Source organism: Halorubellus sp. JP-L1 (assembly GCF_011440375.1).
Taxonomy (GTDB): Archaea; Halobacteriota; Halobacteria; order Halobacteriales; family Natrialbaceae; genus Halorubellus.
In genome coordinates this window covers 678,925-732,326 of record NZ_JAAOIR010000002.1, presented here as the reverse complement: position 1 = coordinate 732,326, position 53,402 = coordinate 678,925, and the positions used below count along the sequence as shown (strand labels likewise).

At 68.6% G+C, this 53,402-nt stretch carries 62 protein-coding genes and 1 tRNA gene (2 of these 63 only partly in view); 31 read left to right on the top strand and 32 right to left on the bottom strand.

Annotated elements, in window-relative coordinates:
* The 3 genes from G9C85_RS12210 to G9C85_RS12200 form a co-directional block, all read left to right on the top strand.
* Positions 1–951, top strand: partial view of an alpha/beta fold hydrolase gene (locus tag G9C85_RS12210; protein WP_166040311.1) — the 3' portion only. It extends 12 nt beyond the left edge of the window; the window shows 951 of its 963 coding nt (coding positions 13–963); its start codon lies beyond the left edge, outside the window; its stop codon occupies positions 949–951.
* A gap of 188 nt (positions 952–1,139) precedes the next feature.
* Positions 1,140–1,610 carry an MGMT family protein gene (locus tag G9C85_RS12205; RefSeq protein WP_166040309.1) on the top strand — a complete coding sequence of 157 codons (471 nt, stop codon included), beginning with the start codon at positions 1,140–1,142 and terminating at the stop codon, positions 1,608–1,610.
* A gap of 230 nt (positions 1,611–1,840) precedes the next feature.
* Positions 1,841–3,061, top strand: coding sequence for an MFS transporter (locus G9C85_RS12200; RefSeq protein WP_166040308.1), 1,221 nt, complete (start codon positions 1,841–1,843; stop codon positions 3,059–3,061).
* A 58-nt stretch (positions 3,062–3,119) separates the two neighbouring features.
* On the opposite strand, the gene G9C85_RS12195 is transcribed toward G9C85_RS12200, so the two are convergent.
* The 6 genes from G9C85_RS12195 to G9C85_RS12170 all read right to left on the bottom strand — a co-directional run bounded on the left by G9C85_RS12195 (position 3,120) and on the right by G9C85_RS12170 (position 7,866).
* Positions 3,120–3,539, bottom strand: a complete 420-nt coding sequence (locus G9C85_RS12195) for a hypothetical protein (protein ID WP_166040306.1) — start codon at positions 3,537–3,539, stop codon at positions 3,120–3,122.
* A 55-nt stretch (positions 3,540–3,594) separates the two neighbouring features.
* Entirely contained in the window at positions 3,595–4,416 is an 822-nt protein-coding gene (locus G9C85_RS12190; RefSeq protein WP_369680809.1) for a lysostaphin resistance A-like protein, read from the bottom strand.
* Between the two features lie 6 nt (positions 4,417–4,422).
* On the bottom strand, positions 4,423–6,561 hold the full coding sequence (gene lonB / locus G9C85_RS12185) for an ATP-dependent protease LonB (RefSeq protein ID WP_166040304.1): 2,139 nt from the start codon (positions 6,559–6,561) through the stop codon (positions 4,423–4,425).
* Between the two features lie 261 nt (positions 6,562–6,822).
* Positions 6,823–7,110, bottom strand: coding sequence for a transcriptional regulator (locus G9C85_RS12180; protein WP_166040302.1), 288 nt, complete (start codon positions 7,108–7,110; stop codon positions 6,823–6,825).
* Between the two features lies 1 nt (position 7,111).
* A complete protein-coding gene (locus tag G9C85_RS12175; protein ID WP_166040300.1) occupies positions 7,112–7,729 on the bottom strand; it encodes a hypothetical protein in 618 nt (205 codons plus the stop codon).
* Complete coding sequence (locus G9C85_RS12170; protein ID WP_166040298.1) at positions 7,726–7,866, bottom strand: hypothetical protein; 141 nt, start codon at positions 7,864–7,866, stop codon at positions 7,726–7,728. Before G9C85_RS12170 ends, G9C85_RS12175 begins: the two co-directional genes overlap by 4 nt.
* A gap of 106 nt (positions 7,867–7,972) precedes the next feature.
* Here G9C85_RS12170 and G9C85_RS12165 point away from each other — a divergent pair, with 106 nt between their 5' ends.
* From G9C85_RS12165 to G9C85_RS12145, 5 genes are all read left to right on the top strand, one after another.
* Positions 7,973–8,866 carry a CPBP family intramembrane glutamic endopeptidase gene (locus tag G9C85_RS12165; protein ID WP_166040296.1) on the top strand — a complete coding sequence of 298 codons (894 nt, stop codon included), beginning with the start codon at positions 7,973–7,975 and terminating at the stop codon, positions 8,864–8,866.
* A 76-nt stretch (positions 8,867–8,942) separates the two neighbouring features.
* On the top strand, positions 8,943–9,461 hold the full coding sequence (locus tag G9C85_RS12160; protein ID WP_166040293.1) for a nicotinamide-nucleotide adenylyltransferase: 519 nt from the start codon (positions 8,943–8,945) through the stop codon (positions 9,459–9,461).
* Between the two features lie 376 nt (positions 9,462–9,837).
* A complete protein-coding gene (locus G9C85_RS12155) occupies positions 9,838–10,605 on the top strand; it encodes an S-adenosyl-l-methionine hydroxide adenosyltransferase family protein (protein WP_166040291.1) in 768 nt (255 codons plus the stop codon).
* Entirely contained in the window at positions 10,602–11,234 is a 633-nt protein-coding gene (locus tag G9C85_RS12150) for a trimeric intracellular cation channel family protein (RefSeq protein ID WP_166040289.1), read from the top strand. The genes G9C85_RS12155 and G9C85_RS12150 overlap by 4 nt, the downstream gene beginning before the upstream one ends.
* A 182-nt stretch (positions 11,235–11,416) precedes the next feature.
* A complete protein-coding gene (locus G9C85_RS12145) occupies positions 11,417–12,238 on the top strand; it encodes an amidohydrolase family protein (RefSeq protein WP_166040287.1) in 822 nt (273 codons plus the stop codon).
* Positions 12,239–12,287: 49 nt separating this feature from the next.
* On the opposite strand, the gene G9C85_RS12140 is transcribed toward G9C85_RS12145, so the two are convergent.
* Positions 12,288–13,190: a glycosyltransferase family 2 protein gene (locus G9C85_RS12140; RefSeq protein ID WP_166040285.1), complete on the bottom strand. Its 903-nt coding sequence runs from the start codon at positions 13,188–13,190 to the stop codon at positions 12,288–12,290.
* Between the two features lie 235 nt (positions 13,191–13,425).
* Positions 13,426–14,130, bottom strand: a complete 705-nt coding sequence (locus G9C85_RS12135; protein WP_166040283.1) for a methyltransferase domain-containing protein — start codon at positions 14,128–14,130, stop codon at positions 13,426–13,428.
* Positions 14,131–14,218: 88 nt separating this feature from the next.
* Here G9C85_RS12135 and G9C85_RS12130 point away from each other — a divergent pair, with 88 nt between their 5' ends.
* Positions 14,219–14,356, top strand: a complete 138-nt coding sequence (locus tag G9C85_RS12130) for a hypothetical protein (protein WP_166040282.1) — start codon at positions 14,219–14,221, stop codon at positions 14,354–14,356.
* A 32-nt stretch (positions 14,357–14,388) separates the two neighbouring features.
* Here the strand turns inward: G9C85_RS12130 and G9C85_RS12125 are convergent, their stop codons facing one another.
* The gene (locus G9C85_RS12125; RefSeq protein WP_166040280.1) at positions 14,389–14,793 is read right to left on the bottom strand and encodes a pyridoxamine 5'-phosphate oxidase family protein; all 405 of its coding nucleotides are present in this window, start codon (positions 14,791–14,793) and stop codon (positions 14,389–14,391) included.
* A gap of 216 nt (positions 14,794–15,009) precedes the next feature.
* Here G9C85_RS12125 and G9C85_RS12120 point away from each other — a divergent pair, with 216 nt between their 5' ends.
* From G9C85_RS12120 to G9C85_RS12105, 4 genes are all read left to right on the top strand, one after another.
* Positions 15,010–15,288, top strand: coding sequence for a helix-turn-helix domain-containing protein (locus G9C85_RS12120; RefSeq protein WP_166040278.1), 279 nt, complete (start codon positions 15,010–15,012; stop codon positions 15,286–15,288).
* Positions 15,289–15,431: 143 nt separating this feature from the next.
* Positions 15,432–16,199 (top strand): MBL fold metallo-hydrolase, encoded by a 768-nt coding sequence (locus G9C85_RS12115; protein WP_166040276.1) that lies wholly within the window; start codon positions 15,432–15,434, stop codon positions 16,197–16,199.
* Between the two features lie 217 nt (positions 16,200–16,416).
* Positions 16,417–17,118: a YkgJ family cysteine cluster protein gene (locus G9C85_RS12110; protein ID WP_166040274.1), complete on the top strand. Its 702-nt coding sequence runs from the start codon at positions 16,417–16,419 to the stop codon at positions 17,116–17,118.
* 92 nt (positions 17,119–17,210) lie between these two features.
* Complete coding sequence (locus tag G9C85_RS12105; protein WP_166040272.1) at positions 17,211–17,357, top strand: hypothetical protein; 147 nt, start codon at positions 17,211–17,213, stop codon at positions 17,355–17,357.
* Positions 17,358–17,390: 33 nt separating this feature from the next.
* Here the strand turns inward: G9C85_RS12105 and G9C85_RS12100 are convergent, their stop codons facing one another.
* Positions 17,391–17,867 carry a pyridoxamine 5'-phosphate oxidase family protein gene (locus G9C85_RS12100; protein WP_166040270.1) on the bottom strand — a complete coding sequence of 159 codons (477 nt, stop codon included), beginning with the start codon at positions 17,865–17,867 and terminating at the stop codon, positions 17,391–17,393.
* 90 nt (positions 17,868–17,957) lie between these two features.
* Positions 17,958–18,665 (bottom strand): helix-turn-helix domain-containing protein, encoded by a 708-nt coding sequence (locus G9C85_RS12095; protein WP_166040268.1) that lies wholly within the window; start codon positions 18,663–18,665, stop codon positions 17,958–17,960.
* Between the two features lie 118 nt (positions 18,666–18,783).
* On the opposite strand from G9C85_RS12095, the gene G9C85_RS12090 reads away from it, so the two are divergent.
* A complete protein-coding gene (locus G9C85_RS12090; RefSeq protein WP_166040265.1) occupies positions 18,784–19,161 on the top strand; it encodes a helix-turn-helix domain-containing protein in 378 nt (125 codons plus the stop codon).
* A 39-nt stretch (positions 19,162–19,200) separates the two neighbouring features.
* Here G9C85_RS12090 and G9C85_RS12085 read toward each other — a convergent pair whose 3' ends face one another.
* A complete protein-coding gene (locus G9C85_RS12085; protein ID WP_166040262.1) occupies positions 19,201–20,394 on the bottom strand; it encodes a threonine synthase in 1,194 nt (397 codons plus the stop codon).
* Between the two features lie 147 nt (positions 20,395–20,541).
* Between G9C85_RS12085 and G9C85_RS12080 the strand changes: the two genes are divergently transcribed.
* A complete protein-coding gene (locus G9C85_RS12080) occupies positions 20,542–21,813 on the top strand; it encodes an NAD(P)/FAD-dependent oxidoreductase (RefSeq protein WP_166040260.1) in 1,272 nt (423 codons plus the stop codon).
* 35 nt (positions 21,814–21,848) lie between these two features.
* Here G9C85_RS12080 and G9C85_RS12075 read toward each other — a convergent pair whose 3' ends face one another.
* The 3 genes from G9C85_RS12075 to G9C85_RS12065 all read right to left on the bottom strand — a co-directional run bounded on the left by G9C85_RS12075 (position 21,849) and on the right by G9C85_RS12065 (position 24,315).
* On the bottom strand, positions 21,849–22,547 hold the full coding sequence (locus G9C85_RS12075) for a metallophosphoesterase (RefSeq protein WP_166040258.1): 699 nt from the start codon (positions 22,545–22,547) through the stop codon (positions 21,849–21,851).
* A gap of 22 nt (positions 22,548–22,569) precedes the next feature.
* On the bottom strand, positions 22,570–23,517 hold the full coding sequence (gene artA / locus G9C85_RS12070; RefSeq protein ID WP_166040255.1) for an archaeosortase A: 948 nt from the start codon (positions 23,515–23,517) through the stop codon (positions 22,570–22,572).
* A 126-nt stretch (positions 23,518–23,643) separates the two neighbouring features.
* Positions 23,644–24,315: a J domain-containing protein gene (locus G9C85_RS12065; protein WP_369680808.1), complete on the bottom strand. Its 672-nt coding sequence runs from the start codon at positions 24,313–24,315 to the stop codon at positions 23,644–23,646.
* Between the two features lie 103 nt (positions 24,316–24,418).
* Here G9C85_RS12065 and G9C85_RS12060 point away from each other — a divergent pair, with 103 nt between their 5' ends.
* Entirely contained in the window at positions 24,419–24,850 is a 432-nt protein-coding gene (locus G9C85_RS12060; RefSeq protein ID WP_166040253.1) for a hypothetical protein, read from the top strand.
* 70 nt (positions 24,851–24,920) lie between these two features.
* Here the strand turns inward: G9C85_RS12060 and G9C85_RS12055 are convergent, their stop codons facing one another.
* From G9C85_RS12055 to G9C85_RS12035, 5 genes are read right to left on the bottom strand one after another with little or no spacing between them, the layout of a single operon-like run.
* The gene (locus G9C85_RS12055) at positions 24,921–25,679 is read right to left on the bottom strand and encodes a proteasome assembly chaperone family protein (protein WP_166040251.1); all 759 of its coding nucleotides are present in this window, start codon (positions 25,677–25,679) and stop codon (positions 24,921–24,923) included.
* Between the two features lie 5 nt (positions 25,680–25,684).
* Positions 25,685–25,867, bottom strand: a complete 183-nt coding sequence (locus tag G9C85_RS12050; RefSeq protein ID WP_166040249.1) for an RNA-protein complex protein Nop10 — start codon at positions 25,865–25,867, stop codon at positions 25,685–25,687.
* A complete protein-coding gene (locus G9C85_RS12045; RefSeq protein ID WP_166040247.1) occupies positions 25,868–26,671 on the bottom strand; it encodes a translation initiation factor IF-2 subunit alpha in 804 nt (267 codons plus the stop codon).
* The gene (locus G9C85_RS12040; RefSeq protein ID WP_166040245.1) at positions 26,668–26,841 is read right to left on the bottom strand and encodes a 30S ribosomal protein S27e; all 174 of its coding nucleotides are present in this window, start codon (positions 26,839–26,841) and stop codon (positions 26,668–26,670) included. The genes G9C85_RS12045 and G9C85_RS12040 overlap by 4 nt, the downstream gene beginning before the upstream one ends.
* Before the next feature lie 2 nt (positions 26,842–26,843).
* A complete protein-coding gene (locus G9C85_RS12035) occupies positions 26,844–27,128 on the bottom strand; it encodes a 50S ribosomal protein L44e (RefSeq protein WP_166040242.1) in 285 nt (94 codons plus the stop codon).
* A 200-nt stretch (positions 27,129–27,328) separates the two neighbouring features.
* Between G9C85_RS12035 and G9C85_RS12030 the strand changes: the two genes are divergently transcribed.
* Positions 27,329–27,598: an HAH_0734 family protein gene (locus tag G9C85_RS12030; RefSeq protein WP_166040240.1), complete on the top strand. Its 270-nt coding sequence runs from the start codon at positions 27,329–27,331 to the stop codon at positions 27,596–27,598.
* Between the two features lie 45 nt (positions 27,599–27,643).
* Here the strand turns inward: G9C85_RS12030 and G9C85_RS12025 are convergent, their stop codons facing one another.
* Positions 27,644–30,610: a DUF2298 domain-containing protein gene (locus tag G9C85_RS12025; protein WP_166040238.1), complete on the bottom strand. Its 2,967-nt coding sequence runs from the start codon at positions 30,608–30,610 to the stop codon at positions 27,644–27,646.
* Positions 30,611–30,787: 177 nt separating this feature from the next.
* Between G9C85_RS12025 and G9C85_RS12020 the strand changes: the two genes are divergently transcribed.
* The 3 genes from G9C85_RS12020 to G9C85_RS12010 all read left to right on the top strand — a co-directional run bounded on the left by G9C85_RS12020 (position 30,788) and on the right by G9C85_RS12010 (position 32,237).
* Positions 30,788–31,579: a glycosyltransferase gene (locus tag G9C85_RS12020; RefSeq protein ID WP_166040236.1), complete on the top strand. Its 792-nt coding sequence runs from the start codon at positions 30,788–30,790 to the stop codon at positions 31,577–31,579.
* Positions 31,579–32,103, top strand: coding sequence for a GtrA family protein (locus tag G9C85_RS12015; RefSeq protein WP_166040234.1), 525 nt, complete (start codon positions 31,579–31,581; stop codon positions 32,101–32,103). The genes G9C85_RS12020 and G9C85_RS12015 overlap by 1 nt, the downstream gene beginning before the upstream one ends.
* 59 nt (positions 32,104–32,162) lie before the next feature.
* Positions 32,163–32,237: transfer RNA gene (locus tag G9C85_RS12010), tRNA-Met, on the top strand.
* 213 nt (positions 32,238–32,450) lie between these two features.
* Here the strand turns inward: G9C85_RS12010 and G9C85_RS12005 are convergent.
* The 4 genes from G9C85_RS12005 to G9C85_RS11990 all read right to left on the bottom strand — a co-directional run bounded on the left by G9C85_RS12005 (position 32,451) and on the right by G9C85_RS11990 (position 37,219).
* The gene (locus tag G9C85_RS12005) at positions 32,451–32,888 is read right to left on the bottom strand and encodes a TIGR03668 family PPOX class F420-dependent oxidoreductase (RefSeq protein WP_166040232.1); all 438 of its coding nucleotides are present in this window, start codon (positions 32,886–32,888) and stop codon (positions 32,451–32,453) included.
* Between the two features lie 64 nt (positions 32,889–32,952).
* A complete protein-coding gene (locus G9C85_RS12000; protein ID WP_166040230.1) occupies positions 32,953–34,515 on the bottom strand; it encodes an ABC transporter ATP-binding protein in 1,563 nt (520 codons plus the stop codon).
* Positions 34,512–35,585 (bottom strand): ABC transporter ATP-binding protein, encoded by a 1,074-nt coding sequence (locus G9C85_RS11995; protein WP_166040228.1) that lies wholly within the window; start codon positions 35,583–35,585, stop codon positions 34,512–34,514. Before G9C85_RS11995 ends, G9C85_RS12000 begins: the two co-directional genes overlap by 4 nt.
* Complete coding sequence (locus G9C85_RS11990) at positions 35,582–37,219, bottom strand: ABC transporter permease (RefSeq protein ID WP_166040227.1); 1,638 nt, start codon at positions 37,217–37,219, stop codon at positions 35,582–35,584. The genes G9C85_RS11995 and G9C85_RS11990 overlap by 4 nt, the downstream gene beginning before the upstream one ends.
* A 227-nt stretch (positions 37,220–37,446) precedes the next feature.
* On the opposite strand from G9C85_RS11990, the gene G9C85_RS11985 reads away from it, so the two are divergent.
* A complete protein-coding gene (locus tag G9C85_RS11985; RefSeq protein ID WP_166040225.1) occupies positions 37,447–38,466 on the top strand; it encodes an ABC transporter permease in 1,020 nt (339 codons plus the stop codon).
* 334 nt (positions 38,467–38,800) lie between these two features.
* Entirely contained in the window at positions 38,801–39,358 is a 558-nt protein-coding gene (locus tag G9C85_RS11980) for a rhodanese-like domain-containing protein (RefSeq protein ID WP_166040223.1), read from the top strand.
* 232 nt (positions 39,359–39,590) lie between these two features.
* On the opposite strand, the gene hpt is transcribed toward G9C85_RS11980, so the two are convergent.
* From hpt to G9C85_RS11960, 4 genes are all read right to left on the bottom strand, one after another.
* Entirely contained in the window at positions 39,591–40,160 is a 570-nt protein-coding gene (hpt, locus tag G9C85_RS11975) for a hypoxanthine/guanine phosphoribosyltransferase (protein ID WP_166040221.1), read from the bottom strand.
* 7 nt (positions 40,161–40,167) lie between these two features.
* The gene (locus tag G9C85_RS11970; protein ID WP_166040219.1) at positions 40,168–40,671 is read right to left on the bottom strand and encodes a type IV pilin; all 504 of its coding nucleotides are present in this window, start codon (positions 40,669–40,671) and stop codon (positions 40,168–40,170) included.
* Positions 40,672–40,738: 67 nt separating this feature from the next.
* A complete protein-coding gene (locus G9C85_RS11965) occupies positions 40,739–41,194 on the bottom strand; it encodes a type IV pilin (protein ID WP_166040218.1) in 456 nt (151 codons plus the stop codon).
* A 176-nt stretch (positions 41,195–41,370) separates the two neighbouring features.
* On the bottom strand, positions 41,371–41,940 hold the full coding sequence (locus G9C85_RS11960) for a hypothetical protein (protein ID WP_166040968.1): 570 nt from the start codon (positions 41,938–41,940) through the stop codon (positions 41,371–41,373).
* 287 nt (positions 41,941–42,227) lie between these two features.
* On the opposite strand from G9C85_RS11960, the gene G9C85_RS11955 reads away from it, so the two are divergent.
* The 9 genes from G9C85_RS11955 to G9C85_RS11915 are packed head-to-tail and all read left to right on the top strand — an operon-like array spanning position 42,228 to position 50,364.
* Positions 42,228–43,367, top strand: coding sequence for a monovalent cation/H+ antiporter subunit E (locus G9C85_RS11955; RefSeq protein WP_166040216.1), 1,140 nt, complete (start codon positions 42,228–42,230; stop codon positions 43,365–43,367).
* Positions 43,364–43,639: a cation:proton antiporter gene (locus G9C85_RS11950; protein ID WP_166040213.1), complete on the top strand. Its 276-nt coding sequence runs from the start codon at positions 43,364–43,366 to the stop codon at positions 43,637–43,639. The genes G9C85_RS11955 and G9C85_RS11950 overlap by 4 nt, the downstream gene beginning before the upstream one ends.
* Positions 43,639–43,953 (top strand): monovalent cation/H(+) antiporter subunit G, encoded by a 315-nt coding sequence (gene mnhG / locus G9C85_RS11945; protein WP_166040211.1) that lies wholly within the window; start codon positions 43,639–43,641, stop codon positions 43,951–43,953. The genes G9C85_RS11950 and mnhG overlap by 1 nt, the downstream gene beginning before the upstream one ends.
* Positions 43,950–44,486, top strand: a complete 537-nt coding sequence (locus G9C85_RS11940; RefSeq protein ID WP_166040209.1) for a DUF4040 domain-containing protein — start codon at positions 43,950–43,952, stop codon at positions 44,484–44,486. The genes mnhG and G9C85_RS11940 overlap by 4 nt, the downstream gene beginning before the upstream one ends.
* On the top strand, positions 44,483–44,974 hold the full coding sequence (locus tag G9C85_RS11935; protein WP_166040207.1) for an MnhB domain-containing protein: 492 nt from the start codon (positions 44,483–44,485) through the stop codon (positions 44,972–44,974). Before G9C85_RS11940 ends, G9C85_RS11935 begins: the two co-directional genes overlap by 4 nt.
* Positions 44,971–45,327 (top strand): cation:proton antiporter subunit C, encoded by a 357-nt coding sequence (locus G9C85_RS11930; RefSeq protein WP_166040205.1) that lies wholly within the window; start codon positions 44,971–44,973, stop codon positions 45,325–45,327. Before G9C85_RS11935 ends, G9C85_RS11930 begins: the two co-directional genes overlap by 4 nt.
* Positions 45,320–46,849: a monovalent cation/H+ antiporter subunit D family protein gene (locus G9C85_RS11925; RefSeq protein ID WP_166040203.1), complete on the top strand. Its 1,530-nt coding sequence runs from the start codon at positions 45,320–45,322 to the stop codon at positions 46,847–46,849. Before G9C85_RS11930 ends, G9C85_RS11925 begins: the two co-directional genes overlap by 8 nt.
* Positions 46,846–48,603, top strand: coding sequence for a cation:proton antiporter (locus G9C85_RS11920; RefSeq protein ID WP_166040202.1), 1,758 nt, complete (start codon positions 46,846–46,848; stop codon positions 48,601–48,603). The genes G9C85_RS11925 and G9C85_RS11920 overlap by 4 nt, the downstream gene beginning before the upstream one ends.
* Positions 48,604–50,364, top strand: coding sequence for a Na(+)/H(+) antiporter subunit D (locus G9C85_RS11915; protein WP_166040200.1), 1,761 nt, complete (start codon positions 48,604–48,606; stop codon positions 50,362–50,364).
* A gap of 74 nt (positions 50,365–50,438) precedes the next feature.
* Here the strand turns inward: G9C85_RS11915 and coaBC are convergent, their stop codons facing one another.
* From coaBC to G9C85_RS11900, 3 genes are all read right to left on the bottom strand, one after another.
* The gene (coaBC, locus tag G9C85_RS11910; RefSeq protein ID WP_240148868.1) at positions 50,439–51,638 is read right to left on the bottom strand and encodes a bifunctional phosphopantothenoylcysteine decarboxylase/phosphopantothenate--cysteine ligase CoaBC; all 1,200 of its coding nucleotides are present in this window, start codon (positions 51,636–51,638) and stop codon (positions 50,439–50,441) included.
* A 163-nt stretch (positions 51,639–51,801) separates the two neighbouring features.
* Positions 51,802–52,554: an FAD-dependent oxidoreductase gene (locus tag G9C85_RS11905; RefSeq protein ID WP_166040198.1), complete on the bottom strand. Its 753-nt coding sequence runs from the start codon at positions 52,552–52,554 to the stop codon at positions 51,802–51,804.
* Positions 52,555–52,602: 48 nt separating this feature from the next.
* Positions 52,603–53,402 carry the 3' portion of an NEW3 domain-containing protein gene (locus G9C85_RS11900; protein ID WP_166040196.1) on the bottom strand. It continues 574 nt past the right edge of the window, so the window shows 800 of its 1,374 coding nt (coding positions 575–1,374); its start codon lies off the right edge, out of view; its stop codon occupies positions 52,603–52,605.

Genomic DNA, 53,402 nt, shown 5'->3' with positions numbered 1-53,402 from the left:
ACGAACGGCGGAGGCGAGGGCGGCGGAACCGACGGCGAATCCGCCGCCGTCGATCAAGACGGGAGAGTCGACACCGACCGCGGCGTCGCGCGCAACGAGGACCGACCGACGCCAGACGGCTGGACGCAAGGGAGCGTCCGCGCCAACGGCATCGAGGTCTCGTACTACCGCGTCGGCGACCGCGACGGGCAGCCGGTCGTCGCAGCGCACGGCTTCTACGATGACGCCCGCTGCATGCGTCCGGTCGTGGACGCGCTCGCCGCGGACGGGTTCGACGTCGTCGCGTACGACGCCCGCGGCCACGGTCACACCGACGCGCCCGAAGCGGGCTACGCGATCGCGGACCGGGTCGCCGACCTCGTCGGCGTCCTCGACGCACTCGACCTCGCGGACCCAGTCCTCTACGGGCACTCGATGGGCGGGCACACCGTCGCGACGACAGCTGCGAGGCAGTCCGAGCGCGTCCGCGCCGTCGTCATGGAGGACCCGGCGGCGATGTACGGCCTCCCCGACGAGGACCCGGACGCGATGGCGGAGTACGTCCGCGAGCAGGTTCGAGCGGAGCACGAGAAGTCCCTCGACGAACTCCGCGAGCAGTACGTCGAGGAGCACCCCGAGACGGCGGACTGGCTCGCGCGCGCCGACCAGTGCATGAGCGTGCACATCGAGAACGTTCCCCGCCAGGGGTACCCGCCACTCGCCGGCGTCTTCCCGGACGTCGACGCGCCCGCGCTGGTCCTGAAGCGCGACCCCGACGCAGTCGAGGCGGAAGCGACCGAGCGCGCACCCGTTCGGGACCGAGCGCGCGACCTCGACGTCGCGGCCGACCTCCCGGACGGTCGGCTCGTGCACGTCCCCGACGCCGGACACGCCGTCGTCCGCGACGAACCCGAGGTCGCGCTCGCCGAGGTCCGTGCGTTCCTCCGTCGCCTCGACGACGGCGACTGGTGACGTCGCCGACCGACGCGAGCGCCGGCCGTTGGCGTAGCCGGCGACGACCGCGGAGCGTCGGCCGTTGTAGCCGGCGACGACCGCGGAGCGTCGGCCGTTGGCGCACCCGGCGACGACCGCGGAGCGTCGGGCGTCGATGCGACCGGCGACGAGGAACCTTCAAGGTCGTGGTGGGCGACGGGTCGTGCATGGACGACGCGGACACCGCAGGCATCTACGCCCGAGAGATCGACTACCTCGAACGGTACGTCCAGTTCGGCGTGGCGAGCGGTCGCGTCATCTCCGTCTCGTTCCCCGAGACGGCGCCCGAGGACGCGAGCGATACCTACGACCTCCTCGACCGCTTCGAGCGATACTGCGAGGGCATCAGCGAGGAGGACTTCGCCGACGTCGAGGTCGGGTTGACGGTCCCGACGGGCGAACGGAAGGTCCTCGAGACGCTCCGACAGGTCGGGTACGGCGAACAGGTGAGCGTCGCCCAGTTGGCGAACATGACGCCGACGCTCGACCCCGACGACGAGCAGGACGTGATAACGGTACGCGAGGCGCTCGCGGAGAACCCACTGCCGGTGCTCGTCCCCGACCACCGCGTCCGGGACGGCCCGAGCGCGCTCCCGCCACAGGTCGAACAGCAGCTCCGGTCGCTCGAGGACCTCTGAGTCGCCGACCGAACGAGCCAGCACGCACCCGCCCTACCTGTGTCGCTTCTAGTAGATAGCCGTGGCGACGAGCGTCGGTTCTAGTTTCAGCTGACCCGCTCGGCGAGAGATTCAGGTGAGGAAGACGACGTAGAATAGTCAGAACCACTACCAAAACGAGTTAACGGAAGGGAGCTTACAAAAGTCAGTTTCCGGGAACGTTCACGGTCCCGTCGGTCCACAGTCTAGATATGAAGCGACCGAACGGACTCGTACTTCGGTTCTACGCGTTCAAGGTCACGAACGCGTCGGGGTTCTACCTCCCCATCTACTTCGTGTTCCTGCAGGACAAGGGGTTCGACCTCGCGTTCCTCGGCCTGCTCTCCGCAACGTTCTCGCTCTCGCTCGTCGCCGTCGAGATCCCGACGGGCTACCTCGGAGACCTCGTCGGGCGCCGCGGGAGCCTCGCGGTCGGCGCCGTCGTCCGCGCGGCGGTCATGGCGTCGTTCCCGTTCCTCCCCTCGAAACCCGCGTACCTCGCGCTGTTCGGAGTCTGGGCGATCGGGTGGGCGTTCCGCTCGGGCACCCAGGACGCCTGGCTGTACGAGGTCCTCCAGTCGACGTGCGACGAGGACGAGTACGCTCGCGTCGACGGCCGCGCGAACACGCTCGTCCTCGGCACGAGCGCGGTCGCCGCCGTCCTCGGCGGTCTCATGTACACCGTCGAACCCGCCGCGCCGTTCCTCGCGAATGCCGCGCTCGCACTCGTCGGCCTCCCGATCCTCTACACGTTCCCCCCGATCGAGACCGACGCCGACGAACAGGCCTTCGGCGTCCGGGACGCCGTCGTGCTCCTGCGCGCTCAAGCCCGACGCCCGGAGGTCCGCTGGTTCGTCGCGTACGCCGCCGTTTTCGCCACCGCGTTCGCCGCCACCCGCCCGTTCGAGCAGCCGATGCTCCGGGCCGTCGGCGTCCCCATCGCGGGCCTCGGCGTCCTCTACGCCGCGTTCAAGCTCGTGTCCGCCGGCGCCGCGTCAACCTCCGGATACCTCGAGGAGCGCCTCGGCGTCCGCGGCACGTTCGCCGTCCTCCCCGCGGTGTACGCGCTCGCGTTCGCGGTCGTCTACGTCGTCCCCGTCGCCATCGTCCCGGTCGTGTTCCTGAACCGCGCGATCAACACCGCCGTCCGCCCCATCCGGAACAAGTACCTCAACGACCGCCTCGACGACGTCGGGCGCGCCACCGTCCTCTCGGGCGCATCGATGGCGCTCTCCGTCGTCTCCGGTCTCGGGAAGATCGTCAACGGTCGCGTTACGGACGCCATCGGCCCGATCGACGGCGTCGCCACCGCGAGCGTCGTCCTCGCCGGCGTCGGCGCACTTCTCTGGTTCGCCGTCGACCCCGTCCGCTCGACCGGCGACGAGAGCGCGACCGACGACGCCACGGCCGAGGACGCCGTCACCGCCGACTGAAGCCGGCGACGCGATTGCCGGCCGGCTGAAACCCGCCACCGTCCGCGTCCGCCGACGCTCACGTCCGCGCGACCGACAGCAGGACGGCGGCGCCGACGAGGAGGAACGCGATGCTCGCGACGTCGAGCACGCCGGACGGGAACAGGAGTCCGACGAAGCGCGCGACCGCCGCGGCGACGAACGCCATCGCACCGAGCAGCCGGCGCCCCGGTCGATCCTCCAGCCGGAACCCGACGTACGCCGCCGCGAGCAGCCAGACGAACCCGATCGCGAACTCCGTCGTCTGTTCGGCGATCGGCGCGTCCAGGAGCGCGCCGACGAGCAGCATCGAGACGACGCCGACCACGAGCACGGCGAGTACCAGCCACCCACCGGACTCGGTCGCCGCCGTCGGTTCCGCAGCCGCCGGATCGCCCCCAGTATCGGCGGTCGCGTCGCCGTCGCCCCCGTCGCCGCTCTCGGTCCGGTCCTCGGCCATGGTCCGTGCTGCGAACGCCGGCGGCGTCAACCCGTCGGTTCGAGGTCGACCGCTCTCAACCGCTCGCGTGGCCGAGCTCGTGCTCGTGGACGACGAACTCCAGGGCGTTCACGAGGTAGTGCGCGACGACGACGACCAGCAGGCTCCCCGTGACGACGAAGGCGGCCGCGAGCACCGCCCCGAGCGCAGTCGTGACGACGACGCCCATCCGGCCCTGAGTGCCGTGTCCGAGCCCGAACAGGATCGAGGCCGGAACGACGAGCAGCCACGGCGACACGCCCGCGCCGGCCGCGAACGCCCCGACGAGCACACCGCGAAAGAGCAGTTCCTCGAACGTCGCGACGACCGGGAGCACGCCACCGAGGAGGATCACCCACCCCGTTCGGGACGCCGGCGCCAGCAACTCGCGGAGCTCGTCGCCGCGACCGAACCCGTACGCGTCCGCGACCGACCCCCCAACCTCGTTCGCCGCGTACAGTACCGTTCCGAACGCGACGCCGAGGACGACCGCGAGCACCGAGAAGTGCTGGTCCGCGACCCCCAGCGCCGTACGCGGCACGGACGCCAGCACCGCCGCCACGACCAGCACGACCCCGAACGCCCCCTGCGAGAGCGCGACGTTCAAAAGGAGCAGCGGCTGCGAGAGCCGCGGCACCTCGCCCATCTCGCCGCCTTCGGCGACGCTGTCGTCTGCGACGTCCTCGCACTCCCCGACCGCGTCGACGTGCTCGCCGACTGCGTCCACGCGCTCGCCGACCGCGTCGACCGAGTCGTCCGCCGACGGTCCGTCGAAGCGCTGGCTCGTCGCGTGCGAGAGCGCGAGCAAGAGAACCGTGACGACGCCCGCGACCGACGCGAACGCCGTCCACGCCGTCACGGCGCGTTACTGCGGACTCGGCTTCCCGCTACCGGTCCGGCCGACCTTCTGCTCCAGGGCCTTCCCGGTGATGTTCTTCAGGCGGTCGACGAGCGAGTCCTTCTCCGTCTCGCCCGTCAACGCGATCTCCAGCACCTCGCTGATGTGGTTCACGGGGATGACTTCGATCATCTCCTCGTACTCGTCCTCGATCATCACGTCCTGCTCGTTCGCGGCCGGGATGACGACCGTGTCGAGGCCGGCCTTCGCCGCCGCCTCGATCTTGTGCGTGACCCCGCCGACGGGGAGCACGTCGCCGCGGACCGACAGCGAGCCCGTCATCGCGAGACTCTGATCGACGGGTACCTCCTCGAGCGCGGAGATGACGGCGGTCGCGACCGTGATACTCGCGGAGTCGCCGTCCACGCCCTGCTGGCCGGCCTGCACGAACTGGATGTGGATGTCCTTCTCGCTGATGTCCTCGTCGCTGAACTTCTTGATGATCGCGGAGACGTTCTGCACCGCCTCCTCCGCCATCTCCTGGAGCTTCCCGGTCGCGATAACTTGACCGGGGCCCTGCGAGGGCGCGACCTCCGCCATCACGGGCAGGACGATACCGGAGTCCTCGCCCATGACCGCCAGACCGTTCACGCGACCGACGACGTCGCCGGTGGACACCGTGAGCTCGTAGTCTTTCCGGCGCTCGATGTAGTCGTCCGCGAGCTGCTGTTCGATGGAGCGACTGCGGCGCTTCGCGCGCAGCACGTCCTCCCGGGTCGTGTGCTCGCGGTCTTCGGCGCGAGCGATGTCGCCGGAGACGCGAACGAGCCCGCCGAGGTCGCGGAGCTTGAGCGTGAGGTGCTCCTTGCGGCCCGCACGACGGCGGGCTTCGAGGAGGATCTCCTCGACCGCCGAGCGCGTGAAGTGCGGGAGTCGCCCGTCCTTCTCGACCTCTTGCGCGATGAAGCGCGCGTACTTCCGGCGCATCTCCGGGGTGTCCTCGATGGTGTCGTCCATGTACACCTCGTACCCGTACCCCTTGATGCGCGAGCGGAGCGCGGGATGCATGTTCTCCATCGCGTCCAGGTTCCCGGCCGCGACCATGATGAAGTCACACGGCACCGGCTCCGTCTGCACCATCGCACCCGAGGAACGCTCGCTCTGGCCCGTGATGGAGAACTTCCCCTCCTGGATCGCCGTCATGAGCTTCTGCTGGCTCCGGATGTCGAGCGTGTTGATCTCGTCGAGGAACAGCACGCCCTTGTTCGCCTTGTGGATCGCGCCGGGTTCGACGCGGTCGTGACTCGGCGTCTCCATCCCACCGCTCTGGAACGGGTCGTGCCGGACGTCACCGAGGAGCGCACCGGCGTGCGCGCCCGTCGCGTCCTCGAACGGCGCGGTCTGCTGGTCGGCGTTGTTCACGACGAGGTTCGGGATCATCGAGTCCGTCGACCGACTCGAGTACCGGAACGCGAGGAACACGATCCCGGCCGCGAGGATGCCGAGCAGGAGGTTGCCCTGGATGAGCGCGTACCCGAGGACGACCGCGACGATGATGTACATGAGGAACTGCCGCATCTGGTTGCGCTTGCGGGCGTCCTCCTTGTGCGCCTCGATGATCTGGTCGCCCTTCCCCGCCGGCACCGTCCGCACCTTCGGTGCGTTCCCGTCGTCGGGGTTGTGGTAGACGAGGATGTCCTGGAGGTCCTCCTTCGGGAGGAGTTGACTCATCGCCTTCGCCAGCATCGACTTCCCCGTCCCCGGGGAGCCGATCATCATCACGTGCCGTCGCTGCTTCGCCGCCTTCTTCACGATGTCGCGGGCCTCGTCCTGCCCGATGACCTGATCGACGAGCCGGTCCGGAACCTCGATCGCGTCCGTACTCTCGATCTGGAGGCCGCCAAGCAGGTCGTCTTCCGCGACCGACTCGTCGATCTCCGCCTCGACTTCGACGTCGCTCCCGAGCCGATCGATCTCCTGTGCGGGGGCGTCGTCGGAGCCATCGTCGGACTTCCCGGAGTCGTCCGCTCCGGATTCTGGGCCGCCCGGAACGCCGAGGTCCGGGTGCTCGTCCCGTGGGACCTCGGGGTCCGGCTGGCCGCTCCCGTCCTCGGCCTCGTCGGCCGTTTCGGGGCGTCCGTCGGTGGTGTCGCTGTCTTTGCTCATAGAAGTGATTCGGTATCCGAACCGAAGGGATTGCGACTGATATACTTTCCTCCTACAGAACTCGCCACCCGCTCGGACTTTTCGCAGGACAGGCGGCCTCTACGGTCGGTATTCGAACTGGCCGGAATCAAGCATCGTTATAAATCCGGGTCGAGGAGTTCGTGGACGACGTCGACGAACTCGTCCTCGGCATCGAGACCGCCGGTAATCCCCGCACGATCCACGGCCCGATCTCCCCCTGCAGAGCGATCGTCCGTATTCTTACTCGTCGAGTTTGTCGATGAGCGATTCGAGCGTCTGAACGTGGGCTTCGATCAGTTCCTCGCCCCGGTCGGTCAATCGGTAGCTCGTCCGAGGAGACCCGTCGACGAACTGCTTTCTGACGCTCACGCAATCGGCGTCCTCCATCCTCTGGATGTGACTGGCGAGGTTCCCCTCGGTGATATCGAGTTCGGACTTGAGGTCCGTGAAGCTGACCTCGCCGTTCGCGTAGAGATGGGCGAAGATCCGCAACCGCGTAGGCTGATGCACCAGCTTGTCGAACTCCATGCTATACCCGTGAGAGGACGACGTATGCTCCGACGTTGTGTGCAGCGAGACCGATACCGAGGACGGCGAACTCCCATCCCAACAGCGGGGGAATGTGCGGGACGACAGCGGCCAGGACGAGCAGCCAGACACCGCCGGTGTAGAACGCATAGCAATCCGGTGCTCTGATGTTGTAGGACGCGAGCAGCTGGCCCATGTAGAGGTATGCGACGCCGCTGATTGCCGTGGCGACGACGAATGCCGTCACGAACATGTCGTCGGTCGCGAGCCGTTCCAGAACCGGCAGCAGTCCGATAGCCGCCGCCACTGCTCCTGCACCGTACGTGACGTTCCAGGCTCTCCAGCTGGGGACGCCGCCCGTCGGTCGGTCGTATCGTTCGAGGGCTCGCCACGTCAGGAACTGGTGGGCCAGAAACAGCCCGATCGCGAGAGCGAGGAGTGGTGGAGAGAACCCATCCCGGAGTCCGACCTGGACGACCGGGAGTGTGACCCCCAATCCGACGCCTTCGAGGAGCCAGAAGCGCCACCAGTAGGGGTGCTCCTCCGCCAGCCCCAACGCCTCCTTGATCTGGCCGAGTTCCTCCTGCAGGGACTCTGGGTCGACCTCTGTCTCGCTCATGTCGTGGGGTAGACCTCCCGTGCTGGAGAACGTTTCGTATGGCTGGTGAAGCGGTCGACGGACGCCGATTCGGATTCGATCGGACTGCCGCCACCAACGCGCTCGTCGAAGGCCGTCGAATCGACGATCGTCTCCATTGACATACCCCATATCTGACCTCCTTCACAAAATACTTTCTGTTACAAAGTCACTTTGTAGTGCAAAGTGCTATGGTGCTCCGTCGCAGTGGTCCACTCGCAACCGATGACCAGAGACACCGCTGCCCATCCGTCCCGCCTCGGACCGGTCGGCTCGTTCGTCGCCACCCGTGAAGTGCTCGCGTTCTTCGGTCTGACCATCGCCTTCTCGTGGGCCGCGTGGGTTCCGGGGGCGATCGGCATCGTCGACTACGGGCCGTTCGTGTTCCCCGCTGTCGTCGTCGGCGGCTTCGGCCCTCTGCTCGCGGCCGCGTTCGTCACGTGGCTCGTCGGCGATTCCGTGCGAGCGTGGGCCAGCCAGGTGCTGCGATGGCGCGTTCGCCCGCGATGGTACGTCGTCGCCGTCGGGCTCCCGATCGCCGTGGTCGCACTCGTGAGCGTCGTCACCGTCGCCATCGGCTACTCGTTCGAGGGGCCGGAGATCCTCGCGCAGGTCCCGCTGTTCGTGTTGCCGCTGATCTTCGTTCTCAACATGGTGACCGTCTTCCTCGTGGGCGGTGGCCAGGAGGAACTCGGCTGGCGCGGGTTCGCCCTGCCACGACTGCTCGAACGGTTCGACGCCGTTACCGCGAGCGTCCTGATCGGCCTCGTGTGGGCGAGCTGGCACCTCCCGCTGTTCGCATTAGAGGGATCGGGCCAGTACGGTTCGTCCTTCGCCCCGTACGTGGTCTCGCTCCTCGGGCTGTCGGTCCTGTTCACGTGGCTGTACCGCAGCACCGGCCGGAGCGTGCTGCTGGCGATGATCTTGCACGCCAGCTACAACAGTTCGACGTTGCTGCTCCCCGGCGTTCAGACCGTCACCGGCGAACTCCACTGGGTGTTCGCCGGGGTCGTGTGTCTCTTCGCTCTCGGCGTGTTCGTCGTGTACGGCCGCTCGCTCCGGTCCGGCGACGCCGACGGACCCGAGACGGACGTCGAATCGCCGCCGCAGGCGACCTAGCTCCGACCGGGTTCCGATACAGCGGTCACTGGACCGATTAGCCACTCTTATGCACGATTGGCGCGACGACTCGGCCATGACGCGGGGTTTCTACATCGGTCGCTTCCAACCCTACCACGACGGCCACCACAGCATGGTCGCGAAGATCGCGGAGGACGTCGACGAGCTCGTCCTCGGCATCGGGAGCGCCGGTGATTCCCACTCGACGCACGACCCGTTCACCGCCGGGGAACGCATCATGATGCTCACGAAGTCCCTGCGCGAGTTCGACGTGACGACGTACGTCGTCCCGATCGAGGACCTCGACCGGAACTCCGTCTGGGTGAGTCACGTCCAGTCGATGAGTCCGACGTTCGACGTCGCGTACTCGAACAACCCGCTCGTCATCCGACTGTTCCAGGAGGCCGGCATCGAGGTCCGTCAGTCGCCGATGTTCAACCGCGAAGTACTGGAGGGCTCGGAGGTCCGCGAGCGCATGATCGAGGGCGACGACTGGAAGGGACTCGTCCCCGCACCGACGGCGGAGGTTATCGACGAGATCGACGGCGTCCAGCGCATCCAGCAGGTCGCCGAAACCGATTCGAACGGGGGGTGAACTGCCCGCACGAGCATACGGCGGCCTCCAGGCCGCCGTTTCTGCCGGGCGATGCCGTCGCAGTCGCCGAGAGTCGCCCGGCCGCCGTTTCTGCCGGGCGATGCCGTCGCAGTCGCCGAGAGTCGCCCGGCCGCCGTTTCTGCCGGGCGATGCCGTCGCAGCCGCCGAGAGTCGCCCGGCCGCCGTTTCCCGCTGAGCGGTGCGATCGCGGCCGTTGAGAGTCGCCCGGCCGCCGTTTCCCGCTGAGCGGTGCGATCGCGGCCGTTGAGAGTCGCCCGGCCGCCGTTTCTGCCGGGCGGTGCGGTGTGGTTCTGCTGGGTGCGCGTGTGGCGTTCTGAGAGGGAATTGATAAGCGAGGGGTGCGTCAAGGGTGCGTATGATCACGCTGTCGTCCGACTTCGGGTCGCCGTATCCGGCGGCGATGCGGGGAGTGTTGTTGCGGCGGGACCCGGACGCGCGACTGGTGGACGTGAGTCACGAGTTCCCGCGCCAGGACGTGCGTGCGGCGGCGTTCTGGTTGCGCGAGCTGTTGCCGCACTTCCCGCCGGCGGTGCATCTGGTCGTGGTCGACCCGGGCGTCGGGACGGATCGGGCGGCGCTGGCGGTGCGGGCCGGCGAGCACGCGTTCGTGGCGCCGGACAACGGCGTCGTGGTGCCGGCGGCGCGAGCGCTCGCGGGGGACGACGAGTCGATTCGGGCGTGGCGGATCGACGACGCGGATGCGGCGTCGTCGACGTTCCACGGGCGGGACGTGTTCGCGCCGGCGGCGGGCGACCTGCATCGGGTCGGGTTCGGCGAGTTCACGGATCGCTCGGACGTGACGCGACTCGACTCCTTCGAGTCCCTCGAGTTGCCGGAGGCCGACGTGACGGCGTCGCGTGCGGTGGGGGAAGTGATGACGGTCGACGACTTCGGGAACGTCATCACGAACGTCCCGGGACGCGCGCTCGAGGGCGTCGAGTCGGTGCGCGTGAACGACCGCGAGGTGCCGGCGGTGGCGACGTTCGCCGAAGTCCCGGTCGGGCAGTGGCTGGCGACGGTCGGGAGTCACGGCTACGTCGAGTGCGACGTGAACCAGGGACGGGGCGACCGCGCGTTCGACCTGTCGTCGGGCGACGAGGTCGTCCTCGAGGTCGACGAATGACGGCCGGTCCGGTACTCTCGGTGAGCGCGTTCGACGCCCTGAACTGGCTGGGGTTGCTCGCGTTCGCGCTCGCGGGATCGCTCGACGGCGCGGACGAGGGCCTGGACGCCCTCGGCGTCGTCGTCCTCGGGGTCGTGACGGCGCTCGGTGGCGGCATCACGCGCGACCTGCTCGTGGACCGGACGCCGGTCGCGCTCACCGCGACCGCGGACGTCGCCGTCGTCATGGTCGGCGTCGTCGTCGCGGTGCTCCTCGTCAGGCGAGGACCGTCGATCGGCACGGCGTCGCCCGCGGTCCAGGTCCCGGACGCGGTCGGGCTGGCGGCGTTCGCGGCGACCGGCGCGATCGTCGCGTGGGACGCCGGCCTGTCCGCGTTCGGCGTGCTCGTGTGCGCGATGCTCACCGGAACCGGTGGTGGCGCGATCCGGGACCTCCTCGTCGGTCGGACACCGGGCATCCTCGTCGAGGACTTCTACGCGACGTGCGCGCTCGTCGGCGCCGTCGCGTTCTGGCTGCTCCGTACCGCGGGCGCACCAGCACCGATCGGGATCGCCGCGTGCGTCGGGCTCGCGTTCGTGCTGCGCGTGCTCGCGATCCGGTTCGACTGGCACCTCCCCACGGTCGGCTGACCGCGGAGACGGTTCGGGGTCGCCTCCTTTGCGGCGATGATGTCGGCATGCTCCCGAAGTGAGTTCTCCAGAAACCGACGCTCGCCCGTGGATCGAACGCCTCCGTGGGGACTCCAGGCGAGGTGTTGGCCGACCGGACGGGCCGGTACAGCCTTGATGCAGGCGATGGAACGCTCAGAGAGATGCTGGAACTGGAACATCGGTTCCGCGTGGTCGACGTTCACGCCACGCTCTCGCCCGAGGACGCCCCCGGCGGCGAGTCCGTCGTCGGCCCGGACCAGCTCGAACGAGAGATGCACCAGGCCGGGATCGTCCGGAGCCTCGTCTTCCCGCGGACCCAAGAGGCGGCGACCGACTACGTCGCCGCGAACAACGGCGTCGCACGCAAGAGCGTCGAACGTCCATTCGTGGCGTTCGCGCGCCTCACCGGCCCCCGCGACCCGGGGACGGCCGCGACGAGCAAACTCCGGAACCTCGCCGCGCGCCGCCGCGACCACCACACCGACCCCGAGACCGTCGAACAGTACGCGTACGACGACCGCTTCCACGGGTTCGTGCTCGACCCCGGTAGCGACGGCCTCCCGGACGACGCCGTACTCGACGCGCTCGAGGACGTCGACCTCCCTGTCGTCGTCCAGGCCGGTGCGGCGTGCCCGCCGTCTGTCGTCGAGACCGCGCTCCTCGACCGCGAGGTGACCGTTGTCCTCGCCGGATTCGGCGGCTATCCGCTCCAGCGCGACCTCATGCACGACGCCGTCTCCCTCCTCGACGACCACGACGACTGCTACCTCGACACGAGCCACGTCCGCTTCCGCGATCCCCTCGAGCGCGCGCTCATGGAGCACCCCGACCGCGTCCTCTTCGGGAGCGGCGCCCCGACCGCGCACCCGAACGTCGCCATCATGGAAGTCCTCACGCTCGACGTCAGCGAGGACAAGATGCGTCGCGCGTTCTCGAAGAACGCCACAAGGATCGTCCCCGAACTCGCCTCCGACCACGCCTGACCGCGTGAGTCGGAGCGACACCGCTCGAACCGACCGGAGAACCAGTCCGCTACTGCTCGTACTTCGTGACCGCTCGGTCTGCACGCGAGGAGAGCCCGTTCGGATTCTGCGACCCGGCGGCCGCTCGCTTGCGCGCCGCCAGCCCGTCCTTCGTCCCGACGGCGATCCCGGAGAACACGCGCTTGCCGTTCTCCAGCCACACGGACGGCGTACTCGCCCCACCGACGACGTCCCGGAGCGCACGCGCGCCGTCGACGATCGCCGTCTTCGCCGTGTGGTAGACTGGCGACGGCCTGACGCCGTAGTTCTTCGAGAGCCGGTACGCGAGCGACCGGTACTTCGACCCCCAGTCCGCCGGCGCCCGCCCACCGTCGGCGTGGACTTCGCCGCGAACGCAGACGCCCGCGTCCCACGCCACCTCGAAGTCGTTCGCGGCGACGCGATGGGAGACGTCCCGCGACCCACCCGTCTCCAGGTACTCGTCGAAGCCGTCGACCGCCTCCAGCGCGGCGCGCGTGAACGCGCCGTTGTCGCCGTTCACGAACGTCACCTCGCGCCCACCGACCGTCCACGTCTCGCGGGCCTCCGTCGTCACGCCCGCTCGAACCGACCGATGCGTCGGCCCCGTCACGACGTCCGAACCGCCTTCGATCGCCGTCTCGATGGCGTCCGCCCAGCCCGCCTCGACCACGAGGTCGTACCGGAGGAACGCGACGACGTCCCCGGACGCGACCTGCGCGCCCGCGTTCCGCGCGACGTTCAGGTTCCGTTCGGAGATCTCGACGAGCACGTCGACGTCCTCGCGCTCGCGAACCATCCCGGTCGTCCCGTCCGAGGACGGGCCGTTGACGACCACGACCTCGGCGTCGGGCGCATCCTCGGCGAGCGCGTCGAGCGCACGACCGAGTTGCTCCCGCCCGTTGAGTGTCGGGACGACGACCGAGAGGTGCATGCCCCAACGAACGACTGTCTCGTATAAAAATCGTCGTGTCTCGACCACGCCAGGAGAGGAATCGAAAGAAGAGACGGACCCCAGGCAACGATTCGAATCTGATTTCGCGCTCGGCCGCAAGGAACTGAAGCGAAAGCGAGAACGAGACCCGACCGAGACCGCAGAGACGAGTCCGGGACAGGGACGTGACGAACGGTTCGGGAACGGGGACGGGAGGGAACTCCGGAGAGAGCGGTCAGACGCGCGTGTCCCAGTACGACACCGATGCGAGCCGATCCAGGCCGGCGATCGAGACGATCTTGGTGTCGAGCGACCGGAACGCGCTCGCGACGTCGTCGGGGATCTCCCGGTAGAACCCGTACGGGAACGCGAAGTCGTGCTGGGCGTCGACGAGCTCGAGGTCGGCCTTCTCCAGCAGCGAGTCGATCTCGTACCGCGAGTAGAGCCGCGATCCCATCGGGAGCGCCCAGTTGTAGATCGAGCGCGCCGAGAACCGGTTGAACGTGTCGAAGAACACCTGGTCCTTCGAGACGCGACGCATCTCCGAGAGGAACGACTTCGGGGTGTCCGCGAGATGGAAGAATCGCATTGCGATCACGCTATCGAAGTGATCGTCCGGGAACGGCAGGCGTGCGGCATCACCGCGCATGAACTCGAGCGTGTCGGAGACGCCCGCCGCCTTCGCCTTCTCGCGGCCCTCCTCGAGCATCGCCGCGGAGATGTCGACGCCGACGATGTCGGCGCCGCGCTCGGCGAGCATCACCGTGAACCGGCCGGTCCCGCACGCGACCTCGAGCACGCGCTTGTCCTCGAGCGGCCCCAGCGCGTCCAGCACGGCCGCTTTCTCCCGCCGGTCGATGAGCCGGCCGCCCTTCGAGAAGCGCTTGTCGTCGTACTCCGCGGCCACGTCGTCGGCCTGGTACCACTCCTGTCCCTTCACTGTATGCTCGGGTAGGCCGCCGTGGGGATAAAACGGTACTGAACTTTCGCCACGCACGTATTTGTTCCATGGTACCGTACCTCAGAACATGGCTCACTGCAGATACTGCGACGCCGACGTCGACGTGGAGGCACTCGTCAGGCACGAGACCGACGGCCTGCTCCGCGTCCACTGCCCCGAGTGCGAGGGCCTCCTCGGCGCGTACCGCGACCCCGCCGGGGACTAGCTGCGCACGACCGTCTTCGTCGCCGGCGTCAGCTACCCGCTCGTCGCGACGTGTTCGGGCGCGATCCGAACGACGACGCGAGGGCCGCGTTCCTCGCCCTTGTTCGGGTACTCGTCCTGCTCGAAGTACCGGCGCGTGAGTTCGTCGATGTGCTCGACGGCACCGTCCTCCGTCACCTCGACCACCTCGCCGCGTACGGACACGTACCGGTACGGGTCGTCGGGGTCCGTGATCTCGATGCCGACCTTCGGGTTCGACCGGACGTTCCGTTCCTTCCGACGCCCGCGGGCCGTGTTCACGAGGACGTGCCCGCGCTCCGCGTCGTAGTCTACCCAGACGGGCGTCACCTGTGGCGTCCCGTCGGGCATCACCGTCGCGAAGTGCGCGAACGACTTCTTCTCGAACAGGTCGCGGAACGAAGCCGGAATCTCCACCATGCGTCCCCGCTCTCTCGCCAGCCCGAAAAGGGACGGCGAAGCGGCAGGACCGGCGACGAGCGACCAGAACCAGGGAGACCGAGAGCGCCCACGGCACGGCGGAGCGACGCCACGAACGACCCGACCTTCCATGGTAATAATACACCTAATATTGTTCGTACTGTATGTATCACCCTGTAGCCAACCTTTAACACCGACGTTCGCTCTGTGCGTGGTATGAGCATGAGTACCGCAGACGAGCGTGCCAACAACGACGACGTACTCTCCGACGGCGAATACCGCGACCGCCTCCGCGAACTCCCCCCGAGCGCGAAGCTCGTGTCGAAGGTCCTCGAAGGGGAATCCCCGCTCTCCCAGGGCCAGCTCGCCGAGGAATCGCTGCTCCCCGACCGTACCGTCCGCTACGCCCTCAACCGCCTCGAGGACGAGGAACTCGTGAACTCCCGGTACTCGTTCCAGGACGCCCGGAAGCAGGTCTACTACCTCAACGTCTGACCGCCGTCCGGTAGCGACCCTTCTCGACCCGCCACAGCCACCGACAGCGCTCGCTCGACGACGACTCGACAGTCGACGGATCGAGTGCGGCCGCGTCGAGGCGACCGACATCGTTTTTCGCCGCCCTCTCCCAACGCTGAGACATGAAAGTCACGCGCGTCAGCGTCGACGTGCCGACGCGAGCACCGACCGGGGCGACGAACGCGTACGTCGTCGGCCAGGACCCGGCCGTCCTCGTCGACCCCGCCGCCCGCTCGGACGCGCTCGACGACGCCGTCGCCGACCGCGGCGTCGAGCACGTCGTCGCGACGCACACCCACCCCGACCACGTCGGCGCGCTCGCGCACTACGCCGACGCCTGCCACGCGACGACGTGGGCGCGCTACGGCCGCACTCGCCCGTTCGAGTCGGCGACCGGCGTCGTCCCCGACCGGGAGCTCCGCGATGGCGACGACGTCGCCGGCCTCACGGCCATCGAGACGCCCGGGCACGCCGTCGACCACCTCGCGTTCCGCGCCGACGACGCCGTCCTCTGCGGCGACCTCGCCGTCGCAGAGGGGAGCGTCGTCGTCGGCCACCCCGAGGGCGACCTGCGCGCGTACCTCACGTCGCTCCGTCGCCTCCACGCGCAATCGCCGTCCGTCCTCCACCCCGGTCACGGGCCCGCTATCGAGTCGCCGCGCGAGGCGTGCGAGCGCCTGCTCGCGCACCGCCTCGACCGGGAACGTCGCGTACTCGCCGCCGTCCGCGACGGCGCGGACACCGTCGCCGCCGTCACCGACGCGGCCTACGACAAGGACCTCGCTGGCGTCCGCGACCTCGCCGAAGCGACCGTGCACGCCCACGTCCAGAAGCTCGTCCACGAGGGCCGCGTCCGCTGGCAGGACGGCCGCGTCCACCCGGTCGCCTGAGCGCGCCGAACGTTCAAACCGGAGGGCGCGGCAACCGCGGAGCGTGACGTGAAGACGCCCCGGGTGCGGCCTCGACGGGAGCGTAGACCACCCACCCGGTGACGGTCACTTCGACCCGCGCGCGGCGGTCCGCCTGTTCGCCACCGACCCTCCCGAGCCTCGGCCATCGCGACCGCGCGACGAGCGCCTTTTGTCCGTGCGCCCCCACGACGACGACGTGGACTCCCTCGAGACGGAACTCGCCCGCGCCCGCGACCTCGACGCGAGCGCGCTCGCCGACGCCATCGAGACGATCGGGTTCGAGTGCACGCGCTGTGGCGCGTGCTGCAAGAGTGAGGCCGACGACCCGCATACGGCGACGGTGTTCCCGGACGAGGTCCGGACGCTGCAAGCCGCGAACGCGGACGGCGATGACCACGACGGCGACGACGGTGAAAAGTACGACTGGCGCGACGTTGCCCGCCCGATGCCATACGGGCTGGAGACGGACGCCGACGGGACCCAGACCGGGGAGACGTTCGAGTGGGCGCTCCAGACGGACGCGTGCGGGAACTGCACGTTCTACGAGGAGGCCGCGGACGGCACCGGCGCGTGCACCGTCCACGACGACCGGCCGCTCATCTGCGAGACGTACCCGTTCAGCGTCGCGCTCGGCGGCACCAGTCAACCGATGGGCGAGGCCGTCGACGAGGCCGGGATGGTTCGCGCGCACGAGTGCGAGGGCCTCGGTCGCGACATCGACCGCGAGCACGCCGAGGAACTCGCCGACGCACTCAAGGAGCGCGCCGTCCGCGAGCTCGAGGAAGCGATCGGCGTCCGCGACAACTACGAGCGCGTCGACGCGCCCGACGAGGACGTCGTCGTGCACGACTCCGAGGCCGCGAAAACCCGAGACGGGGAACCGATCGGGACGAACTGAGTGCCGGCCAGAAGACCCCTGTCGGGCGTTCTCACCGAACGGCAAACGAGGAGTGTCCTTTATTTGGCCGTGGCAAGGTAGGTACAGACGAGATGAGTCAGACAGTCGAGTTCCGGTTCGAGTGCCCGGAGTGCGCCGAATCCATCGACGTCAACGAGTCGATGAAGGAGGCCATCCAGGCTCACGGCTGCGTCGTCTGCGGGACGCCAGCCCCCGACGACGCGTTCCGAGCGCAGTAACTGGATTCCGACCCCGCCCCGTCGTCGTCCCTTCTAGACGCTGCTGTCCGCTCGCTCGGAGACGTTCCGACGGCCCGTGATCGACTCCGGGACGAGCTTGTTCACGGTGAACTCGATGTCTGCCTTGGCCTGCTCCCACACCTCGAACTCGGGCGTCCGCGCCTTCCCGAGCCGCTCGACGTCCTCGGGCGTGAGTTCGTCCTTCGGAATCCGGACGAGGTCGCCGGTCGCGACGACGCTCTTGATGTCTAGCGACCCGTCGCCGTCAGTCGCTTCCTCGTAGACGACGAGCTGTGCGGGACAGGGTTCGTCGACGAACGCCGCCTTCGCGCTGTCGTCGTCGTACCCGAGACGCAGATAGAACTCGCCGTCGTCGGCGTCGAACCCGTACGAGACCGGGAACGCGTACGGTTCGTCGTCGCGCGCGACCGCGAGGACGCCGGTACCTCCGTCGCCGAGGAACCCCTCGATCTCTGTCGCCGTCAGCGAGACGCTACGGACGTCGGCCATTGAGACGTACTCTGGCCCTGCCGCACGTAAAACCCGCGGGACGCATCGGCGCCGAGAGCGCGAGGGCGGTCCGCCCGGGCCGCTGGCCGGTCAGTCGAGGATGGCGTCGAGGAGCTTCGACTGGGCGGCCGCGAGGTGCTCACTGAACGTCGCGCGCGTGATCGAGAGGGCCTCGGCGACCTCGCCGGCGTTCGCGCCCTTCGGGTGCGAGAAGTACCCCATGTCGTGGGCGGTCTCGAGGACTTCGAGCTGGCGGGCGGTGAGGCGACCGCGGTCGACGAACACGAGCGTGTGCGTGCCGGGTTCGCCCTCCGAGCGCAGGAGGCGTTTGACGTCGAGCGACGGGAAGGCGTCCCGGAGGTCGGCGACGAGCGCCTGGAGTGCGGCCATGTCGGCGACGTGGAAGGCGACGTGAACGCCGTCGTCGCGGACGTCGACGTCGGTGACGGGGCTGCCGTGGGCCTCGACGGTCTCGCACGGGCAGGCGACGTCGCGATCGCGCTCGAAGCGGTACGTGACGTGGTCGCCGTAGTCGAAGACGCGCTGGAACTCGACGTCGCTCTCCTCGCTGGCGCCGATCTCCTCGCTGGCGCCGGTCTCCTGGTCCTCGAGGCCGGTCTCCGCCAGGTCGATGCCGAGCGGGTCGGCGAGCAGGAACTCCTCGGTGACGCACCGGCCGTCGGTGGAGACGGCGCGGCGGACGTCCGTGGCGGCGATGCCGGTTCGGTCGACGACGTGCGTGACCGGACAGCCGGTCGGACCGTCGACGCGGATCTCGGCGCGGATGCCGTCGGTCATGCTCGGACCGTCGGGGCCGGATCACGTAATCCCTTCCCCACTAGTATTTAAACACCCCTCTTTTGATGGGTGTGAAGACGTGAGGCTCCCGCCAGTAGGTACAGGTGAGAACGACGCCATGTCCGCACCCAACGCTCCCGAGACGGCAGGTATCGACGGTACGACCGAGGTCGACGAGGACGCGCTTCTGACGGCGCTCCAGGACGACGACTGTCGCACCATCGTCGAGGCAGTATCCGAGGAGGCGCTGTCCGCGAGCGAACTCGCCGAGCGCTGCGACCTCCCGCTGTCGACGACGTACCGGAAGGTGGACACGCTCACGGACGCCGCACTCCTCGACGAGCGCCTCAGGCTCGCCGCGTCCGGATCGCACGAACGCGAGTACGTGCCGGGAACCGCCGACCTCACCATCTCGGTGGGTGCGGGCGCGAGCGTCGAAGTGCACGCCGAGAGCACTGCCAGCGAGCCCGCACAGATCCCAACGTTCGCGGACTGACCGACTACCGAATCGTAGCGGGCGCTTCTCGTCTCGCGTTCAGATTCCTTTGCCCATCAGGTGACTGCGGAGGACGTCCGCCTCCTTGTTCCCGGTTCCGGTGTTGACGATGACGACGGTGTCGTCCGCGTCGAACGCGTCGTCCTGGGCGAGCGCCCACGCGCCCGAGGCGGCGGCGGCGCACGTCGGCGCCATCTCGACGCCCTCCTCCTGGGCGACGGTGACGGCGGCGTCGAGGATCTCGTCGTCGCTCGTCGCGACCGCGCGTCCGCCGGACTCGCGGATCGCGTCGAGGATGAGGTGGCTCGCGCCCGGGTCCGGGATCTCGATGCCGCCGCAGATGGTGTCGGGGACGTCCCAGGGCTCGTGGCGGTCCGCGCCGTCCTCGAACGCCTTCACGATGGGCGCGCAGCCCTCGGCCTGTGCCGCGTGGAACGCTGTCTCGCCGTCGAGGAGGTCGAGGTCGCGGAACTCGCGAGCGGCCTTGTGCATGCCGACGAGGCCGACACCGCCGCCGGTCGGGTAGACGACGTGGTCCGGGGCCTCGAAGTCGAGCTGTTCGGCGATCTCGCAGTACATCGTCTTCTTGCCCTCGTGGCGGTACGGCGTGACGAACGTCTTCACGGAGTACCAGTCGTCGTGGTCGGCGATCGCGTCCGCGTACGCCTCGCCGGCGTCGCCGATGCGGCCGCCGACGACGGTCATGTCGCCGCCGTGGACGTTCACCATCGCCTTGTTCGTGAACCCAGACCTGGCGGGGAGGAAGACGTGCGAGTCCAGGCCGGCGCGACCCGCGTACGCGCTCGCGGCCTGGCCGGCGTTCCCCGCCGAGGCGAGCGCGACGTCGGTCGCGCCGTGCTGGACGGCGGCAGTGATCGCAGGGGACTGCCCGCGGTCCTTGAACGTCCCCGTCGGGTTCTGGCCCTCGTCCTTGATGAGCACGCGCTCGACGCCGAGTTCGGCCGCGAGCGTCGGGCAGTCGACGAGCGGCGTCGCGCCCTCGTGCATCGACACCGCTGTCTCGCGCGGGAACGGGAGCAGTTCCTCGTAGCGCCACATCGAGTCGAACGGTCGTTCACGGAGGTCCTCGCGCGTGAGGTCGACGGCGTCGTAGTCGTACGCGGGGTCGAGGATGCCGTCGCAATCCGGGCACTGATGCGTGGCGGCGTCGGCGTCGAACCGCTCGCCGCAGTCGACGCACTCGAGGCCGACGAAGGCGTCCGTGGTGTCCATGCGCGGCGCTTGGACGGGCCGGGACTAATCCCTGTCCATCGCGGGTGACTCGATTCCCGGCGCAGTTGCGGGTGATTCGTTTCCCGGGCCGAGTGCTGGTGATTCGTTTCCCGGGGCGTTATGCCGTCGGTGGCCGTATGGCGGCGCATGAACGACGAGGACGTCGTCGTGGTCGGGGGAGGGCTGGCGGGGCTCGTCGCCGCACGTCGGCTCGCCGGACGCGGCGCGACCGTGCGGTTGTTCGAGGAATCCGACGCGGTCGGCGGTCGCGTCCGATCGCGTCGCGAGGACGGGTTCACGTTCGACCGCGGATTCCAGGTGCTGTTCACCGCGTACCCCGCGGTTCGACGAGAACTCGACCTGGGCGCGCTCGACCTGCGTGACTTTCGGCCGGGTGCGATCGTCGCTCGCGACGGCCACCGAGCGGTTCTCTCGGACCCGCTGGGGGACCCGGAGGCGATCGTCGAGTCGGCACTGAACCGGGACGTAACTCTCGGGGACAAGCTCCGCACGCTCGCGCTCCGTCGAGAGCTCGCGGGCGAGGACCCGGCGACGCTGTTCGACGGCCCCGACCGGTCGACGCGGGCGTTCCTCGACGAGCGCGGGTTCTCCGAGAAGTTCGTCCGGAACTTCGCCGCGCCGTTCTACGGCGGCATCACGCTCGACAGGTCCCTGGAGACGAGCGCGCACGTCTTCGAGTACACGTTCGCGATGCTCGCTCGCGGCCGGACCGCCGTCCCCGCCGACGGCATGGGTGCCATCGCAGCCCAGCTCGGCGAGCGCGCACGAGGGGCCGGCGTGGACGTGCGGACCGGCGAGCGCGTCGATGCGGTCGCCGGCGAGGACGACGGCGCGACCGTCGAGGTTGGCGGCGAGACCGTCGACGCGGACGCGGTGGTCGTCGCCACCGATCCGCGGACCGCCCGCGACCTCACCGGCGCGAGCACGCCGACCGAGGGGAGGGCCTGCGTCACCTCGTGGTTCGTCGCCCCGGACGGCCTGGAACTCGGGACGAAGGGCCGCATCCTCCTGAATTCCGCGGACGACCGCCCGAACCAGGTCGTCCACCACACCGAGGTCGCGCCCGAGTACGCGCCCGCGGACTCGGACGCGGACGTCCTGTCCGCGACGTTCCTCGGCGAGCAGGACGCGTCCGACGCGGCACTCGCCGACGAGGTTCGAGACGCGCTCGCCGCCTGGTACCCGGAGCGACGCGTCGACGGCCTCGACCTGCGTCGCGCCGATCGCATCGAGTTCGCGCAGTTCGCACAGCCGCCCGGATTCAGGGAGGGGCTGCCGGGCGTCCGCGACCCCGACGGTCGCGTCTACCTCGCCGGCGACTACACGCGCTGGTCGAGCATCCAGGGCGCCCTCGAGAGCGGGCGCGTCGCCGCCGAGGCCGTCGCCGCCGATAGCTGAGGAGTCCGGGGCGTCTCCCGCCCGAAAGGTCCAGCTCAGAGGTACGCTTGGAGGTCGCCCAGTGGCGGGAACCAGAGCGCTTCGTCGACGTCGGCGTCGTACACGACGGGCCGGAGCGCGTTCGCGTCCGTGACCAGCGGCGACGCGAAGTCCCGCGTCCGCATCCGGTTCACCTCGACGCCGGCCGCCAGCTCGGTGAACGACGGGAGCACGAGGACGTCACCGTTTCGGAACGAGCGCGTGCCGTAGAGGTACGCCGGGCGTCGCTGGCCCTCGATGTCGATGGTCGGATGGTCGTGGCCGACGACGTACAGGCCACCCTCCGCGTCGGGTTCCTCGTGGCCGTGACAGACCACGAGGTCCCCGTCGGCGTACGCTGCAGGCGTCGGCGCGTCCAGGACGTCAGCCAGTTGGGGGTCGTGGTTCCCGGGCGTCGCCACGAGGTCGGCACCGGCGTCGTCGACGAGCGCGACGAGGTCCGATAGCGTGTCGCGAGCGACCACCGGCACGTGCCCGTAGCTGTGGAGGACGTCGCCCGCGAAGACGACCGTCTCCGGGTCGAACGCGTCGAGAAGCGCCGCGAGGCGACCGTGGAGGTGGTCGCGTTCGCCGACGGGGAACGCGACGTCGCTCGCCTCGGCCCGACCGACGTGGAGGTCCGAGAGCACGAGCACGTCGAGCGACGGGAGGTAGACCGCGCGGTCGCGGAACGCGAGGTCCTCGCGACCGATCATCGCACGAGCGCGGGGAGCGTCGTCATTCCCCGCCGTCGGCCCGCATCGCGGGGTTCGCGTCCACGTCGAGCGCGCTCTCGAGGTCGTACTCGCTCCCGGTCGCGACGAACAGGACCTCCTCGAGGACGCCGAGCATCTCGGGGAGTTCCTGCACGACGATCCACGTGATGCCGACGAGTGCGAACACCGACGCCGTCTGCGAGAGGACGTTGTGCGCGAACCAGAACGACGCGTGCGACGCCTCGATACCGGCGAGTGCCGCGAAGTCCAGTACCGCCTGATGCTGGAACCAGCCCTTGCCGGCGGCGACCGCGACGAACACGTTCCGGACGAGGTTCAGCACCCAGATGATGCCGATCGCGAGCGCGAACGACTTCAGCTTCCGGCGGAGCGGAGCGTCCACGGCGGCGATGAGGCCGCCGAATATCGCGATCGACCCGATGCCCGTGCACGCGTACACGATGTACGTCGCGAACTCGCTGAACACGAACATGTTCTGGTAGCCGTACTCTGGGCCGGTCGTGTACTCGGGACTGTACCCCAGCAACTGGATGCCCCAGTGCGTCTGGTCGGCGACCAGTTCGATCAGGAACTCGCGGACGAACGGAATCGCCTGCGTCGGATAGTAGACGACGCCCATCAACAGGACCGCCCGGGAGAGGACGTGCAAGCCATCCCGGCCGTTCCAGAGCAGATAGCCCGTGTACAGGCAGGCGGGGACCGCGACGAGCGCCAGCACGCCCTCGACGGCGGAGGCCTTCGTGAACAGGAAGTGCGGGAACACGACCGCCCAGAACGCCGCGAACAGCGCCCACGCGCCGGCGTAAGCGCGCCTGGCGACGTCCACCCGGCCCGTCACGTCGAGGACGGCCCCGAGGAGGAACGCGGCGAGGACGAGCCATCCGAGGAGGTCCGACCCGACGGTGACGCCGCCGAGGGTGACGGACTCGACGGACAGCGGCAGCGACATACCTGCAAGGAGGTAGCGTCGCGTTAAAGACTTGACGCCCTCGTGCCGAAGCCGCTCACGACCGCTGTCCGTCCTCTCCGTTGCCCGCCCCCGCCCCTCCCAATGTTCCGCCAGCGACGGTCGCGGTCAGGGCGTCCCCGAGCGCGGCGACGCCGTCGAGGCAGGGTCCGCGCCGTCGCCGTCTGCGTGCGCCATCGCCGTCGCGTACGCCTCCCGGACGCGCCTGAACGACTCCTCGGTCCCGCCGTGGTCCGGGTGCGCTTCCTTCACGCGGTCGCGGTACGCGGACCGGACGGCCTCGGCGTCCGCCGACGGCTGGAGGCCGAGCGCGTCGAACGCCCGCTCCGCGACTGCCTCCGGCGAAGAGTCGTCGTACACGCGGACCTCCGGGACCTCGAACGGCAGTCGCGGCCCGAGGTGGTGCCCGTGCATCTCGTGCTCGCAGAGGACCGCCGTCGTCCCCGTCGACTCCAGGCCGAAGTACGCCTCCGCGTCGAACGTCACCGCCACCGCTCGCTCCGGGAGGTAGAACGCGACCGCGTAGCCGTCGACGACCTCGTCCTCCACGTACCGCTCGCCGATGGCGTCCAGGTACTCGCGAATCTCGACGCGCCGCCGGCTCTCGCTCGACACCGACCGCCCGCCAGCCGCACTCGCCCGGCCCGCGTCGTCGAACCGGAGTTCCGCGAGCACGAACACGCACGCCGCGACGACCGTGAACGCCGCTGCGAGGACCAGACCGAGTCCGACCCACGGCGGCACTCCCGCGACCACGTCCGGCACGCCAACCCCGTTCACTGTACTCGCCTCCCCCTAGGGCGTGCGCGCACTAATGTCCCACGCCGTCGGCGGTCCGACGGCATCCGACGCCTTTTGAGGCCCCCCGGGCGTACGGGGAGGCATGAACGCCCCGCGAAGACGCGTCCTGCGGTCGGTCGGCGCGACGGCCGGACTCGCGAGCATCGTCGCCACAGCAGGCTGCCAGACGCTCACGCAGGACGCGCACCTGCTCGTCGTCGAGAACGAGACCGACAGCGCACGGAGCGTGACGATCACCGTCCGTCGCGCACCCGAAGGCACCGAAACGACGACGACCGACGCGACGACCACGCCCGGGACCAGCCAGCGCTTCGTCGTCGACTTCCAGTACGACGTCCCCGCCGGCAGCACCCGCGAGAACTCGAACGTCCTCCCCGAGGACGGCACGTACGAAGTCCTCGCAGCCCTCGACGACGACGACGCCACCGCCCGCGGCTTCTACACGGACACCGAGAGCGTTCGCGTCACCATCACCGACGACGGCGTCACCGTCGACACGTTCGCGCCCCAGTAGCGAGCGCGAACGGCGAAGAAACAGTCCACGACCGCGACCGCTCGACAGCGAACAAGTCGCTGGCGACCGCTCACCCGATGTACCGGAGGTCGTCGTCCGCCATCTGGGGCGTCTGCTGTTGCTCCATCTGCTGGATCTTCTCGATGACGTCCTCCATCTCGTCCGCGCGCTCCTCCAGAGACTCGTACTCGATCTCGATCTCGAACAGCTCGACGAGCACCTCGAGTACCGCTCGCGCGCTCTTCGGGTCGACGAGGTACCCGGAAGTCTCCCCCATCAGGCACGCCGCGTCGAACCCGCGACGGCCACCGAGCCCGAGCACGAGCCCTGACACGCCGACGATGCCGCCGGCCGGTTCGTCCTCGCGGAACTCCACGCCCACGTCCTGCAGGGCCTCGACGCGGGACTCGCTCGTCGCCGCACCCAGGACCGAGTACTCCTCGATGAGTTCGCCCGTCGGCACGCCACCGAGCGCGTACGCCGACTCGCACCCGAACTCCGCCGCGAGGTCGAGGAACGCGTCCGCCATCCGATAGTGGCCCTCGTTGCTCTGGGCCTGATGATCGCCAGTCAGAATCAGGAGGTCCCGGCCGTCGGCCTCCACCGCGTGGAACTCCGCGTGCGTCAACTCCGCCACACCGTCGTCGCCGACGTCGACCTGCGGCGGTAGGTCGTTCGAGTACACGCGCCGAACGAGCGTCGACTCGAGCTCCTCCAGGAGGTGCTCCGCTGCGAGCTTCCCGACGTGCCCGACCCCGGGCAGGCCCTCGAGGAACACCGGATCGTCGAGTTCGACGTCCGCAACAACCTCGATGTCGAGTGCGTCCATACCCGCTACTCGCGTTCGCGTCGCTTAAGTTTGCGTCGGTACTCGCCCCAGCGGTCCTCGGGCGAGAACGGCGCCGGCGCCGAGTTCACCGCGTCGGCACCACACTCCGGACAGGACTCGGAGAACGTATAGACCGGCCGGTCGTGCGCGGACGCCCACGCCGAACAGACGCGGATGTCCGAGTGCATCTACTCGTCGTCGGTGTGACGCTCGCGGTGGTACGCGCCCTCGCCACCGACCGCCTCGATGGCCTCCCGGGCACGACCCGCGCTCGCCTCCAGCTCGGACTCCGCGGTCTTGTAGTTCGGCGCCTGCACCTTGATGCGGTACTCGGGCGCACCGACGTACGTCACGCCGAGGTCGACCTCGTCCGGGACGTCGCCGTCGTCGCCCTCGGCCGCCTGCATCGCTTCCTTCACGTCGTCCACGCCGTCCGGATTCGGGGATTCCAGGTCGACGTAGCCCGTGACGTTCACGTACGGCACCGACACGTTATCCCGAGCAGTCTCGACGAGCGCCGCCACCTCGTCGTCGTCCAGGTCCGTCGAGTCCAGCGCTTCCTCGCCGTGGATCGCGGCCTCCTCGAACCCGTCGTACAGACTCCCGAACTGCCCGAGGAGCTCCGTCGCGACGCTCTGGTACTGTTCGTCGCTGACGTCCTCGCCGAACGCGAGCAGCATCCAGTTGTCCGCCTTCCGCTCGTTCTTCCACTCCTGGATCTTGTCCGAACGCTGGTGGTCGTTGACGTCCTTCAGCGACAGGTCGATCTGTTGAGAGGACTCGTCCACATCGAGGACCTTGCAGACGACGGTCATTCCCGGGTTGACGTGGTCGCGAACGTTCTTGATCCAGCCGCTCGCAACCTCGCTGATGTGGATGAGCCCGCGCTTGTCCTCGTACTCCTCGAGGTCGACGAAGACGCCGAAGTCCTCGATCTCGTCTATCTTGCCGACGACGAGTTCGCCGTTCTCGGGCCACCCGCTGTACTTCATCGTGCCTCGACGACGCCCGTGACCTCGCCCTCGAGGTCCGCCTTGCCGCCGGTCGGGTGGGCGAGCGTGTGCCCACAGACGGCGCAGGCGACCTCGCTGGAGGCCTTCTCGTAGACGACCTGTTCGCTCTCACAGTCCGGGCAGGCGACAGTAATGAAACTTCCCGCCATGGTTACTCCTGGAACTCCAGACGGCCCGTCCGCCATCCTTCGCGGAGGTGGGCTTTCCCGCAGTCGCCGCAGCGGTACTTGAGGTCGGTCTTCTTCGTCGGCTTCTCGCCGGACGGCACCTTCGAGAACTTGCCGGAGTTCCCGATCGAGGAGATGGCGCGCTCGCGCTGTCGACCCTGGACCTTCGTCATGCCCGTCGGGCGACCGCCACGAACCTTCTCCACTTCGTGCTCGTTGTGTTCGTTACAGTACGGACAGTACGTGTTGAACCGGCGTGGCATCTTCATAGATATCTACCTTGAGGTTGGTTTGTTCGCGGGCGCTTAAAACCGGTACGGTTCACGGCGACGGCTCCGCTGTCGGGAATCCGACGACTGCGACGCTCGCCGCGCTCGCCGCCTGGCTCGATGCCATAGCGGACCGCCACGCCGACGTCGGTGGGCGTGGCTTCGACACGCTTAATGGCGGTGTATCCGAAGCGCAGAGCATGAAGCGACTCATCATCGACGGAGACCCCGGCATTCGGAAGGATGCGACCATCTCCTACGGCGACGAGGAGTCGGTCCACGTCTTCGGCATCAACCGCCAGGGCGAGTGGCACGGCCCCGAGCGCGTCCAGCTCTGGTGCACGGTCGGCGACGAGGACGAACTGGAGACGTACCAGACGCGGGACTACATCCCGCACCACCTCGAGGTCGACCGCGTCGACGCCGATGCCGTCGACGTCCTCTCCGAGAAGAACCCGCTCAGCGTCTGAGCGAACCGACTCTCTTTCCCGCTTCTCCCGTCGAGTGGCATCCGGTCAGATCGCCGGAAGCGCGTCGCTCGCTCGTGGTTCGCGCTTCGATCGTCGAAACTCGTCGCGCTCGTCGTCACTCGCGGCCGTGGCGTTCGCGCTGGCGTCGACGCCCTCGACCGACGCGGCCGTGGCGTTCGCGGCGAGTGCGTCCCGGTCGACGGCGTACACGACGGCGTCACCCCACCGTTGTGCGACGCTGATACCGGGGTCGTCCGCGAGGCGCGCGACGTCGTAGCGCGAGCGCTCGTTCGGGCCGACGTAGACGTACGCGACGTCGTACTGTCGGAGCACGGTCGCGCGCTCGCTCGCGTCGGCGGCCTCGTACACCGTCCGGACGTCGTCGAGCCTGGCCTCCCAGCCCGCCTGCGTGTGGTAGTTCGCGGCGTGCGCCCACCCCGCAATCGTCGGCAGGCCGGTGTGACTGGAGACGCCGCTTACGAGCCCGGACGCCGGCGAATTGTCCCCGTAGAGGTACTGCCCGGTCGTCGGCGCCTCGACGACCACGGGTCGACCGTCGTGGTCGTTCAGCCAGTCGATGGCGGCGGCCTGGTCGGGATAGCACTCCTCGCTCCAGTCCGTCGCGTCGAGCGTCCACTCGCCCTCGCCGCGCTCGCCGCTCTGGCCACAGATCCAGTGCTGGCTCGGGTTCGCCTCGAAGTGGCCGGCGAGCGCGAACCCGGCGTACAGCGAGAGCGATGCGACGAGCGCGACCGCGGCGACCGTCGATCCGACGCGCGCGATCCGCCCCCAGTCGACGCCGTCCGTGGACTGGTCGGTTCCCTCGACGGTGTCGGTGCCGTCACCGGTCCCGGCGTCTGCAGTCACCTCGTCGGTTCCGCCGTCCGCGGCCGTCTCGCTCCCGACGGCCGCACGCACCCGCGAGAGCCGCGGGCGGACGAGCCACCGCGGCCACGACGGTGCGGCGACGTCCGCGAGCATCACGCCGCCCGCGACGCCCCACAGCACCCACACCTGCCAGTAGAGCTTGAACACCGTGTTCATTCGGCCCGGACCGGCGCGCTCGGCGACGTACACGAACTCGACGAGCGTCACGAGGCCGGTCGCACCGAGGACGAGCACCGCCTCGAACCCGACGTCGCGCTCCAGGCGGAGGAGGCCCATCCCGACGAGGAGGACGGGGACGACCGCGACGAGGACCGTCGCCTCCAGCACCCACGCTACGCCAGCGAGCACGGCGACGCCGACGGCGACTCCCGCGGCGACCTGCCGAGTCGCGGGCTCGCTCCGGAACGCGGCGGCGACGAGCGCGAACAGCGCAGCGCCGCCGGCGGCGACGAACGCGACCGCCGAGCCGTGGAACGCCGCGAATCCGACGAGCGCGAGAACGCCGACCGCGACGAACCCGCGGTCCCGCCACGGCGCACCGAGCGCGACCGCGCCAATGATGCCCGCGACGGCGACGACGACCAGGGACGCGCCGACCCAGCCGACAACGAGGTTCGCGACCGCCAATAGCGCGAGCACCGCGACGAGCGCGCCCGTCTCGAGGGCGTCCCGGTCGACGCGCGATCGGTCGAGGAAGTACGCGACCGTCACGAGCAGGAACGCGCCGTGGACGAGCAGGAGGCCGACGAGCGAGGATCGGTCCGGGAGCAGGGCCGGGTGCTGGCCGCTCGTCGCCCCCGAGAAGAACGGGACGGCGAAGACGACCGAGAGCACGCCGACCGCGGCCGCGACGACGCCCGCGACGACGAGTCGCGACACCTCGAGGTTCGTGCGCGAGCGCTCGGCGACGCGGAGCACGCGATCCGCGACCGGTCCCGGCAACACCGTCGCGGGATGGGTCGCGGCGAACGCGGTCGCCAGCGCGACGATGCCCGCGACCGACGGGAACGACCACGTGTTCACGACCGCGAGCAGGCCGCCGAGCGCGGGCGCGGCGACGAACAGGTACGCGCGCCGCCGCCACACCGCCGCCGCGGGCGTCCGCCAGTACGCGAACGATATCGCAGCGGCGACCAGCAGGAGGGGCGGACTCATCATGTGCGCGTGCAGGTCGCCGTTCAGGTAGGCGAACAGCGGGAACTCGTTTATCGTCCACGGGATGACGCGACTCGCCGCCCAGTACCCGAACCCGTCCACGGAGACCGCCAGCCCCGAGAACTGGTAGCCCAGTACCTCCACGAACTTCCCGCCGCCCTCCTCGGTGACGACCCGGATCGCGTCGTCCGGGACGAGCAGGAAGACGAGTCGGCCCGGGGCGAGCAGGACGTCGACCGGACCGTTCAGCGTGATCGGTTGCTGGAGGTGCTGGGCGAGGAGGATGAGCCCGCGTGCGGGCGTCGACAGGTTGCTCGCCACGCCGACGAGGAACGCGCCGAGGACGCCGGCGCGCCGCGGCGAGACGTCGCGAGCGACCGCGATCGACCGCGCGAGCCCGTACGCCGCCGCGACCGTGAGCCCGTAGTACGCCGCTAGCGCGAGGTTGTACGCGTACGCGGGCGGCGTGCTCGTGAGGCGCCCGAACTGCGAGGCGATCATGTGCCCGCCGTAGTAGTACTGGAGACGTTCGCCCGCGAACCACATGTCCTCCGGCGGGAGCGCGGGCGCACGGTACAGCGTCGCGAGCAGGCCGAGGTCGAGCATCTTCTCGCCCGCGTACGGGTCCGCGGCCGCGTCCGCCGCCCGGATGGCGACGACGAGGAAGAATCCGACGACGAAGACGACGAACGCCTCGACCGCCGGCGTCCGCTCTGGCGCGTGCCCGCGAGAGATCGCGTACGCGGACCCGCCGAGGATCGCGACGAGCGCGACGACGATACCCGGCCAGCCGAACGCCACCTGGCCGACCCAGTAGCTCGCGACGCCGAGGACGGCGACGGCGACGGGCAGCCCGAGTGCGCTCCCGCGGTCGGGCAGCGGCGCGAGGAGGAGGCCGGCGAGCGGGGTGGCCGCCGCGGCGAGCGCGGCGAACACCGCCAGCCAGACGAGGACCAGCGAGTACTCCATCTACCACGACGTTGGCGAGCGCGGCGGCTAAACCCTTTCTGCTCGCAGGCTCCGAGAGAAGACCCCGTCGACGCTTCCGTCATCGAATTCGCGGACGGCACGCCCGCCCCTCCGCGAGCGCTCGTGACCGTCCCGAAGCGAACGATTTTACACCACGCGCCGAGCGACGTAGAGTAGATGTCGCAGTCCCTCGGTGTCGTCCTGCCCGCGTACGACCCCGCGGTGGACACCCTCGCCGCGTACGTCGACGCCCTCCACGGAGCGCTCGCGCCGTCGGTCGTCCGCATCGAACTGGACGCGCCGGACGCGGCGACCCTCGCCGCGCTCGAGGACGTGAACGCGACCGTGAACGCGGTCGACGCCCGCCGCGGGAAGGGCGCCGCGATCACGTCCGGGTTCGAGGCGCTCGCCGACGACGTGGACGTGCTCGCGTTCGCGGACGCCGACGGCGCGACGCCCGCGGCCTCCATCGCAGACGTCGTCGCCGCCGTCACGGAGCGCGGCGCGGACCTCGCGGTCGGCTCCAGGCGCCACCCGGACGCGGACGTCCGCAGCCACCAGACGTTCGCGCGCCGCTACCTCGGCGACGGGTTCGCGTTCCTCGCCCGCCGCGCACTCGGGATCCACCTGTACGACTTCCAGTGCGGCGCGAAGGCCATCACGAGCGACGGCTGGCAGCGCGTGCGCGCGCACCTCTACGAGCCCGGGTTCGCGTGGGACGTCGAACTGCTCGCGGTCGCCGCCGCGCACTCGCTCTCGATCGCGGAAGTCCCCGTCACGTGGGAGGATCAGCCCGACTCCACGGTGTCGCCCGTGTCGACCGCCCTCGAACTCGGCCGCTGCCTCGTCCGGAGCCGCCACCGCATGAAGGAACTCGACGGGAGTAGCGTCCACGAAGCGATCGCGGACCGCCGCACGGGCCGCATCGCGCTCGTCGACCAGGCCCACGGCGACCTCGAGGATCACTGATGGACGACGACGCCCCCGCCGACGACACCTCGAATCCCGCAACCTCCACGACCACGCGACCGTCGACGACCGACGATCGGAGCGTCCTCGACCGATTCCGCGCACTCCTCTCCGGCGTCCGGTTCGCCGAATTCGCGTCCGTCGGCGCCGTCGGCGCCGTCCTGGACACCACCCTCCTCCTCGTCCTCACCGGCCCCCTCGGCGTCGCGACGTGGCTCTCGAAACTCGCATCAGCCGAAGCCGCCATCCTCCTCATGTTCGCCGTCAACGAACGCTGGACGTTCGCCGGCGAAGGCGACCCCGACAAGTGGCCCGTCAGACTCGCAAAATCCAACCTCGTCCGCGTCGGCGGCGTCCTCGTCGCAACCGGCGTCGTCACCGCCCTCGACGCCTACGTCGACGTCTCCATCCCCGTCCTCGACTTCGACCTCTGGCTCGTCTTCGCGAACGGCGCCGGCATCGCCGCCGGCCTCCTCGTCAACTACGTCGCCGAGAGCCTCTTCACCTGGCGCGTCCACGAGTAAAATTGCCACACGGCGCCACAATCACAACCCTTAACTAGCGAAGCCGGGTACGTGGATGTAGCGGGATGGGATAGCCAGGAGATTCCGGCGGGCTCATAACCCGCAGATCGGTAGTTCAAATCTACCTCCCGCTACTTTTGACGCGAACAACACGAGGAGCGGAGCGATGAGTGTCGTGAGCGTCGAAGGTAGCATCGAGGAGATTTGAACCAGGGAGCACGCCTCGTGAACGCAGTGAGCGAGCGTGCGACCGTGGTTCGAATCTACCTCCCGCTACTTCTGGCGGCTCGGATTATTCATCTATCAGTCTGAGCAAGTAGTTCGAACGCTGTTTTTGGGTTTCGCGGTCAATTATCTGGATGTTCGAGGGTGCCCCAGTGGTGGACGCTGCCGGGGATGACGTGGACGAGTGGGCGGTCGTCGAGGTCGTGGTCGTGGTATCGTTCGTATTTGTCTCGGAGTGCGGTGACGGCGCCGTGGTGGTCGTCGTGGTCGGGCTGGCGGACGGTGGCGGTACCGAGCACCTCGAGCCAGCCGAGGCGGTCCCAGTTCTCGTGGTAGTGGTCGACGACGATGGCGACGTGCGGGTTCTCGGTGACGTCGCGGACGCGGCGGAGGGCATCAGGCGCGTTCGCTTTCGGTTTCTCGTCGATTGCTGTGACGATCGCGTCGTCGTGGAGCGCGAAGCAGATGGGGACGGCGTGCGGCCGGCCGTCGGCGTCGGCGGTAGCGAGGCGTGCGACGCGGGCGGCGGCGAGGTACGCGCGTTCGTCGGCGTCGAACATGCGTCGACTGTGGACACCCAGGGCCGAAGTAGTGCGTGTCGGCTCGGAAAGCGACGATCGTCGCTCAGTCGTCGGTGGCTTCGCCCGCGATGGTGGCGCGGTCGTCGGCGACGTCGTGGTCGTCGAGGAGGTGGCAGGCGGCGTCGTGGTCGTCGCCGACGTCGCGGGTCTTCGGCGCGCTCGCTTCGCAGGGCGTCGTGAATTCGCGGCCGAGGAGATCCGCGGCCTGTTCGGGGCTACCGTTCGCGAGGAGTTCCAGTGCTTCGTCGAGCACGGCTTCGGCGTCCTCGTCGGCGAGCGAGTCGGGGAGGTCGTACTCGGTGCGGATGGCGTCGACGTACGCGCTCCCGGGGACGTTCGCGGCGTCGTCGACGTCGGCGTGCGAGCGCGCGAGTTCGTGGACGGCCGCGTCGTCGAGTTCGCCGGTTTCGACCTGGTGGCGGAAGTCGAGGACGCGCCGCCAGACGTCCTGGTCGAACTCGTAGTCGTCGGGCTGGATGACCTTCGGGCAGCGCGTGTGGAACCGGCAGCCCGACGGTGGGTTCTCGGGGCTGGGCACGTCGCCCGTGAGTTCGACGCCGAGCCCGCGCTGGCGCGGGTCCGGGTTCGGGATCGACGACAGCAGCGCTTGCGTGTACGGATGCTGTGGGTCCGCGAACAGCTCCTCGGTCGGTGCGACCTCGACGATCTCGCCGAGGTACATGACGGCGACGCGGTCGCAGACGTCCTTGACGACGCCGAGGTCGTGACTGATGAACAGCATCGACAGCCCGAAGCGATCCTGGAGGTCGTTGATGAGGCTGAGGATCTCCGCCTGAATGGAGACGTCGAGCGCCGAGACGGGTTCGTCCGCGACGACGAGCTCGGGGTTGACGACGAGCGCTCTCGCGAGCGCGATGCGTTGCTTCTGGCCGCCGGAGAACTCGTGGGGGTAGCGGTCGGCGTCGCTCGCCTCCAGGCCGACGCGCTCGAGGAGGTCCTCGACGATCTCGCGCTGGCGGTCGTCGTCCGTGAGTCCGTGGATCTGGAGCGGTTCGGCGACGCTGTCGCCGACGGTCATCCGCGGGTCGAAGCTGCTCGTCGGATCCTGGAAGATCATCTGGGCCTGCCGCCGGAAGCGCTTGAGTTGCGCGCTGGAGAACCCGGCGACGTCGCGGGGATCGCGGTCGACGTCGTCGTCGCCGCGGACGCCGTCGAGGAACCGTTCGAGGAACCCGACGTCCTCGTCGTCGTCGGGGATCTCGCCGTGGTAGCGTATCTCGCCGGCGGTCGGTTCCTCCAGTCGGAGCAGCGACGTCGCGGCCGTGGACTTCCCGCACCCGGATTCGCCGACGAGGCCGAGCGTCTCCCCGCGGTGGAGCGTGAAGTCGATGCCGTCGACGGCCTTCACCGTCCCGACCTGTCGACGGAGGACGCCCTTGGTGATCGGGTAGTGCTTCTGCAGGCCGTCGACGGTGACGAGCGCCTCGCCGTCGGTCCCCCGCCGCGCCGGGCCGCCGTCGGCCTCGTTCGTTCGCCGACTCGACCCGTCGTCGTCTGCCCGTCGTCCGTCCGATAGCGTCTGGTCCGTCGTTGCGTCCGCGTCCGTCGTTGCGTCCGCGTCCGTCGTGGCGTCCGTCTCTGTCATTCGCGTTCACCTCCGTCAGTTCGTGCGGCATCGTCGTCCAGTGCCGCTCTCGCCGCCGCGACCGACGAGTTCCGGACCGTGCTCGCGTCGTAGCCCGCCTGGTAGTAGACGCACGAGGCGACGTGGTCGTCGGCGCCCTCGACGTTCACGGCCGGTGGCTGCTCGCCCTCGCGGCACTCCTCGACCGCGTACGGGCACCGGGGCGCGAACCGGCAGCCGTCGGGTGGGTCCGTCGGGTCCGGGAGCGTCCCGCCGATGCCTTCAGCGGCGTTCCGGCGACCGGGCAGGCACTCGAGGAGCGCCTTCGTGTACGGATGCGACGGGTTCTCGAACACGTCGAAGACGCTCCCCTTCTCCATTACCTTCCCCGCGTACATCACGACGACGCGGTCCGCGACCTCCGCGACGACGCCGAGGTCGTGCGTGATGAGGAGGATGCCCATCCCGAACTCCTCCTGGATGTCGCCGAGCAGGCGCAGTATCTGGGCCTGTATCGTGACGTCGAGCGCGGTCGTCGGTTCGTCCGCGATGAGGAGGTCGGGTTCGCCCGCGATCGCCATCGCGATGACGACCCGCTGGGTCTGCCCGCCCGAGAACTCGTGAGGGTAGTCGTCGTAGCGTTCCGCAGCCTTCGGGATGCCGACGCGATCCAGGAGGTCGACGGCGACCTCCCTGGCTTCGGATTTCGTAACGTCGCGATGCAGGCGCACGGCCTCCGCGACCTGCCGGCCGACCGTATAGACGGGGTTGAGTGCGCTCTGGGGGTTCTGGAAGACGTGCCCGATGCTCCCGCCGCGGAGCTTTCGGAGGCGCTTGTCCGGAACCGTCAGCAGGTCCTCGCCCTCGAACGAGACCGTGTCCGCACGGATCTCGCCGGGTGGCTGGGGGACGAGTCGCGTGATGGCTTCGCTCGTCACGGTCTTCCCGCTCCCGGACTCGCCGACGATGCAGACGGTCTCGCCGCGGTCGACGTCGAACGACACGTCGCTGGCCGCTCGGACGGTACCGCTCTCGGTGTGGAAGTCGACGCTCAGGTTTCGGACGGAGAGAAGTGGTTGGGCTTCGGTCATTGGGAATCACCTCTGGGGTCGAGGACGTCGCGGAGCGCGTCCCCGAGCAGACTGAACGAGAGGACGGTGAGCGCGAGCGCGAGCGTCAGCTCGGTCGACACCCACCAGGCGGTCGGGAAGTTCTCGAGGCCGTTCGCGATCGATTCGCCGAGCGAGATCACCATGATGTCGTTCAGGCTCAGGTACGCGATCGCGGCCTCGGCGAGGATGAGCATCGGGATGCGGCGCGTGACGCTCGTCAGGACGGTGTTCGAGACGTTCGGGAGGACGTGGTCGCGCATGATGCGTCGGTCGTCCGCGCCGGCGGACCGGGCGGCCGTGATGAACTCCGCTTCGCGTCGCTGTACGACCTCCGAACGGACGAGTCTTGCGGCGCCACCCCACGAGAGGAGGCCGAACACGAGGATGAGCAAGAACAGGCTCCGACCGAACACGTGACTCAGGACGATGTACGCGACGAACGCGGGGATCGTCTGCTGGATGTCGATGTAGCCCGTGAGGGTGTCGTCGACGAGTCCGCCCGTGTAGCCCGCGAACGTCCCGACGAGCGTCGCGATGGGAAGCATGATCATGGACGTGATGAGCGCGACCTCGAGACTTACGCGGAACCCGACGAACAGGAGCGGGAGGACGCCCTTCCCGACGTAGTTCGTGCCGAGCGGGTTCTCCCACGTCCCCAGGCAGCCGTCCGCTGTCATCCGGCCCGCGCAGGAGTCCGCGGCACTCACGCCGATGGCGGGCCCGAACTCGAGGAACTCGTACATCGTGAACCGGACGGCAAGCAGCGTCCCGAGGCCGACGACGACGCCGGTCGCCGCGAGCGCGAGCGGCCGCTGGAGCGCGTCGATTCGGTTGTACGCCGCGAGGACGACGCCGAGCGCGATGGCGGCCGCGAGCACGAGCGTGAACAGGTCGGTCTGCCCGAACGGCGTCCACACCGGCACCGGCGGCTGGTGCGAGAACGTCTCGTAGCTCCCCTCCACCTGTTTGAACGTCGTCGGCATCCCGACGATCGCGTTCCCGAACGCACCCCCGAGGACGAAGAACGACACGTACCCGAGCGCGAGCGCGCCCGTCGGATGCTTCCGGAGCCGCGAGAGGTACGTCCGCGTCCGGTCGAGGTCGTCGAACAATCGCCCGAGCACGAAGCATACGAACACGAGCAGCGAGAACACGAACACCCACTCGACGCCGTAGACGTCCCAGTAGAGGTAGCCGTACACGGGGATCGAGACGCTGTCAAACGTCGGCTGCGGCGCGATGTAGTAGTAGTCGTACGCGAACGCGACCCCGAGGACTGTCGTCAGGACGCCGAACAGCTTCGTCCGAAGCTTCGTCCGCGACCAGTTCTCGACGACCGGGAGCGCGAACAGGAACACGTAACAGACCGCGAGCACGACGTACGCGACGTCGAGGGGCGTCGGAGTTACCCACCTGATCGACCGCGCGGCGACGTCGACCGTCGGCACCTGCGTGCCGGATCCACCGAAGACGGTGTAGGCGAAGAGCGCGAGGACGCCAGCGAGGAGCGCAGAGAGCGCGCCGCGGCGGACGCCGACCGCGTCCGGTTCGGAGATCTCGTCCCAGTCAACTCGCTCGAACGCCGCGAGCTCCCGACGGTCACCCATCGCCATCGACGGTCACCTCGTCGCCCACGGTAGCGAGACGCATCAGCATCGAGAAGACGATTCACCCCCACGACTAAATAGATACCATATTGTCAAAGGGTGACTTTAGTAACCACCTCGACGCAGTGTTGTGGTTTCGGTGAAATGAACGGGAACACCCACCCGGTTTTATTACCGGTCATCGGGGAGTTGGTTGCGATGACCGAGACTCGCGACGACGCGGAGGGCCACCCGTGAGCTTCCAGATGAAGGTGGCGCGACGCGCCGCGTTCGCCGTCCTGTCGATGTTCGTCATCCTGACGACCGCGTTCGCGTTCATCGCACTCACCGAGGACCCGAACGTCGGCGCGGTCGCCTACGAGGCGTCGAACACCGGCGGCGATCCGGCCGAGGCCGTCGAGGCGTACCGCGAAGCACGGAACCTGAACGATCCCGTCCTCGAGCGATACGGGAACTGGATGGTGAGCGTCGTCACGCTCGACTGGGGGATCTCCTACAGCACCGGCCAGCCCGTCCTCTCCGTCCTCGGGGACGCCCTCCCGTTCACGCTCCTGTACCTGATTCCGTCGATGGTGCTCTCGCTCGGCATCGGCGTGAGCGTCGGCCTGTTCTCCGCGCTCAACCAGCACTCGCTCTCGGACAAACTCGCGACCGCCGCCGCGTACTTCAGTCTCGGCACGCCGAACTTCTGGCTCGCCCAGATCCTGTTCGTCGTCGCAATCACGCAGATGGACTGGGTGCCGTACCTCTACATGCCCGCCAGCTTCGACATCTGGGGCGGGTCGCTCGCGATACCGCTACTCCCCGACGTCCCGCTGCTGAAGCAGGACGTCCTCAAGTACTACACGCTCCCCGTCCTCACGCTCACGACCGTCCTCCTCGCCGGCCAACTCCGGTACGCGCGCGCCGAATCCCTCGAGTACGTCGACGCAGACTTCGTGAAGATCGCGAAGGCCAAGGGCGCCGGCCCGATCCGGGTGTCGCTGCACATCCTCCGGAACGCCGCCATCCCGCTCGTCGCGCTGTTCTTCACCGACATGCTCAGCGTGCTCGTGCTGAACATCTTCGTCATCGAATTCGCGTTCGCCATCCCCGGGTTCGCGCAGGTCAGCATGAACGCCATCACCGCCCGCGACCTCCCGCTCATCCTCGGCATGACGATGGTAATCGCGCTCGTCGGCGTGTTCGGGAACTTCCTCCAGGACATGGCCTACACCGTCCTCGACCCCAGAGTCGGCAGCGACGCCGAGTGAAGCACGACGTCGACGGCGTCGTCTCTCGGCTCGAGCCTCGTTGCATTCACAGACTCGACGCCGAACCCACTGCTCCGTGCACTTGCGAACGTAACGCCTCAAGTTCTAACAGATTGCGATAGTGTCGAAACGGCTATGCTGAATACAGGGTTCGTATTCATCGATCGGACAGTCGGAAACCCGACTGAGAATCTGGCGGGTGCAGCACCTGTTGATTCCACCGTGTTCACGCCGTGACAACGAAGCACCCAGTGAAAATTTGGCACTAGATAACTCGAAGACTCGCCGCCGAGAACTGGCGAGTGGAGCTACCGCTCCAGAGAGGTGCATCCACATGCCAACGACGGGATCTGAAATCGAGGAGGAATCGCGTCAAATTCCGGAAGAACTCGTTACCGAGGGCAATCAGGGCCCCGCGAACAGTGAAGACGACGACAGCCGGCGCGATTCTTCAGTCTCCGAGCCCTATCCCGGGCCTGATGGGGTCGAAGAGGTTACCTCGATCGATCACAGACCGGTCGCGGAAGCCCCCGCAGTCAGGACGTACCCATCAGAGGAAGCGCTCGATCGACGGGATGAGACCGGCGTCCTCTTCGTCGATGTCCGTGAAGCCCACGAGGTGGCCGAGGGTGTCATTCCCGGCGCCATGCATGTCCCCCTCGAACGGGTGGAAACTGCCATCGATCCCGACAGTCCCTCTTACAACGCGGCATTCGACGACGCCGCGGAAATCGTGTTCTACTGCGCGTCAGGCAGACGGTCGGCGGTCGCTGCGCAGCGGTCCACGGAAACGGGGTTCTTCCAGGTTGCCCACGTTGAGGGAGGAATCCGTGCATGGGCGGATGCCGGCGGCCCGGTCCAAGCGGTCAGGGCACCGGACCGCCTGCGGTAACCCTGGCCTCAATGATCGAGCCACACCTGTACGGCCGGTTCGTACATGCGACCATGAATAGAATGTTCCCACCGTGCTGAACGTAGCCGCTGTATTCAGCACGCGGCTCTTGACAGGCCATGGGTAGGTCGCTGAGCACAGCGGCACTTCGTTCTCCTGCATCTATCGATTTCCGGATCCTGTGCGTCAAGAGAGATCCGAGTTCGTCTACGGGAACTTCGGGATCTGAGCGTCAGTCGTCGCCGTCCGCGTCGACGATGACGACCTCGCCGTCGACGACGTCGACGTTCACGAGCGTCTTCACGTCGTAGCCCGCGTCCTCGATCGCGTTCTCGCCGCCGACCTTCTTGATGACGGCGACGGTGTCGACGACCTCCGCGCCGATCTCGTCGAGCGCGCCGAGGACGGCGGCGAGCGTCCCGCCCGTGGAGAGCACGTCGTCGAGGACGAGGACGCGGTCGCCCTCGCGGACGTCGTTGATGTACATCTCGTTCTCGGAGTACCCCGTCGTCTGGTGGAGCGCGGTCTCGCCGTCGAGGCCGTACTCGCGCTTTCGGATGACCGTCAGCGGGATGTCAGTCATCAGGGAGACGGCGGTGGAGATGTGGATGCCCATCGCCGCGGGCGTGACGATCTTGTCCACCTCCTCGAGTTCGGCCTTGCGAATGATGCGGATGACGATCTCGCGGAGGAGCCTGGGGTCGAGCTGCGGGACGCCGTCCGAGATGGGGTGGACGAAGTAGTGATAGCCGTCCTTCTCGACGATCGGGCACTCCAGCAGGGACTCCTGCAGTCGGTCCATGCCGGAACTACTCAATGCGAGGCAAAAAGGTGGCGGTCCGTGCGTTCGCCGCCGAGTCGACTGGCGGGGCGTCGACTCGCCTGAGGATGGACGACGCGGGACTCGCGTCGGGCGCGCCGTCGTTCCACGACGCGAGCACGACGTACGTGCCGTCGTCCGTTCGCCAGGCCACGTAGACGGTGTCGTCGGCCGCGACGCCCTCGATGGTGGTGGCGTCGCCGGCGGTGATGGCGTCGCCCGCGGGCCAGCGACCTACCTCCTCGAACGCCCGGTTCGCGAGGACGACGCGCTCGGCGTCGAGCGTGCTGCCCCCCTGGTGCGTGACCGCGAGCCGCTCCGCGTCCGCGTCGTACGCGAACTCGAACGCCGCGTCCGGCTGGCGCTCCGTCGGCACGACCGCGCCCTCCAGGTCGAAGACGACGAACCCGACGACGAACGCCGTCACGACGACGAGCACCGTCATCGCGAGCGCGTGCAGCGCGTTCGTCCCGCCGGCACGTACCCCCACCATGTCACGACGAACACTCGCCTCGAGAGTACGAGAAGCTTCTGGCAGCCAACAGCTCGACGCGACGGCCCTAGCGGTCCGACGTCGCGATGATCGAGGACTGCTGGCCCTTCTGCCAGATCACCTGCACCGTCGACGACTCCGAGATGGTCGAGTCTTCCAACACCAGTTCGTCGCCGCTCGTCACGTCGTCGCCCCATTCCGACGATTTTTCACCGTATGGACTAGTGGAGACCGCACTGCCGTCCTCCCACGCGACGGCACCGTCGATCGCCACGCGGAGCGTGCTCGTCTCCAGTTCGTCGCCGCCGTTGTGCCGGAGCGTCACCGTGCTCGGACTTGCGGACTCGTCGAACTCGAACTCGATGACTGCGGTCGGCTGCTGCTCCGTGACTGCGCTCCCGATGTCGAGGACGAACGCACCCACGGCCGCGGAGAGGATGACGGTGACGGCCACCATCAGGACGACGCCGATGACGGGCGACACCGCGTCGTCGTCGGTCAGCAGCCCGTGGATGTCGGTCATGAACCCAGGGTTGAGCGTGGAGTCCTTTAAAGCGTGCGGCCGTCGAAGGGACGGACTGGCACGGACGAGCGGGCCCGGCCAGGGCCGACCAGTGACCGGTCAGGAAACCGACCAGCGACCGGTAAGGAGCCGTCCAGCAGCGGAACCGAGCGACGCGAGACCACCGTTCGGCCGCTTCAGTTTTCGCCGAGTTCGATCTCGGACGGCGAATCCAGGTCCGCGAGCCGCATGTTCCGCTCGTGGTAGACGTGGACGGCCGCGGTAATCGTGAACGCGAGCGAGATGACGAACGCCCACCCGATGCCGTCGAGGACGCCCGAGAGCGGGACCTCCGCCCACACCGCGACGCAGAGCGCGATCGCGACCGCGCCCATCGACAGGTAGATCTCGCGCCACGGCAACTCGTGGCCGGGGACGATCTCGAGGTAGATCGCGAGGTCGTTCGCGCGATCGGTCGCCTCGATGACGCCGTCGTCGGCGTCGTAGTGCACGATGTTCACCTCGGCGAGCCGCGGCAAGTGCGTCTGCTGGAGGGTCGTGTACACGCGCTTTCGCTGTTCGGCGGACACGTTCTCGCACGTCGTCTCGTACTCCCAGGCAGCGACCTGCGTCGCCAGCTCGCCGAGTTCGACCGGTTCGTTCCGGCGCTTGAGGTACTGGAGGACGAACCGGCGACGCTGGTTCCGGAGGACGTCGAAGATCTCCCCCTTCGAGAGGTCCTTCGACGACGCCTGCGACGAGTTCAAGACGCCCACGGCTCACCCTCCGCGAACGCGAGAAATACAGGACCACCACACATGCTTGCTCCACACTCACGCCGCGGACACCATAACTATTCTGTGGCGGTGCTTGCCGTCCCTGCTCAGAGACGGCGTCCGACTCCGCGAACGCGAGAAACCGAGGGACGGAACCGGAAGAGACAGTGGAAGACGGGAAAGAAATCCTTTAAAGAGTGCAGCCAAAGCACTAGGCGAGTAGCCATGTCCTCTCCTCTGGTTCGAACCGTGGATTCCTCGCCATCGAGGTGGTCCCGGTGAGCAGTGCGCGGATACTCGTTCCGGTCTCGGAATCGACGACGCTCCGGAACACGGTCGCGCACGCGATAGACCTGTGTCTCGAGGACAGTAAGGACCGTGGGGATAGCGGTCGTCCCGAGAAAACTGATGGCCCTGAGGAGACCGACGTCCGGGAGGATACCGACGGTCGTAAGGATAGCGGCGTCAGCAAGAACGGCGATGACCGCCCGACGGTTCACTTCGTCTATCCCGTCTCCGAGCGACTCACGTACGACGTCGAGACGACCGAAACGAGGGAGGCTCGTGACCTCCTCGACCGAGTGACGGTCTGGGCCGAGGAGGACCTCGGCGACGACGCAGCGTCGGTCGCCGTCGAGACCGCACTCGTCGGGACCCGCGAGTACCTGTTCAGTCCCGGCGACTACGCGGGCGTGCTCGCCGAGTACGCGACCGCGCACGACCTCTCGCTGGCCGTATTCGACCCCGGGTTCAACCCGCTCGGGACGACGCCGCTCCTCCCACCCCTGGAAGCGGAAGTCGAACGCGCAGGGCTCGAAGTGCAGAAAGCACCGGTACAGCGCGAGCGACGAAGCCCGCTCCTGGTGCGCTCCGGGACGATCGCGCAGTTCCTCGCGCTGTTCGGCGTCTCCTTCCTGTTCTACCTCTTGCTCGCCGGGTCCGTCGCGACGTTCGAACTCGCAACGGGCGCGATCAGCGCGGGCATCGTCGCGGTCTCCCTCTGGGGGATCTCGCTCACGACACCCGTGAAGGTCGGTCGGATGGGCCGGCAGCTCGCCCGATTCGCGGTGTACGTGCCGTACCTCCTCTGGGAGATCGTCGTGGCGAACGTCCAGATCGCGTACGTCGTCCTGCATCCGTCGCTCCCGATCGACCCGGAGGTCGTCGAGTTCGACGCCGCCGTGTGGTCGGCGCTGCCGGTGACGACGCTCGCGAACAGCATCACGCTCACCCCGGGGACGCTGACGGTGGACGTCTCGCGACGCCACTTCACTGTCCACACGCTCACGGGGAATGCGCGCGACGCCCTGTTCGAGGGGAAGCTAGAGCGCGCGGTCCGGTTCGTGTTCTACGGGCGAGCGGCCTCGCGGATCCCGTCGCCCGCGGAGCGCGCCGAACGCAGCGAGGGGGACGAATGACGCTCGTCGAAAGCATCCTGTTGGCGACGGCCGCGGCGTTCGTCGTGGCGTCGCTGGTCGGCGTGTACCGGATCGTTCGCGGCCCGACGATGCCCGACCGCGTCATCGCGATCAACGTCATCGGGTCGAACGTGGTCATCGTCATCGCGTTGCTCGCGGCCGCGATCGGCGAACCGGGAGCGCTCGACATCGCGCTCGTGTACGCACTCCTCAACTTCCTGTTGAGTATCGCCATCTCGAAGTTCTCCGTCGAACGCGGAGGGGTCCTCTGATGACGCCACTGGAAGCGGTCGTGCTCGTGCTCGCAGTCGGCGGAATCTTCTTCGCGGTCGTCGCCGCCGTGAGTCTCGTCCGCCTCCCGGACCTCTACACGCGCGCACACGGCGCGTCGAAGAGCGAGACGCTCGGCGCGATGTTGACGCTCGCAGCGGTCGCACTCACGCTCGACGCTGGGGTGTCGACGGTCAAGGTCGCATTGTTACTCGTATTCATGTTCATCACCAATCCGACCGCCGCGCACGCCATCGCTCGTGCAGCAGCCGAACAGGGCATCGAACCGTGGACGACGGAGGACGAAGAGCGATGACGGCCGCCATCGAGTTCGCGCTGCTGGCGTTCGTCCTGGCGACCGCCGTCGCGACGGCGCTCCTCCGGGACGTCCTCAGCTCGATCATCGCGTTCAGCGCGTACAGCCTCGGCATCGCGGTCATCTGGGTGTTCCTCCGCGCGCCGGACGTGGGACTGACGGAGGCCGCGGTCGGCGCGGGAATCATGACCGTCCTCTTCCTGCTGACGATAGCGAAGACCGTTCGGCCGCCCGGCGAGCGAACGCTCGAACGCGTCGACGTCAAAGCGCTCGCGGTCGCGGTCGGTCTCGTCGCCGTGCTCTCGACGACGCTGTTCGCGCTCCCGCCCGTCGGCGTGAGCGACTCCGCCGTCGCGACCGACGACGTCACGCAGTACTACCTCGAGAACGCGTACGAGGAGACCGAGGTGAAGAACGCGGTGACGGCGGTCCTCGCGGCGTACCGCGGCTTCGACACGCTCGGCGAGGCGGTCGTGGTGTACGCGGCCGGGATCAGTCTGCTCCTCGTCCTCGGGAGGGAGGTAAGCGGATGATCGGCGAATCGAACGACGCGGCGGCAGACGACGAGCGCACGCTGTACGTCGAGAGCCCGATCATCATGGCGACGGTTCGCGTCATCACGCCGTTCGTGTTCACGCTCGGACTGTTCGTGATGTTCCACGGCGCGGACTCCTCGGGCGGCGGATTTCAGGGTGGCGTCATCGTCGGCACCGTCGTCGTCATGCTCGGCATCGCGTTCGGTATCGAGATGACGCGCGAGTGGATCGGCCCGCAGTTGGCGGTCGGATTCGTCGGGTTCGGCGTTCTCGCGTTCCTCCTCGTCGGCGTCGGATCCGTTCTGCTCGGCGGAGGCTTCCTCGAGTACGCCGTCTACGCCGACTACGGCGTCCCGCACGCGTCGAAGTACGGCATCGAGCTCGTCGAACTCGCGATCGGTCTCATCGTCGCGGGCATCGTGACGGGCCTGTTCTTCATCATCGCTGCAGGGATGAACGGCGAGGACGGAGGTGACCTCGAATGATGGAACTGCTCTCGACGCGACTGTACTACGTCGTCGCCTTCCTGCTCCTCGGCGTCGGCACGTACATGCTCGTCGGGAACACCAACCTCGTGAAGAAGGTGATCGGGATGAACGTGTTCCAGACGGGGATCTTCCTGTTCTTCGTCGTGACCGCGTTCGTCGACGGCGCAAGTCCGCCGCTGTTGACGGCGCCAGCGCCGTACGTGAGTCCGCTCCCGCACGTCCTCATCCTCACCGCGATCGTCGTCGGCGTCAGCCTGACGGCGGTCGCGCTCGGGCTCGTGGTCCGCATCTACCACGAGTACGGGACGCTGGACGAGGAGTCCATCGAACGGGTGATCGACCGTGACTGACCTGCCGGCGTTACTCGTCGCCGCCCCCATCCTGGCGTCCGTCACGGTGCTCCTCGTCGGGCTCCTGCGGCGTCGGACCGGGTGGCCGCTCGCGGTGCTCGCGAGCGTCGTCCAGCTCGCTGGTGCGGTCGCACTCGCCGCGCTCGCGTTCGGCGACGAACCCGTTCGGTACGTCGTCGGCGGGTTCACGGCGCCGTTCGGCATCGAACTCGTCGTCGACGGCGCCTCCGCGACGATGGTCGTGTTGATCGCGTTCGTCGCGCTCGGCATCCTCGGGTACGCGCGCCGAGCGGGGCCGCGGTCGAACACGTTCTACGCGACGTACCTCCTCCTCGTCGCCGGCCTGACGGGGATGAGCCTCACGGGCGACGTGTTCAACATGTACGTGTTCCTCGAGATCACGGGGCTGGCGGCGTACGCGCTCGTCGCGACCGGCGAAGGCGGCGAGTCCGCGCTCGCCGCCCTGAAGTACCTGCTCGTCGGGACCGTCGGCGCGTCGCTGTTCCTCCTCGGCATCGGGTACGCGTTCGTCGCCACAGGCACGCTCAACATGGCAGACCTCGCGATGCAACTCGAAGCCGTCGGGTACGGGAGTCCGCTCGTCCAGGCGGCGTTCGGGTTGCTCGTCGTTGGGCTGTTCGTGAAGGTCGCGGTGTTCCCAGTGCACACGTGGCAGCCGGACGCGTACGCGAACGCGGCCGATTCGGTGAGTGCGCTCATCTCCGCGCTCGTCTCGACCGTCGCCGCGTACGCGCTCGTCCGCATCGTGTTCACCGTCTTCACGGTCGACTTCCTGGTCGCGAACGCGTTCGCCCGGACGGTGCTCGTCGCGGCCGCGGCCGTCAGCATCGTCGTCGGGAGCGTCCTCGCGGTCACGCAACGCGACCTCAAGCGCATGCTCGCGTACTCCTCGATTTCGCAGTTCGGGCTCGTCGTCGGTGCGGTCGCGATCGGGAACGGGACCGCGCTGACGGGCGCGATGATCCACCTCGTTGGCCACGGCGTGATGAAGGGCGGCCTCTTCCTGACGTGCGGGCTCATCGCGACCGCGACCGGCGCTCGCACCGTCGACGAGTACGAGGGGCTCGTCGAACGCCTCCCCGTCGGCGCGGGTGCGTTCGCCGTTCTCGCGCTGGCGATGGTGGGCGTCCCGCCCGCGGTCGGGTTCGTCGGGAAGTGGTACATCGCGCTCGGCGCGGTCGAGGCGGCCGCGTGGCCGCTCGCCGTCGTCATCCTCGCGAGCACGCTCCTGACGCTCGCGTACTTCGCGCGCGTCCTCGAACGGATGTTCTTCCGCGAGCCAACTACGCTCGCGACCGACGTCGAGACGTCCGAACGGGCGGCGACGGGCGAGGTCGCAGCCGACGGAACCGGCCCCGGTCGGGAGCCCGATCCGGCGGCGGTGTCCGCCGGTATGCGGGCGACCGTCGTCGCCGCGGCCGTCCTCGCGGTCGTCCTCGGCCTGGCGGCCTTCGAGTACGGACAGCTCCTCGAACCAACGATCGAACGACTCCTGGCATGACAGAGATTACATCCCTCCGGCCGGTCGCTGCGGTGCTCGTATCGGCGATAGCCATCGCTCCGATCCTCCTGTCGCGCGGCCGACCGAACCTCCGGGAGTGCTGGACGGTGCTCGCGGCCGTGACGAAGCTCGGGCTCGTGGCGAGCATGGTCCCGGGCGTCCTCGCCGGAGACGTGTACGTGACCGAGTTCGGCCAGCTCGTCCCCGGCGTCGAGTTCGCGCTCCGCGCGGACGCGCTCGGCGTCCTCTTCGGACTGCTCGCGAGCCTCCTCTGGCTCGTGACGAGCTTCTACAGCATCGGGTACATGCGCGGGCTCGACGAGCACAGTCAGACGCGGTACTTCGCGGCGTTCGCGGGCAGTCTCTCCGCGGCAATCGGCGTCGCGTTCGCGTCGAACCTCCTGGTGCTGTTCGTGTTCTACGAGTTACTCACGGTCGCGACGTACCCGCTCGTCGCTCACGACGAGACCCCGGAGGCGCGCGCGGCGGGCCGGAAGTACCTCGCGTACACGTTCGGCGGCGGCGTCGCCGTCCTCGCCGGGTCCCTCCTCGTGTTCTGGCTGACTGGCACGACGGCGTTCACGGCCGGCGGCATCGCCGAACTCGCGACCGCGCAACCGCTGTTCGCTCGCGCCGCGTTCGCGCTCCTCATCGCCGGATTCGGCGTGAAAGCCGCGCTCATGCCGATGCACTCGTGGCTCCCGGACGCGATGGTCGCGCCGACCCCCGTCTCCGGGCTCCTGCACGCGGTCGCGGTCGTGAAGTCCGGCGTGTTCGGTATCGCGCGCGTCGTCCTCGACGTGTACGGGCCGGTCGCCGTCGGCGACCTCGGGATGGGCCTGCCCCTCGCGGGCATCGCGGCGTTCACGCTCGTCATCTCGAGCGTCATCGCACTCCGGCAGGACAACCTCAAGCGCCGCCTCGCGTTCTCGACGGTGAGCCAGCTCTCCTACATCGTGCTCGGGATCGCCGTCCTCCACCCGCTCTCGATCACGGGCGGGCTCTTGCACATCCCCGCGCACGCGTTCATGAAGCTCACGCTGTTCTTCTGTGCGGGCGCACTCCACGTCGAGACGCACACCGACGACATCAGCAACATGGCCGGTATCGGCGAGCGGATGCCACTGACGATGACCGCGTTCGGGGTGGCGGCGCTCGGGATGGCGGGCATCCCGCTCGTCGCCGGGTTCGTCAGCAAGTACTTCATCCTCCTCGGGACCGTGTCGACCGGCGACATCGTGTTCACGGCCGCACTGTTGCTATCCGGCGTCCTCAACGTCGCGTACTTCTGGCCGGTCGTGTACACGGCGTTCTTCGAGTCGCCCGGCACGGGGGACCCGAAGCCCGTCGTCGAGCACGTCCTCGGCGGCCGCTACGGCCGCCCGGAGACGGCGGCGGACGGCGGCCGCGACGCCGACGAGACTCCGGCCGACGAGACCCTGGCCGACGATGTCGACGTCGACGATCGACCGACGATCGAGCGCGACGACCACGGGTTCGCCGACGACCACGAGGGACAGGGACCGCGCGACCGCCTGGAAGCGGCCGCGCACATCGACCCGGACCACGGGCACGACCCGAGTCTCGCGTGGGAGGATCGACGGTGGAACGGCGAGGAGTCCACGTGGTTCATGCTCGGCCCGATACTGTTCGCCGCCGCCGGCTCGGTCGTCCTCGGGATCGTCCCCGACACCGCGGTCTTCCTCGAGATCGTCCGCTTCGTCGTCGAAGCCGTGACGGGGGTGAGCGTGTAGATGGTCGAACCCCTCGTTCCGCCGTTCCTCCCCGTGGCGCTCGCCGCGATACTGCTCCCGTTCGTCGGTCGACGCGTCGGGCACGCGCTCGGCGTCGTCGCCACCGCCGTCGTCGTTCCCTACGTCTGGCTGGTCGACGCCGGCCAGCACGGCGACGTGTTGCTGTTCGGGTTCGACGTCGTCCTGTTCAACGTCGACCCGTTCTCGACCCTGATGGGCGTCATCTTCGGGTTCATCGGCGCGATCGCGGTGCTGTACTCGTACTACACCGAGGCGTCGGCGCTCCAAACGGCGTTCGCGCTCTCGTACGTCGCGACCAGCCTCGGCGCCGTCTTCGGCGGCGACTGGCTGACGCTCGTGTTCTTCTGGGAGCTGATGGCCGTCACCAGCACGCTCCTCGTCTGGCACTACCGCGGTCGGGCCGTGCGCGCCGGCTACCGGTACGCGCTCCTGCACGGGGTCGGCGGGACGCTCCTGCTCGGCGCCGTCGTCTGGCAGTACGTCGAGGTCGGGTCGTTCCTGTTCACCGCGTCCCCCAGTGGAATGGCTGGCGCGGTCGCACCCGTCCTCGCCGCGCTCGGCATCGGCGTCAACGTCGGGTTCGTCGGCCTCCACGCGTGGCTCCCCGATACGTACCCGCGTCCGCACGTCGCCGCGAGCGTCTTCCTCTGCGTGTACACCACGAAGACCGGCGTCTACGGGATGTACCGCGCGTTCCCCGAGGGCGAACTCGCGATCGCGTACATGGGCGGTATCATGGCCGTCTTCGGCGCCACGTACGCCCTCTTCCAGAACGACATGCGCCGCCTGCTATCGTACCACATCCAGTCGCAGGTCGGCTACATGGTCGCCGGCGTCGGCATCGGGTCGACGCTCGCGCAAGCCGGCGCGATGGCGCACGTCTTCAACCACATCCTCTACAAGGCACTGCTCTTCATGACCGCCGGCGTCATCATCTACCGGACGAAGCAATCCGACCTGAAGAAGCTCGGCGGACTCGCCCGCGAGATGCCGATCACGGCCGCGACGTTCTCCGTCGCCGCACTCTCGATCGCCGGCTTCCCGCTGTTCAACGGGTTCGTCAGCAAGGGAATCGTCGTCTCGGCCAGTCACTACGACTTCCCGAAGGGCCCGCTCGCGGTCGGCGGCTTCACCACGCTCGAGATCCTCCTGCTCGCCGGCGGCGTCGGGACGTTCCTCTCGTTCATCAAGTTCGGCTACTACGCGTTCCTCAACGGCGAGTACGACGGAACCGTCCCCGACGCCAACCGGGGACAGACCGTCGCGATGGTATCCGTCGCCGCGCTCTGCGTCGGCTTCGGCGTCTTCGACACCGCGCTGTTCGCGTTGCTTCCCTTCGACGTCACCTCCGAGGCAGTCGTCTCGCACGCCTACGTCACCTACACCGTGGACCACGTCGTGGAAGGCCTCGCGCTCGCCACCATCGGCCTGCTCGGGTTCGTCGTCATCAAGAAGCCACTCGAGGGACTCGGGAGGGTCCCCGACGTCGACGACCTCTACAACCCGCTCGCGCTGTCCGGCACGCGCTACCTCGTCGTCGGCGTCACCGAACTGTACGCCGCAGTCGACCGCGGCGCGGTCGCAGTGGCCGACGGCACGGCCGCGGCGGTCGACCGACCCGACGAGTTCCTCGGCGCCGTCGCGAGTCGCGAATCGGTCGACCTGCGGACGGGCATCGGGGTCAGCGTCGTCCTCGTCGTCGCCGTCCTGGTCGTCGTCCTCGCGACGCTACTGCTCTGAGGCGACCCCCGTCTGCGTTCCGCGAACCGACCGCAGAATCCGCTTCCTCGAACCACCAATACGCCCGATCGATCCTAGCCGAGGACTTCGGCGAGCGCGGCGACGACCTCCCGGCCGAGTGCGGCCTTCGACCCCTCGAACTCGGCGTACCCCTCCTCGTGGACGAGGAACGCGTGCGTCGCCGACTCGCCCATCACGCTCGCGTCGTTCGCCACCACGAACGCCATCCCGACGCGCTCCGCGATCGCTCGCGCCTGCTCGACCATCGCCGCGTCGTCACCGCTCGTCTCCGCTTTGAACCCCACGATCGGGAGATCCGGGTGGGCGTCCCGGACCGCGTCGACGAGCTTCGCCGTCGGCTCCAGGGAGAGCGCGAGGTCCGCTTGCCCGCTCCGGAGCTTCTCGTCCGCGCTCTCGACCGTGTAGTCCGAGATCGCTGCCACCGACACGAGCGCGTCCGCGCCCCCGGCGACCGACAGCACCGCCTCGGTCATCTCCGCCGCCGTCTCCACGTCCAGCACGTCCGCGTACGGCACCTCGCCGTCCGAGTGGACGAGCGTCACGTCCGCGCCCGCGACGTACGCCGCCTTCGCGACAGCACGCCCCGTCCGCCCCGACGACCGGTTCGTGAGCACGCGCACCGGATCCACCAGCTCGCGGGTCGCTCCCGACGTCACCACGACGTGCTCGCCCGCGAGCGGCCGGTCACCGACGGCGCGCGCCGTCGCCAGCACGATCGCCTCCTCGGACGCCACCTTCGCCTTCCCCTCCTCGACGCGCGGGTCGACGAACGAGACCCCCCACGACTCCAGACGCTCGATCGCGTCGAGGACGCCCGGGTGGTCGTACATCGGCTCGTGCATCGCGGGCGCCACCACGACCGGCACGCCCGCCCCGAGCGCGGTCGTCGCACACGTCGTCACCGTCGAGTCATCGATCGCACTCGCCATCTTCCCGACCGTGTTCGCCGTCGACGGCGCAACCAGGAGGACGTCCGCCCACTCGTCGCGCCCACAGAGCGCGACGTGCTCGACGCCGCCCGTGAGCTCCGTCACGACGTCGTTCCCGGTCGCGAACTCCACCGCCCACGGGTGCAGGATGCCCGTCGCACTCTCCGTCAGTACCGCACGCACGCTCGCTCCCTCCCGCCGGAGTTCGTGCGCCAACTCCACCGTCTTCACCGCGGCGATCGAGCCAGTGACGCCGAGCGCGACGTTCACCCCAGCGAGCGACCCGTCGGCAGCTGCCATCCCGTCGTCCGTGCCCGCAGTCATACCCCGTGCTTGGAGGCCCCCACACAAGAGCGTACCCGATGTCGACCCTCTCGAATCGACCGACCTCGTCTCGCCGCCACGACGACCCCACCCGCCATCGGGATCGCCACGCCGAGTTCTACGCCGACCCGCGACCGAGAACGCGCCGTCGATTCCGAACCCGTCAGTCGGTATCGCGAACGCTCGGATGCATCACGGGATCGTCGTCGAGCGCGACCGTGTACGTCGCGTTCGCCTCGCGCGCAGCCGCGTCTCGCTCCAGACGTTCGGCGTCGTCGATCTCCTCGCAGCCCGGCGGGACCTCGCGCCCGCGACCCGTGAAGTAGCCCTCGGGGACGACCCAGTCGTGGTAGAACGCTTCGTCGCTGTCGTGGACGACGGTCACGCCGACGGTCGCACCGTGGCCCGCGCAGACGATCGCCTGATGGTACTGGTCGGCGAGCCGGCCCGCGGCGTAGATCCCGCCCACGCTCGTCCGCCCGTCGGCGTCCACCTCGACGAACGCCTTCGTCCCGCGCGTCTCCGCCGCCACCGCCGCCGGCAGGTAGCTCGCGTCGCTCCACGACGCCGCGATCACGCGCTCAACCGAGAACGACGACCCGTCGTCGACCGACACCGCGAACGCCGTCGACTCCGCGGTAGCATCGTCGTCCTCGCCGCTGTCGTCGACGACGTCGGTGACGCGACCGTCGACGAACGTCACGCCCGCGTGCTCGGCCTGCCGTCGCGTTCGCTCCAGCAACCGCCGTGCGTCCACACCCTGGGGGAACCCCGTGAAGTTCTCCAGGTGCGCGTTCCGTTGCAGGATCGAGTTCCCGTCGTCAACGACGACCGTCTCCAGACCTCCGCGAGCGACGAACGTGCTCGCGGTAAGGCCGGCGACGCCGCCGCCGACGACGCAGACGTCGTACTCCATGCTCGACGCTGAAACGTTCGACGAGAAGAGGGTATCGGTACGCGGCCGTCACTGGAACCGTCGTGCGAGGAGGACGCCGATCGACCCGACGGAGAACAGGCTGAACACGCCGTCGAAGTGCTGGCGCCGCGGGTCCTCGACGGGCGCCGAGAGCGAGTCCAGCGGCGCCAGCAGGTCGACGGTCTCGTCGTTCCCACCGACGCCGAGCACCTCGTTCACGTCCGGTTCGGACGCCGTCGAATCACCGCCGGACGCCCCCTCTGGGGTTCCGTCGGCTACGTCACTGTACGACCCACCCTCGATCGATTCGTCACCGCTCGACGCGTCACCGCTCGAGTCGCCCGCTTCATCAGCCGACGTTCCGTCGTCCGACCCAGACTGCGTCGACCCATCGTCCTTCGAGCCGTCCGTCTTCGACTCATCCTTCTCCGACCCATCCGTCTTCGACTCATCCTTCTCCGACCCATCCGTCTTCGACTCATCCTTCTCCGACCCATCCGTCTTCGACTCATCCTTCTCCGACCCATCCGTCTTCGACTCATCCTTCTCCGACCCGTCCGTCTTCGACTCATCCTTCTCCGACCCGTCCGTCTTCGACTCATCGTCGTTCGATGCGTCATCGCTCGACCCGTCGCCGGACCCGCTGGACAGCCCCCCGTCGTCGCCATCGTCCGCCGACCCGTCCGACGCGGAGCCATCAGTTTCGGACCCGTCCGTCTTCGAGTTCTCGTCCGTCGAATCATCGTTCGAGCCATCCTCGGAGACGTCGTCGGGAGCTTCGATGGTGGAGTCGTCTTCGCTATCGCTGCCGTCCTTCGATCCATCGTCGCTACCGTCCGTCGACTCAT

Bases quoted from the DNA above. Each gene is read 5' to 3' on its own strand.
- G9C85_RS12205 (WP_166040309.1), top strand. From the start codon at position 1,140: ATGGACGACGCGGACACCGCAGGCATCTACGCCCGAGAGATCGACTAC.
- G9C85_RS12200 (WP_166040308.1), top strand. From the start codon at position 1,841: ATGAAGCGACCGAACGGACTCGTACTTCGGTTCTACGCGTTCAAGGTC.
- G9C85_RS12195 (WP_166040306.1), bottom strand. From the start codon at position 3,539: ATGGCCGAGGACCGGACCGAGAGCGGCGACGGGGGCGACGGCGACGCG.
- lonB (WP_166040304.1), bottom strand. From the start codon at position 6,561: ATGAGCAAAGACAGCGACACCACCGACGGACGCCCCGAAACGGCCGAC.
- G9C85_RS12180 (WP_166040302.1), bottom strand. From the start codon at position 7,110: ATGGAGTTCGACAAGCTGGTGCATCAGCCTACGCGGTTGCGGATCTTC.
- G9C85_RS12175 (WP_166040300.1), bottom strand. From the start codon at position 7,729: ATGAGCGAGACAGAGGTCGACCCAGAGTCCCTGCAGGAGGAACTCGGC.
- G9C85_RS12170 (WP_166040298.1), bottom strand. From the start codon at position 7,866: ATGGAGACGATCGTCGATTCGACGGCCTTCGACGAGCGCGTTGGTGGC.
- G9C85_RS12165 (WP_166040296.1), top strand. From the start codon at position 7,973: ATGACCAGAGACACCGCTGCCCATCCGTCCCGCCTCGGACCGGTCGGC.
- G9C85_RS12160 (WP_166040293.1), top strand. From the start codon at position 8,943: ATGACGCGGGGTTTCTACATCGGTCGCTTCCAACCCTACCACGACGGC.
- G9C85_RS12155 (WP_166040291.1), top strand. From the start codon at position 9,838: ATGATCACGCTGTCGTCCGACTTCGGGTCGCCGTATCCGGCGGCGATG.
- G9C85_RS12150 (WP_166040289.1), top strand. From the start codon at position 10,602: ATGACGGCCGGTCCGGTACTCTCGGTGAGCGCGTTCGACGCCCTGAAC.
- G9C85_RS12145 (WP_166040287.1), top strand. From the start codon at position 11,417: ATGCTGGAACTGGAACATCGGTTCCGCGTGGTCGACGTTCACGCCACG.
- G9C85_RS12140 (WP_166040285.1), bottom strand. From the start codon at position 13,190: ATGCACCTCTCGGTCGTCGTCCCGACACTCAACGGGCGGGAGCAACTC.
- G9C85_RS12130 (WP_166040282.1), top strand. From the start codon at position 14,219: ATGGCTCACTGCAGATACTGCGACGCCGACGTCGACGTGGAGGCACTC.
- G9C85_RS12125 (WP_166040280.1), bottom strand. From the start codon at position 14,793: ATGGTGGAGATTCCGGCTTCGTTCCGCGACCTGTTCGAGAAGAAGTCG.
- G9C85_RS12120 (WP_166040278.1), top strand. From the start codon at position 15,010: ATGAGCATGAGTACCGCAGACGAGCGTGCCAACAACGACGACGTACTC.
- G9C85_RS12115 (WP_166040276.1), top strand. From the start codon at position 15,432: ATGAAAGTCACGCGCGTCAGCGTCGACGTGCCGACGCGAGCACCGACC.
- G9C85_RS12105 (WP_166040272.1), top strand. From the start codon at position 17,211: ATGAGTCAGACAGTCGAGTTCCGGTTCGAGTGCCCGGAGTGCGCCGAA.
- G9C85_RS12100 (WP_166040270.1), bottom strand. From the start codon at position 17,867: ATGGCCGACGTCCGTAGCGTCTCGCTGACGGCGACAGAGATCGAGGGG.
- G9C85_RS12095 (WP_166040268.1), bottom strand. From the start codon at position 18,665: ATGACCGACGGCATCCGCGCCGAGATCCGCGTCGACGGTCCGACCGGC.
- G9C85_RS12090 (WP_166040265.1), top strand. From the start codon at position 18,784: ATGTCCGCACCCAACGCTCCCGAGACGGCAGGTATCGACGGTACGACC.
- G9C85_RS12085 (WP_166040262.1), bottom strand. From the start codon at position 20,394: ATGGACACCACGGACGCCTTCGTCGGCCTCGAGTGCGTCGACTGCGGC.
- G9C85_RS12080 (WP_166040260.1), top strand. From the start codon at position 20,542: ATGAACGACGAGGACGTCGTCGTGGTCGGGGGAGGGCTGGCGGGGCTC.
- G9C85_RS12075 (WP_166040258.1), bottom strand. From the start codon at position 22,547: ATGATCGGTCGCGAGGACCTCGCGTTCCGCGACCGCGCGGTCTACCTC.
- artA (WP_166040255.1), bottom strand. From the start codon at position 23,517: ATGTCGCTGCCGCTGTCCGTCGAGTCCGTCACCCTCGGCGGCGTCACC.
- G9C85_RS12060 (WP_166040253.1), top strand. From the start codon at position 24,419: ATGAACGCCCCGCGAAGACGCGTCCTGCGGTCGGTCGGCGCGACGGCC.
- G9C85_RS12055 (WP_166040251.1), bottom strand. From the start codon at position 25,679: ATGGACGCACTCGACATCGAGGTTGTTGCGGACGTCGAACTCGACGAT.
- G9C85_RS12050 (WP_166040249.1), bottom strand. From the start codon at position 25,867: ATGCACTCGGACATCCGCGTCTGTTCGGCGTGGGCGTCCGCGCACGAC.
- G9C85_RS12045 (WP_166040247.1), bottom strand. From the start codon at position 26,671: ATGAAGTACAGCGGGTGGCCCGAGAACGGCGAACTCGTCGTCGGCAAG.
- G9C85_RS12040 (WP_166040245.1), bottom strand. From the start codon at position 26,841: ATGGCGGGAAGTTTCATTACTGTCGCCTGCCCGGACTGTGAGAGCGAA.
- G9C85_RS12035 (WP_166040242.1), bottom strand. From the start codon at position 27,128: ATGAAGATGCCACGCCGGTTCAACACGTACTGTCCGTACTGTAACGAA.
- G9C85_RS12030 (WP_166040240.1), top strand. From the start codon at position 27,329: ATGAAGCGACTCATCATCGACGGAGACCCCGGCATTCGGAAGGATGCG.
- G9C85_RS12025 (WP_166040238.1), bottom strand. From the start codon at position 30,610: ATGGAGTACTCGCTGGTCCTCGTCTGGCTGGCGGTGTTCGCCGCGCTC.
- G9C85_RS12020 (WP_166040236.1), top strand. From the start codon at position 30,788: ATGTCGCAGTCCCTCGGTGTCGTCCTGCCCGCGTACGACCCCGCGGTG.
- G9C85_RS12015 (WP_166040234.1), top strand. From the start codon at position 31,579: ATGGACGACGACGCCCCCGCCGACGACACCTCGAATCCCGCAACCTCC.
- G9C85_RS12005 (WP_166040232.1), bottom strand. From the start codon at position 32,888: ATGTTCGACGCCGACGAACGCGCGTACCTCGCCGCCGCCCGCGTCGCA.
- G9C85_RS12000 (WP_166040230.1), bottom strand. From the start codon at position 34,515: ATGACAGAGACGGACGCCACGACGGACGCGGACGCAACGACGGACGCG.
- G9C85_RS11995 (WP_166040228.1), bottom strand. From the start codon at position 35,585: ATGACCGAAGCCCAACCACTTCTCTCCGTCCGAAACCTGAGCGTCGAC.
- G9C85_RS11990 (WP_166040227.1), bottom strand. From the start codon at position 37,219: ATGGCGATGGGTGACCGTCGGGAGCTCGCGGCGTTCGAGCGAGTTGAC.
- G9C85_RS11980 (WP_166040223.1), top strand. From the start codon at position 38,801: ATGCCAACGACGGGATCTGAAATCGAGGAGGAATCGCGTCAAATTCCG.
- hpt (WP_166040221.1), bottom strand. From the start codon at position 40,160: ATGGACCGACTGCAGGAGTCCCTGCTGGAGTGCCCGATCGTCGAGAAG.
- G9C85_RS11970 (WP_166040219.1), bottom strand. From the start codon at position 40,671: ATGGTGGGGGTACGTGCCGGCGGGACGAACGCGCTGCACGCGCTCGCG.
- G9C85_RS11965 (WP_166040218.1), bottom strand. From the start codon at position 41,194: ATGACCGACATCCACGGGCTGCTGACCGACGACGACGCGGTGTCGCCC.
- G9C85_RS11950 (WP_166040213.1), top strand. From the start codon at position 43,364: ATGACGCTCGTCGAAAGCATCCTGTTGGCGACGGCCGCGGCGTTCGTC.
- mnhG (WP_166040211.1), top strand. From the start codon at position 43,639: ATGACGCCACTGGAAGCGGTCGTGCTCGTGCTCGCAGTCGGCGGAATC.
- G9C85_RS11940 (WP_166040209.1), top strand. From the start codon at position 43,950: ATGACGGCCGCCATCGAGTTCGCGCTGCTGGCGTTCGTCCTGGCGACC.
- G9C85_RS11935 (WP_166040207.1), top strand. From the start codon at position 44,483: ATGATCGGCGAATCGAACGACGCGGCGGCAGACGACGAGCGCACGCTG.
- G9C85_RS11930 (WP_166040205.1), top strand. From the start codon at position 44,971: ATGATGGAACTGCTCTCGACGCGACTGTACTACGTCGTCGCCTTCCTG.
- G9C85_RS11920 (WP_166040202.1), top strand. From the start codon at position 46,846: ATGACAGAGATTACATCCCTCCGGCCGGTCGCTGCGGTGCTCGTATCG.
- G9C85_RS11915 (WP_166040200.1), top strand. From the start codon at position 48,604: ATGGTCGAACCCCTCGTTCCGCCGTTCCTCCCCGTGGCGCTCGCCGCG.
- coaBC (WP_240148868.1), bottom strand. From the start codon at position 51,638: ATGACTGCGGGCACGGACGACGGGATGGCAGCTGCCGACGGGTCGCTC.
- G9C85_RS11905 (WP_166040198.1), bottom strand. From the start codon at position 52,554: ATGGAGTACGACGTCTGCGTCGTCGGCGGCGGCGTCGCCGGCCTTACC.